Origin of the sequence: Brumicola pallidula DSM 14239 = ACAM 615, from assembly GCF_000428905.1 — a bacterium.
Classification (GTDB): domain Bacteria; phylum Pseudomonadota; class Gammaproteobacteria; order Enterobacterales; family Alteromonadaceae; genus Glaciecola; species Glaciecola pallidula.
Window position 1 is genome coordinate 1 of sequence record NZ_AUAV01000012.1, and the last position, 57671, is coordinate 57671.

Annotated in this window: 58 protein-coding genes and 5 pseudogenes (1 of these 63 running past the window's edge); 41 read left to right on the forward strand and 22 right to left on the reverse strand. The window is 41.1% G+C overall.

Annotated elements, in window-relative coordinates; all coding sequences use genetic code 11:
• Together G399_RS22165 and G399_RS0103730 are read left to right on the forward strand one after the other, a co-directional pair.
• Positions 1-260: hypothetical protein (locus tag G399_RS22165; protein ID WP_026843425.1), on the forward strand; the 260-nt coding region annotated here is incomplete at its 5' end.
• Between the two features lie 368 nt (positions 261-628).
• Positions 629-1513 carry a hypothetical protein gene (locus tag G399_RS0103730; protein ID WP_006008923.1) on the forward strand — a complete coding sequence of 295 codons (885 nt, stop codon included), beginning with the start codon at positions 629-631 and terminating at the stop codon, positions 1511-1513.
• Between the two features lie 241 nt (positions 1514-1754).
• Here the strand turns inward: G399_RS0103730 and G399_RS0103735 are convergent, their stop codons facing one another.
• Positions 1755-3266, reverse strand: a complete 1512-nt coding sequence (locus G399_RS0103735; protein ID WP_006008926.1) for an IS91 family transposase — start codon at positions 3264-3266, stop codon at positions 1755-1757.
• Between the two features lie 564 nt (positions 3267-3830).
• Between G399_RS0103735 and G399_RS0103740 the strand changes: the two genes are divergently transcribed.
• Positions 3831-4121, forward strand: coding sequence for a DUF3293 domain-containing protein (locus tag G399_RS0103740; protein ID WP_006008928.1), 291 nt, complete (start codon positions 3831-3833; stop codon positions 4119-4121).
• 147 nt (positions 4122-4268) lie between these two features.
• Here the strand turns inward: G399_RS0103740 and G399_RS0103745 are convergent, their stop codons facing one another.
• The gene (locus G399_RS0103745; protein WP_006008930.1) at positions 4269-5153 is read right to left on the reverse strand and encodes a LysR family transcriptional regulator; all 885 of its coding nucleotides are present in this window, start codon (positions 5151-5153) and stop codon (positions 4269-4271) included.
• A gap of 101 nt (positions 5154-5254) precedes the next feature.
• Between G399_RS0103745 and G399_RS0103750 the strand changes: the two genes are divergently transcribed.
• Genes G399_RS0103750 through G399_RS0103765 form a run of 5 tightly spaced genes read left to right on the forward strand, consistent with a single transcriptional unit; the run spans position 5255 to position 10189 of the window.
• Positions 5255-6610, forward strand: a complete 1356-nt coding sequence (locus G399_RS0103750) for a nucleobase:cation symporter-2 family protein (protein ID WP_006008932.1) — start codon at positions 5255-5257, stop codon at positions 6608-6610.
• Positions 6611-6622: 12 nt separating this feature from the next.
• Positions 6623-7846, forward strand: coding sequence for an amidohydrolase family protein (locus tag G399_RS20105; RefSeq protein WP_226988912.1), 1224 nt, complete (start codon positions 6623-6625; stop codon positions 7844-7846).
• A gap of 2 nt (positions 7847-7848) precedes the next feature.
• A complete protein-coding gene (locus tag G399_RS22450; protein WP_244877389.1) occupies positions 7849-8010 on the forward strand; it encodes a hypothetical protein in 162 nt (53 codons plus the stop codon).
• Between the two features lie 35 nt (positions 8011-8045).
• Positions 8046-9236, forward strand: a complete 1191-nt coding sequence (gene tsgA, locus G399_RS0103760; RefSeq protein WP_006008934.1) for an MFS transporter TsgA — start codon at positions 8046-8048, stop codon at positions 9234-9236.
• Positions 9233-10189, forward strand: a complete 957-nt coding sequence (locus G399_RS0103765; protein ID WP_006008936.1) for a nucleoside hydrolase — start codon at positions 9233-9235, stop codon at positions 10187-10189. The genes tsgA and G399_RS0103765 overlap by 4 nt, the downstream gene beginning before the upstream one ends.
• 794 nt (positions 10190-10983) lie before the next feature.
• Here G399_RS0103765 and G399_RS20110 read toward each other — a convergent pair.
• The 5 genes from G399_RS20110 to G399_RS0103790 all read right to left on the reverse strand — a co-directional run bounded on the left by G399_RS20110 (position 10984) and on the right by G399_RS0103790 (position 17517).
• Positions 10984-11769, reverse strand: coding sequence for a transposase (locus G399_RS20110; protein ID WP_425304067.1), 786 nt, complete (start codon positions 11767-11769; stop codon positions 10984-10986).
• Positions 11770-11876: 107 nt separating this feature from the next.
• Positions 11877-12188: a DUF3240 family protein gene (locus G399_RS0103775; protein ID WP_006008941.1), complete on the reverse strand. Its 312-nt coding sequence runs from the start codon at positions 12186-12188 to the stop codon at positions 11877-11879.
• A complete protein-coding gene (locus G399_RS0103780) occupies positions 12169-15246 on the reverse strand; it encodes an efflux RND transporter permease subunit (protein WP_006008943.1) in 3078 nt (1025 codons plus the stop codon). Before G399_RS0103780 ends, G399_RS0103775 begins: the two co-directional genes overlap by 20 nt.
• Positions 15247-15250: 4 nt before the next feature.
• The gene (locus tag G399_RS0103785; RefSeq protein ID WP_006008945.1) at positions 15251-16291 is read right to left on the reverse strand and encodes an efflux RND transporter periplasmic adaptor subunit; all 1041 of its coding nucleotides are present in this window, start codon (positions 16289-16291) and stop codon (positions 15251-15253) included.
• The gene (locus G399_RS0103790; RefSeq protein WP_006008948.1) at positions 16288-17517 is read right to left on the reverse strand and encodes a TolC family protein; all 1230 of its coding nucleotides are present in this window, start codon (positions 17515-17517) and stop codon (positions 16288-16290) included. The genes G399_RS0103785 and G399_RS0103790 overlap by 4 nt, the downstream gene beginning before the upstream one ends.
• A gap of 139 nt (positions 17518-17656) precedes the next feature.
• Between G399_RS0103790 and G399_RS0103795 the strand changes: the two genes are divergently transcribed.
• Complete coding sequence (locus tag G399_RS0103795; RefSeq protein ID WP_006008950.1) at positions 17657-18148, forward strand: helix-turn-helix transcriptional regulator; 492 nt, start codon at positions 17657-17659, stop codon at positions 18146-18148.
• A 106-nt stretch (positions 18149-18254) separates the two neighbouring features.
• Here G399_RS0103795 and G399_RS0103800 read toward each other — a convergent pair whose 3' ends face one another.
• Both G399_RS0103800 and G399_RS20115 read right to left on the reverse strand, forming a co-directional pair.
• Entirely contained in the window at positions 18255-18929 is a 675-nt protein-coding gene (locus G399_RS0103800; RefSeq protein ID WP_006008953.1) for a hypothetical protein, read from the reverse strand.
• A gap of 246 nt (positions 18930-19175) precedes the next feature.
• A pseudogene (locus G399_RS20115) lies at positions 19176-20727 on the reverse strand (transposase).
• 310 nt (positions 20728-21037) lie between these two features.
• On the opposite strand from G399_RS20115, the pseudogene G399_RS22455 reads away from it, so the two are divergent.
• Positions 21038-21207 (forward strand): annotated as a pseudogene (locus G399_RS22455) (transposase); the annotation flags it as partial.
• A gap of 673 nt (positions 21208-21880) precedes the next feature.
• Positions 21881-22138 carry a hypothetical protein gene (locus G399_RS21485; protein ID WP_193362898.1) on the forward strand — a complete coding sequence of 86 codons (258 nt, stop codon included), beginning with the start codon at positions 21881-21883 and terminating at the stop codon, positions 22136-22138.
• Between the two features lie 318 nt (positions 22139-22456).
• Here the strand turns inward: G399_RS21485 and G399_RS20120 are convergent, their stop codons facing one another.
• A complete protein-coding gene (locus G399_RS20120) occupies positions 22457-22939 on the reverse strand; it encodes a permease prefix domain 1-containing protein (RefSeq protein ID WP_006008962.1) in 483 nt (160 codons plus the stop codon).
• A gap of 2 nt (positions 22940-22941) precedes the next feature.
• Positions 22942-23265 carry a PadR family transcriptional regulator gene (locus G399_RS0103820; protein WP_006008964.1) on the reverse strand — a complete coding sequence of 108 codons (324 nt, stop codon included), beginning with the start codon at positions 23263-23265 and terminating at the stop codon, positions 22942-22944.
• 245 nt (positions 23266-23510) lie between these two features.
• Here G399_RS0103820 and G399_RS0103825 point away from each other — a divergent pair, with 245 nt between their 5' ends.
• Both G399_RS0103825 and G399_RS0103830 read left to right on the forward strand, forming a co-directional pair.
• A complete protein-coding gene (locus G399_RS0103825; protein WP_006008966.1) occupies positions 23511-23876 on the forward strand; it encodes a hypothetical protein in 366 nt (121 codons plus the stop codon).
• Positions 23877-24170: 294 nt separating this feature from the next.
• Positions 24171-24398: a hypothetical protein gene (locus G399_RS0103830; protein ID WP_006008969.1), complete on the forward strand. Its 228-nt coding sequence runs from the start codon at positions 24171-24173 to the stop codon at positions 24396-24398.
• A gap of 229 nt (positions 24399-24627) precedes the next feature.
• Here G399_RS0103830 and G399_RS0103835 read toward each other — a convergent pair whose 3' ends face one another.
• On the reverse strand, positions 24628-24852 hold the full coding sequence (locus G399_RS0103835) for a helix-turn-helix domain-containing protein (RefSeq protein WP_026843428.1): 225 nt from the start codon (positions 24850-24852) through the stop codon (positions 24628-24630).
• A gap of 1339 nt (positions 24853-26191) precedes the next feature.
• Here G399_RS0103835 and G399_RS20125 point away from each other — a divergent pair.
• From G399_RS20125 to G399_RS20130, 9 genes and pseudogenes are all read left to right on the forward strand, one after another.
• Positions 26192-26912, forward strand: a pseudogene (locus G399_RS20125) (NYN domain-containing protein).
• Between the two features lie 204 nt (positions 26913-27116).
• Complete coding sequence (locus tag G399_RS0103850) at positions 27117-27416, forward strand: hypothetical protein (protein ID WP_026843429.1); 300 nt, start codon at positions 27117-27119, stop codon at positions 27414-27416.
• Between the two features lie 174 nt (positions 27417-27590).
• Positions 27591-27761: a hypothetical protein gene (locus G399_RS22240; RefSeq protein WP_006008979.1), complete on the forward strand. Its 171-nt coding sequence runs from the start codon at positions 27591-27593 to the stop codon at positions 27759-27761.
• A 379-nt stretch (positions 27762-28140) separates the two neighbouring features.
• The gene (locus G399_RS0103860; protein ID WP_026843430.1) at positions 28141-29295 is read left to right on the forward strand and encodes a hypothetical protein; all 1155 of its coding nucleotides are present in this window, start codon (positions 28141-28143) and stop codon (positions 29293-29295) included.
• Between the two features lie 205 nt (positions 29296-29500).
• Positions 29501-30520: a DUF429 domain-containing protein gene (locus tag G399_RS0103865; RefSeq protein ID WP_006008983.1), complete on the forward strand. Its 1020-nt coding sequence runs from the start codon at positions 29501-29503 to the stop codon at positions 30518-30520.
• Positions 30521-30600: 80 nt separating this feature from the next.
• Complete coding sequence (locus G399_RS0103870) at positions 30601-32373, forward strand: class I SAM-dependent methyltransferase (RefSeq protein ID WP_006008986.1); 1773 nt, start codon at positions 30601-30603, stop codon at positions 32371-32373.
• A gap of 234 nt (positions 32374-32607) precedes the next feature.
• Entirely contained in the window at positions 32608-33321 is a 714-nt protein-coding gene (locus G399_RS0103875) for an NYN domain-containing protein (RefSeq protein ID WP_006008987.1), read from the forward strand.
• 1109 nt (positions 33322-34430) lie between these two features.
• Positions 34431-35966, forward strand: a complete 1536-nt coding sequence (gene istA / locus G399_RS0103890; protein ID WP_006008991.1) for an IS21 family transposase — start codon at positions 34431-34433, stop codon at positions 35964-35966.
• 43 nt (positions 35967-36009) lie between these two features.
• Positions 36010-36444 carry an ATP-binding protein gene (locus G399_RS20130; RefSeq protein ID WP_280512677.1) on the forward strand — a complete coding sequence of 145 codons (435 nt, stop codon included), beginning with the start codon at positions 36010-36012 and terminating at the stop codon, positions 36442-36444.
• Between the two features lie 427 nt (positions 36445-36871).
• Here the strand turns inward: G399_RS20130 and G399_RS0103900 are convergent.
• The 3 genes from G399_RS0103900 to G399_RS0103915 all read right to left on the reverse strand — a co-directional run bounded on the left by G399_RS0103900 (position 36872) and on the right by G399_RS0103915 (position 38806).
• A protein-coding gene (locus tag G399_RS0103900; protein ID WP_085949237.1) for an IS3 family transposase occupies positions 36872-37986 on the reverse strand; the annotation gives its coding sequence in 2 pieces (ribosomal slippage) (positions 36872-37734 and positions 37734-37986; 1116 coding nt in all).
• 46 nt (positions 37987-38032) lie between these two features.
• The gene (locus tag G399_RS0103910) at positions 38033-38413 is read right to left on the reverse strand and encodes a hypothetical protein (protein WP_006008997.1); all 381 of its coding nucleotides are present in this window, start codon (positions 38411-38413) and stop codon (positions 38033-38035) included.
• An 18-nt stretch (positions 38414-38431) separates the two neighbouring features.
• Positions 38432-38806 carry a hypothetical protein gene (locus tag G399_RS0103915; protein WP_006008998.1) on the reverse strand — a complete coding sequence of 125 codons (375 nt, stop codon included), beginning with the start codon at positions 38804-38806 and terminating at the stop codon, positions 38432-38434.
• A gap of 209 nt (positions 38807-39015) precedes the next feature.
• On the opposite strand from G399_RS0103915, the gene G399_RS22460 reads away from it, so the two are divergent.
• The 5 genes and pseudogenes from G399_RS22460 (at position 39016) to G399_RS0103940 (ending at position 42452) form a co-directional block, all read left to right on the forward strand.
• Positions 39016-39360, forward strand: a complete 345-nt coding sequence (locus G399_RS22460; RefSeq protein WP_026843432.1) for a hypothetical protein — start codon at positions 39016-39018, stop codon at positions 39358-39360.
• Entirely contained in the window at positions 39357-39704 is a 348-nt protein-coding gene (tnpB, locus tag G399_RS0103925; RefSeq protein ID WP_006009001.1) for an IS66 family insertion sequence element accessory protein TnpB, read from the forward strand. Before G399_RS22460 ends, tnpB (G399_RS0103925) begins: the two co-directional genes overlap by 4 nt.
• A gap of 78 nt (positions 39705-39782) precedes the next feature.
• Positions 39783-41372: an IS66 family transposase gene (tnpC, locus tag G399_RS0103930; protein WP_006009002.1), complete on the forward strand. Its 1590-nt coding sequence runs from the start codon at positions 39783-39785 to the stop codon at positions 41370-41372.
• A 31-nt stretch (positions 41373-41403) separates the two neighbouring features.
• A pseudogene (locus G399_RS0103935) lies at positions 41404-42063 on the forward strand (RHS repeat-associated core domain-containing protein); the annotation flags it as partial.
• Positions 42060-42452, forward strand: coding sequence for a hypothetical protein (locus G399_RS0103940; protein ID WP_026843435.1), 393 nt, complete (start codon positions 42060-42062; stop codon positions 42450-42452). The pseudogene G399_RS0103935 and the gene G399_RS0103940, both read left to right, overlap by 4 nt.
• A gap of 110 nt (positions 42453-42562) precedes the next feature.
• Here the strand turns inward: G399_RS0103940 and G399_RS0103945 are convergent, their stop codons facing one another.
• Positions 42563-42856, reverse strand: a complete 294-nt coding sequence (locus G399_RS0103945; protein ID WP_026843436.1) for an RHS repeat-associated core domain-containing protein — start codon at positions 42854-42856, stop codon at positions 42563-42565.
• Positions 42857-43404: 548 nt separating this feature from the next.
• Between G399_RS0103945 and G399_RS0103950 the strand changes: the two genes are divergently transcribed.
• From G399_RS0103950 to G399_RS21200, 5 genes are all read left to right on the forward strand, one after another.
• Positions 43405-43872, forward strand: a complete 468-nt coding sequence (locus tag G399_RS0103950; RefSeq protein ID WP_006009005.1) for a hypothetical protein — start codon at positions 43405-43407, stop codon at positions 43870-43872.
• On the forward strand, positions 43853-44812 hold the full coding sequence (locus G399_RS0103955) for a tyrosine-type recombinase/integrase (protein WP_026843437.1): 960 nt from the start codon (positions 43853-43855) through the stop codon (positions 44810-44812). The genes G399_RS0103950 and G399_RS0103955 overlap by 20 nt, the downstream gene beginning before the upstream one ends.
• Positions 44813-45020: 208 nt before the next feature.
• A complete protein-coding gene (locus G399_RS22245; protein WP_006009007.1) occupies positions 45021-45179 on the forward strand; it encodes a hypothetical protein in 159 nt (52 codons plus the stop codon).
• Positions 45169-45762, forward strand: coding sequence for a Fic/DOC family protein (locus tag G399_RS0103965; protein WP_006009008.1), 594 nt, complete (start codon positions 45169-45171; stop codon positions 45760-45762). The genes G399_RS22245 and G399_RS0103965 overlap by 11 nt, the downstream gene beginning before the upstream one ends.
• A complete protein-coding gene (locus G399_RS21200; RefSeq protein ID WP_081585717.1) occupies positions 45752-46495 on the forward strand; it encodes an RHS repeat-associated core domain-containing protein in 744 nt (247 codons plus the stop codon). Before G399_RS0103965 ends, G399_RS21200 begins: the two co-directional genes overlap by 11 nt.
• A 413-nt stretch (positions 46496-46908) precedes the next feature.
• Here G399_RS21200 and G399_RS22725 read toward each other — a convergent pair whose 3' ends face one another.
• The 5 genes and pseudogenes from G399_RS22725 to G399_RS0103995 form a co-directional block, all read right to left on the reverse strand.
• Complete coding sequence (locus G399_RS22725; RefSeq protein ID WP_006009010.1) at positions 46909-47031, reverse strand: hypothetical protein; 123 nt, start codon at positions 47029-47031, stop codon at positions 46909-46911.
• Between the two features lie 318 nt (positions 47032-47349).
• Positions 47350-48930: pseudogene (tnpC, locus tag G399_RS20140) on the reverse strand (IS66 family transposase).
• Between the two features lie 87 nt (positions 48931-49017).
• Positions 49018-49251 carry an IS66 family insertion sequence element accessory protein TnpB gene (gene tnpB / locus G399_RS20145; RefSeq protein WP_081585719.1) on the reverse strand — a complete coding sequence of 78 codons (234 nt, stop codon included), beginning with the start codon at positions 49249-49251 and terminating at the stop codon, positions 49018-49020.
• A 24-nt stretch (positions 49252-49275) separates the two neighbouring features.
• The gene (locus G399_RS20150; RefSeq protein WP_034896128.1) at positions 49276-49584 is read right to left on the reverse strand and encodes a hypothetical protein; all 309 of its coding nucleotides are present in this window, start codon (positions 49582-49584) and stop codon (positions 49276-49278) included.
• A 297-nt stretch (positions 49585-49881) separates the two neighbouring features.
• Positions 49882-51003, reverse strand: coding sequence for a hypothetical protein (locus tag G399_RS0103995; protein ID WP_006009016.1), 1122 nt, complete (start codon positions 51001-51003; stop codon positions 49882-49884).
• A 490-nt stretch (positions 51004-51493) separates the two neighbouring features.
• Here G399_RS0103995 and G399_RS22840 point away from each other — a divergent pair, with 490 nt between their 5' ends.
• From G399_RS22840 to G399_RS0104040, 9 genes are all read left to right on the forward strand, one after another.
• Positions 51494-51667, forward strand: coding sequence for a DUF6538 domain-containing protein (locus G399_RS22840; RefSeq protein WP_342339853.1), 174 nt, complete (start codon positions 51494-51496; stop codon positions 51665-51667).
• Positions 51657-51974 carry a tyrosine-type recombinase/integrase gene (locus tag G399_RS0104000; RefSeq protein WP_006009018.1) on the forward strand — a complete coding sequence of 106 codons (318 nt, stop codon included), beginning with the start codon at positions 51657-51659 and terminating at the stop codon, positions 51972-51974. The genes G399_RS22840 and G399_RS0104000 overlap by 11 nt, the downstream gene beginning before the upstream one ends.
• Before the next feature lie 275 nt (positions 51975-52249).
• Positions 52250-53785: a Fic family protein gene (locus G399_RS0104010; RefSeq protein WP_006009020.1), complete on the forward strand. Its 1536-nt coding sequence runs from the start codon at positions 52250-52252 to the stop codon at positions 53783-53785.
• A 208-nt stretch (positions 53786-53993) separates the two neighbouring features.
• Complete coding sequence (locus tag G399_RS0104015) at positions 53994-54617, forward strand: RHS repeat-associated core domain-containing protein (protein ID WP_006009022.1); 624 nt, start codon at positions 53994-53996, stop codon at positions 54615-54617.
• A 128-nt stretch (positions 54618-54745) separates the two neighbouring features.
• The gene (locus G399_RS0104020; protein ID WP_006009024.1) at positions 54746-55126 is read left to right on the forward strand and encodes a hypothetical protein; all 381 of its coding nucleotides are present in this window, start codon (positions 54746-54748) and stop codon (positions 55124-55126) included.
• A 123-nt stretch (positions 55127-55249) separates the two neighbouring features.
• On the forward strand, positions 55250-55603 hold the full coding sequence (locus G399_RS0104025; protein WP_026843441.1) for a hypothetical protein: 354 nt from the start codon (positions 55250-55252) through the stop codon (positions 55601-55603).
• Between the two features lie 59 nt (positions 55604-55662).
• The gene (locus tag G399_RS21905; protein WP_006009028.1) at positions 55663-55800 is read left to right on the forward strand and encodes a hypothetical protein; all 138 of its coding nucleotides are present in this window, start codon (positions 55663-55665) and stop codon (positions 55798-55800) included.
• 34 nt (positions 55801-55834) lie between these two features.
• Entirely contained in the window at positions 55835-56302 is a 468-nt protein-coding gene (locus G399_RS0104035) for a hypothetical protein (RefSeq protein WP_006009030.1), read from the forward strand.
• A 470-nt stretch (positions 56303-56772) separates the two neighbouring features.
• A complete protein-coding gene (locus G399_RS0104040) occupies positions 56773-57207 on the forward strand; it encodes a hypothetical protein (protein WP_006009031.1) in 435 nt (144 codons plus the stop codon).
• A 271-nt stretch (positions 57208-57478) separates the two neighbouring features.
• Here the strand turns inward: G399_RS0104040 and G399_RS0104045 are convergent, their stop codons facing one another.
• Positions 57479-57671: the 3' end of a TonB-dependent receptor gene (locus tag G399_RS0104045; protein ID WP_006009033.1), read on the reverse strand. Its footprint extends 1904 nt past the window's final position; 193 of the gene's 2097 nt are visible here — the last part of the coding sequence; the start codon falls outside the window, past its right edge; its stop codon occupies positions 57479-57481.

Sequence of the window (57671 nt, forward strand, 5' to 3'; positions counted from 1 at the left end):
ACAGAACATTATTTTATGAATTTGCCCTGCCAGATGAGGAGCGCGGAACAAAAGTTTCTCTTGAAGGGCATGATTTACCTGCTCCACATATTAATACATTAGAATTGATTATTTTTGATGCTAATGTATTGAGAATCAAAGCTCGATTTAGCGACTACAAAATCGATCTGCGCAAGGTTGAGTTAGAAGAAATTGAAAAGATAAAGCAATCTTTAGTTCTTCATAACTATGATGACCGATTTGAAGTTAAATATACATAGGCCTATGCGATTCATATGGATTCACTTTAAGTAGGCTGACTTTTGCTACTCAATTATCATTTTCATTCACAGTAAAACGATAAATTTGAATAAAAAAGCAGACATAAGGAACGATAAATTATAGGGATGTTTTAACTAGCTAGGGGTAATAAGATAACACTTTGTCTAAAGCACACGCTTGGCACAAAGGCGTCTAAAGCTAAGTCGAGCTGGTCGGCGGCAATGAGGATGAGGCTGCTTTTGATTCCGCTCGCTCAGATGAAAGTCGCGCAGTTCAAGAATGTAGAGATTACAAAGAGGACTTTAAAGATAACTGCGAATCTAATGGATTAGGCGGTGGGTCAGTTGGTAGTCCATAGGAGGCTTTAATGAAATATTTTGTTTATTTTTTATCTTTCATTGCTCTACTTATAGCGTACAGCCTCTTTGGTACAGATATCTCGGAAAAAAATAGTATAGTTATTGGTGACGTTGGGGTTGAAACAACAAACGTTGAAGAGCCTGCTTTACAAAATAATTCTAGTTATAATATCAATGATTCTAAAATAGAAACGGAAGGAGAGGATAATAATACATTTGATTATGTTTTTGTTTCCTCTAAATTTGAAAGTCATATCTTAGATTTGTATATTAATTTGAGTGACAACCTTTATGGAGGTTTGTATTTTAATAATATTGAGGAGTATAAAATACTAGTCAAAAATGGCTTGCCTTTAGAGAAAGAGCTAGAGTATTTGTCCGAGTCAGACTACTCCCAAACTGCTATTAAACTTGCCGAAAGTCGAATTAACTCTACTCCTTTCGAACCAAATGAAGATTTATCAACTAGTGCACTTAGTTCCGCAAATCTTGTTAGAACGATTGTGGAACTTGAGAAGAGCATTCAATATTATATACCGAACTACACTATTGGCGATAAATTTCCAGAGGAAAAAGATTGGCCGAGTGGGTATAGACCAGAGGTCGTCGCTTCCCTTATGAAGGATCTAGTTTACGCCCAAGCATCCGTAGATAAATCTTCCCCAGTAGCTCAGTTGGCTTTAGCTAAGTTTACTGAACTTAATTTCTATGGTTTAGAAAGTGACGAACTTATGCTATCTGTTTTTGAGCACATAACGAATGCTCAAGTAGTAGTGAATTTACAGAGTATTTCACAATATATTGCAGAAAATTATCCAAATCAAGAACAGAAATATATCGCTATGTTGGAAGAAAAGAGGCGCGATTCGAAAGCAATTAATGGTTCTAAATGAATAAAGGTTTTAGATTGTAATAGGGATTTTATGTTTATAGTAATTATGTTTTTGTGAGTATAAGCCGAATTAACGCTATACACTACCTATTGTTACAGCTGTCTTTAGGTCGTGATTGATTTTTGCGAAAGGGAGTGTGTGGTGATATTTGTGAAAATGGCGTCCGTTAATAACTTATGTTTGCAGTCCTTTAGTACTGAAATCCCGAGAGCTACGCGCAATAAGCCCTGCCATGAATGGCCTATGCCCCAAAATCGAAGTCGCTTTGAACGGTAAAGTCTTCGTCGTACTGCTCATCTGGAGGCGCTCGTAGCGGCGGCAATTGCGATACTTGAGTTGATAGCGGGTAAGTTTTATCTAAATGTGCCAGTATTTTTTGAATAACAACAGTGTCTATAATGCAGGCAATTATGGTGACATTGTGCTTGTGACATTTTTCACATTCGGTAATATCAATGTTGAACACTCGTTTCAAACGCTGAGCCCAACTCATGCCTCTCGCGTGATAAGGCTTGTCAGACTGGTTATCTTCTTCTTTATTGGCAAGTTTAGGGCTGTTTTTTCCACGCTGTGATGCGGTGACTTGGGCTCGCAGGTTGCTGTTTGGTGCAAATACGCCAAAAAATCGGGTGAGGTTGAGTCTAGGCGGAGGAATGAGGGCCGCTAATTTGCCAATAAAATCGACGGTGTCAAAGAAAACATGGGTTGTGCCATCACGATAGGGGGTTTTCAATTCATAGCGTACTTTTCCATGTTGCGTCATGCTTAAGCGCTGCTCACTGATAGCTGGCCGACTGATGTAGCGGCAAAGTTTTTCTAGTTTTTCAGGTTCATCGGCATTGGCAAACACTCCTGCATGAAGTGAAAAGCCTGACGTATTGGCTAACTGTCCATATTCACCCTCGGTACTCGCAGGGAGCGTTTGTAAGGTAAACACTTTTTGCCCTTGTTGAGGCCCCATCGCGATGCGATAACTAACCGAGGCGCCCTGAAGTTGCAGTAAACTGTCTTCATCATCTATAGGCAAATTCAGAAAACTGTTTTCCATATCACGCTCTACCAACCCCACTTTTTCTAAATATTTAGCGATGCGTTGGCTGACGGTATGGACTAGCTCGACCATCTCATCATGAGATGGCGCTTTTATGCGCGTAAAAGTCGTTCCTCCCCATGGGTTTTCAGAAATGGCGCCTTCTAAAAAAAGCATGTGGAAGTGGATATTTAAATTAAGGGCGCTACCGAATCGCTGAATAAGCGTAACAGCCCCAGTTTTCGCTTGCTTATTAGTAAAGCCACCTTTGTTCACAATGTAAGTCAAAATGGCGCGGTGAATGATTTGCATCACCTTGCTTAACTCACTTGGGTATCTTGCCAGAAGCAATCGAAGAGGAATGGGTAAACTTAGCACCCATTGACGGATAGGATAGCCGCGTAGCACATCATCTACCAGAAGCGCTGCACTTTCAGCCATGCGTCTAGCGCCACAGCTCGGACAGAAACCTCGGCGTTTGCAACTAAAGGCAACGAGCTTCTCATGTTTGCAGTCACCACATACTACGCGTAAAAAGCCATACTCAAGTCGTCCACAACGCAAGAATTCTTCAAACTCACGTTCAACATATTTGGGTAAGTATTTGCCTTGTTCGGCTAAGTTGGCAGTGAATTGTGGATAATATCGCTCGACCAGTTGATACAACAAGGTATTTTCCGGTCGGTGACGTTTGTATTGTGCGGTTTGTTGCAATGCCAGCACAGCTCTCATCCTTGATTGAACTACTTGAATGAAAGTCTGGCAGAAGGTAAAAAGCTTTTCGACTGGTCACTAGACGGTTTTTGCTTGCAAAAGGAGTAAAATACTGGCTTGACTTTACAATAACCGAACGGCCGGTCATCGCTCTTTGCCGTCAGTCAAGGTTGATTAATTGGAGATTTTTTTTCGCAAAATACAGTACAGTCTAATAGCTCTAATTCCCATTGCCCGTGCTTTAAGCTGTCCTTTGTACGTGAACTTGAATGCCCCCTAATTATCAATAATTGATTAGAGTGCGACACGCATATACCGGTATTTTGGTGAGCCTAGCTAGTAGAGATTAACGTCGAGGCAGACTTAACGTAAATACATCATAAATTTATTCAGTAGAGAGAATATCGAACGTGAGTTCAACGAAAATCGTGTCTTCATCGGCTTTGTACTTTTACCAGTGGCGAACATTTAAATCCAATTTGAGTATCGAACATTTATCTAAGCTCGCCCTTTTTAAACTACGCTAGGATCATACATATATAAGGTTAACCCAGTTGCCTACTTTATTTAACAATGACAATTGATGATGCATATTTTATTACGCCTGAGAATCCTTTTAGCCTAGCGTTAAGCGATGAAGAAAATGAATTGCGGCATGGTCGCTTTATAAAAATTTTAGAGGCCATGAATTATATTTATTATGTGGGTTATGGTGCTGATGAAGATGAGAAGTGGGGTAGAGAAAAAAGCTACCTTATTGTAAGTAACGACGACAAAGAAATGCAGCAACTAGCAGCACAATTTGGACAGAATGCGTTCATACATTATTCAGTCCGAAAAGGGCCCGATTTAGTGAAGCTTTAAAAACAGATGTCATTAACCTTATTGCACCTGAGATAGCGCAGCGTTTGCAACAGATATAAATTTTCATTGTTTTAAATTTAATGCATGAAGTTGAGTCACCTCAAAACTGTAATATTAGCTAAGAAAACGGTGTTTTTTAAAATATTGTTAAATGGGTGTCAAACCGAATGCATCTCTGAGCCAGTTGCCCGCCTTCCCCAGTCGTTCACTGGAAGACCAAATTAAATCCACACCCACCTCCCATTCAGTATGAGGATATGAAGTTAATTGTAACTCGCATAACTGCTCTTGCAACTGCAAGTCCAAAACTAATTGTTTGGGTACGGTAGCCCATCCCATACCTGCACATAGGGTATTCATCAATGTCAGATAACTGGCCATTCGCCATTGGTTAGTGCCACTTAGGTATTCACTAGTGGGCAATTTATCCAGTAAGGGCGAATAAACTAGCTGTCTATGCTGATTTAATTGCTCGAAGTTAACTTGAGGTAAACTGGCTAAAGGATGGTCTCGGTGTACTACATTGGCGAATGCTATATTACCAAGCCTTTTAAAATGTATGTTTTTTGGATAGTGAGCACCTGCGCATGTAATTCCTAATGAGGCATCTCCTTGTTCGATCAACTGCTGAATATACTGAGAAGACGGGTGCAATATATTTAGATCTACTGGTGGAAAATATTCTGCGAAGCCAGCGAGATTATGGTTCAATATTTGAAAAGGAATAGTGTCGTCAATAGCAATAGTCACTTGACTTTCTAGCTCTGCAGCTAAACTGTTGGCACGATTCTCCATTGACGAACACTGATGTAATATGGCTTCCGCATCTCTAAGTAAAGAATGTCCATGCCCAGTTAAAACCGGATAACGGCCACTACGATCAAACAAGCACACCCCAAAATCAATCTCCAAATTTGCCACTGCAATACTCAATGCAGATTGTGACTTACCCAACTTACGCGCTGCCGCTGAAAATGATTTTTCACTCGCCACAGCGCAAAAAGCAGTTAATTGTTCTAGGGATAAACGCATGAATGGCTAAGTTCTATTAAAAATTTTAATAGTTACCATTTTGCACATTAAAGCCAGCAGAGTAAATTAGTATTATTGCTTTGCTTGTTAAGTGAAAAGTTATGTTTCCTAGTGATACACCTTCAAAGACAAAAAGCAGCGGCATTCACCCTGTAGATCAACGTTTACCACTTGCACCTACTGTGTTGCTTGGTTTGCAACATGTACTAGTGATGTACTCAGCCTGCATAATCGTGCCCTTAATCTTAGGCGCGGCTCTGCAACTGCCTAAAGAAACCTTATCTTTAATCATTACTGCCGATTTATTTGCTGCTGGTTTGGCCACTTTAGTGCAATGTTTCGGTAATCGCTTTTTTGGTATTCGTTTACCCATAATGATGGGAGTAACCTTCACCTCTATCGCACCTATGATTGCCATCGGCATGGACCCTGAACTTGGATTACCGGGGATCTATGGTGCCATTATTGTATCTGGCATATTGGGCATACTGTTTGCGCCACTTATGGGCCGATTAATGCGATTTTTCCCACCCGTCGTTACAGGTTCAGTGTTATTAGTCATTGGTATCAGTTTAATGAAAGTGGCGATTGAATGGTCGGCCGGTGGTAATCCAACGCTGTTTGATGGCTCGCCTAATCCTGATTTTGGTAAACCCATTTATTTGCTTGTTAGCCTCCTTCAGCTCAGCTTGATCTTGCTAATCAATCGCTTTGTTAAAGGCTTCTTGAGTAATATCTCGGTATTGGTTGCTATGTTAGCCGGCTTTGTCGCAGCTTGGGTATTGGGCGATGTACCGCTTGAAGGTTTGGGTGAAGCACCGTGGTTTCAAATCATCAAACCTCTTAGTTTGGGTATGCCCACTTTTGATTTTTTAGCGATTTGTTCAATGAGCCTAGTGATGTTGGTCACTATGGTCGAGTCAACGGGCATGTTTTTAGCTTTAGGTAAACTCGTCGACAAAGAAGTCGATCAACAACAGCTAATACGTGGCTTACGTTCCGATGGGCTAGGCACTTTAATTGGCGGCCTTTTTAATGCATTTCCTTATACCTCATTTTCACAAAATATAGGTTTGGTGACTATTAGCGGCGTAAAAAGCCGTTATGTCACCGCAGCTGGCGCATTTATTTTAATTGCGCTTGGTTGTGTACCCAAAATGGCTTTTATTATTGCTTCTATCCCTCAATATGCTCTAGGCGCAGCCGCCATGGTGATGTTTGGTACTGTGGCTTTAATGGGAGTACGCATTTTGAGTCAGGTAGACTTTACTAACTCTCGCTCAAATTTATTAGTGGTATCAGCAAGCCTTGGTATTGGCTTGATCCCTATGGTGGCGCCGACTTATTTTCAATATTTACCTCAATGGAGCCATATATTTACCGACAGTGGCATCATCTTGAGCGTATGCACAGCGATAGTACTCAATGCGCTTTTTAATCAGCAACACAAAGGTTAAATAATTATAACTATGACTATGACATCAAGCCTATACCAAGCAGACTATATCGTTACCATGGACAGGTATAACTCTATCATTAAAGATGGTGCAGTATTAGTTGATCAAGGCAAGATAGTGCAGCTAGGTAAAGCCAGTGAGCTGATAGCCCAACATGCAAACGTGCCACTAAAAAGCATGCCTAACCGTATCTTAATGCCCGGATTAATCAATACCCACTGCCACTCAGGCATGCTGCGCGGCACCGCTGAAGGCTTACCTGTGTGGGATTGGTTACAGCAATTTATTGATCCGATGCACCGAGTATTAACGCCAGAAGATGCCAGTTTGTCGTCTTGGTTATGTTATGCCGAAGCCTTATTATCAGGTACTACCTGCATAGTCGATATGTGGCGTTATATGGAAGGCAGTGCTGAAGCAGCTAAACAACTTGGCATCAGAGCTTGTTTGGTGCCTTACGTTGCCGAACACCCAGAACATGATTATTTTGAAACCTTAGACAGCAATGAAGCGCTAATTAATCACTGGCACCAACAGGCAGAAGGACGCATTCAGGTATGGGTCGGCCTTGAACACTTATTTTATGCCGTGCCTAAAGCATTAACTCGCATCGGTGATATGTGTCGTGATTATCAGGTTGGCTTTCATACGCACAGTAATGAAAGCCGCTTCGACGTCGAAAAAACGCTAGAACGTTATCAAATTAGGCCGATTCAGGCGCTAGAAAAATTCGGCTTGCTTAATGCACCAAAAACCTTATTAGCACACTGTGTTTGGGCCGACCATAGCGAAATAGCCTTGATGGCTGAACGTAGTATTGGGGTGGCGCATAATCCCATCAGTAATATGAAACTGGCCTCTGGTGCCGCACCGGTGGTTGCCATGTTAAAAGCCGGCGTCGCTGTGGGTTTAGGTACCGATGGTGAAAAAGAAAATAACAACTTGGATATGTTTGAAGAAATGAAGGTATCGTCATTGTTGGCCAAGTTTTCTAACTTAGATGCTGCCGCTCTCGATGCTTGGGAAATATGCCGTATGGCAACAATAGGCGGAGCAAAAGCTTTAGGACTAGACAAAATAACAGGCTCGATTGAGATAGGTAAATCAGCTGATATGATTGCGATCCGCAGCAATACACCGCGTATGACACCTCTCATTGATGAGGGACCACTGATGAATATTCATCATAATTTGGTGCATGCAGTGCAAGGGCAAGATGTCGACATGACGACATGACGATGGTGGCTGGAAAAGTATTAGTAGAAAACGGCCGTTTACTCAATCATGATGTACAGCAGTTAATCGACAATGTTAATCACGCAGCGCCAGCATTGTTTGCCAGACGCAAGCAGTGGTTAAACCGCTCTGGTGGCAGTAAAAATGCGCTCCACCAGCGCTAGGTAAAACAATAATCACAATAGGAAAGCACATAGGTATGAATAAGGTTGCATTAACACTGGTCGCATTTATGACCTACATGGTGATGGCGGGCCTGATGACACAGATTGGCGTGTTGATCTCGCCAATGAGTAATTATCTTGGAATAAGTATCACGGCCGCAGCCTCTATGTTTTCTTTATTAACGGGCGGTACTTTTGCTGGGACGTTTGTGGCGATGATGGTGTACAGCCGCTTTCCCATACAGCGTATTTTGCAATGCAACTATCTGGCATTTTTAGTGTTATTGATTTTGCTCGTGAGCTTTGACATTCGCTTGCAGTGGGTGGTGTCGGTTTATTTATTTATGCTGGGTTTGTGCTGTGGTGTAGGGCTGGCAGGTGGTGCCGTATTGATTGCAAAATTATATAATGAACAAAAACGCGCTTCAGCCTTTTTAGCTACCGATTGCTCCTTCAGTTTAGCGGGGTATGTATTTCCTTCGTTGGCGATTGTGTTGTTAGCCGCCAATCAACTATGGATGGTCAGTTATGCGGCAGTAGGTGTTTTAGCCATCGTAATATTGGTAGCCTGTTTTTTATTATCCTTTCCAGAAAATGCTGAAGTAGCAGAGACTGAGCTGGTTGCCACCGTAAAACCAACTAACATCTGGACGCCACGAGTTTTTATTATCGCCTTAGCACTGTGTTGTTATCTCACCACCCAAACTACATTTTTAACTTGGGAACCTAATTATTTGCAACAGGTACTCGGTTTAGATACAACTCAGGCTGCCAGTGCAGTTGGTAACTATTGGGGCCCTTCCATTTTTGGTTTGCTCATTGTCACTTTGCTGGTGATGAAAGTACCTACCCGCCCCTTGCTGCTCACGGTACTTTTGATGGCTATTATATTATCCATCTTGTTGTATACCACACAAGATCCTGATTGGTTTTTAACAATCACCTTGGCCTTAGGTTTTATGACCTCTTGTATATTCAAACTAGCTATCTCAGTAGGCTCGCAACAAATCCATAGTGCCCCACCGATCTTGGTGACTTTTTTACTTTGTGCTGCAACGATAGGCAGTACTGTAGCCCCAGCACTTTCGGCCTTAGTCGTGTCAATGTTTGGTGTCAGCAGTGCTATGTTGATAACTGTCATTGGCTTTGTGCTAGTGGCGATACTAGTAGTGATATGTTTGCTTATGGAAAAACGCGAGAACTCAATTCAGGTAATAAACGAATGAAAAAGAAAGTAATTTTTGATACCGACCCAGGTATAGATGATGCTATGGCAATACTCTTTGCTCAGGCCAGCGGCAAAATAGATCTTTTAGGCATTACCACAGTGTTTGGTAATGCGACTATCGAAAACGCGACCCGCAACGCACTTTATTTAAAACAGCGATTTTCTATTCCAGCCATTGTGTGTAAAGGCGCTAAAGATCCCTTAATTATTCCTGCAGGCGAGCCTACAACCTTTGTGCATGGGCAAAATGGCCTAGGCGATATTGAGTTACCTGACTCTTTATCAGTTAACGCCGACCCACGAATAGCTTGTGATTTTATAATTGAAACTGTGCGTAACCACCCAAGCGAAGTCACAATAGTGGCAGTAGGGCGTTTAACTAATTTGGCTTTAGCCATCCAAAAAGCCCCAGATATTATTGCCTTAGTAAAAGAAGTGGTGGTGATGGGCGGCGCATTTGGTCACAACGGCCACACTGGTAATGTTAGCCCCTATGCCGAAGCCAATATTATTGGCGACCCTCATGCAGCAGATTTAGTGTTTACCCAACAATGGCCAGTCACAGTAGTAGGTTTAGATGTCACCCAACAAAGCATCATGAACGATGCCTACATACAAAAACTAAAAGAGCAATCTGACGTTTATGGTGATTTCATTTATCAAATAAGCCACTTTTATAGTAACTTTCATAAACAAAGTGTCGGCCTAGATGGGTTTTATGTTCACGATTCATCGGCAGTGGCATATGTATTAGCCCCAGAGTTATTCAAAATACAACAAGGGCCAATAAGAGTAGTATGTGAAGGGCCTGCAATGGGCATGACCTTATGTAAAACCTTAGAAAAAGCGTTTCCGGTGGACGGTTGGCAAGATAAACCCTCACAACAAGTGTGTATTGATGTTGATAGCCAAGGGTTGTTAGATTTGTATTTTAATATTCTTCGTAATTAAGCCACTGTGCTGGGGTATGTATCATCACAAATTAATAAAACGCGACTTGTGGCACATCAAACAAAGCGCTGTTGCAAGCAATCAATATATTTTTTGGATGTTATCCTAGTGACAAATGCTCAGACATTGCGAGTGAAACAACATAAATAAAATAATTTTACTATTTAATGGGTAAAGACAATAGATAAATGGGTTTTATAGACTACTAGAAATGACTATCCTTAGTTAGTAATTGATTAGTTACCTGCGCATACTTATTATTATATTTCATTTTCAAGTGTTTAGGCCAGTTCATGAATTTTCACCACTTCTTAAGCGTATAGCGACACTTTACCAAAGTTCCATTCATTTTTTATTATATGTTTTTATATTCCAAAAGGCTGTTTGAATACAAGTAATCACCCATGAGGGATAATGACTGTATTTTCCGGAGCATTGTCGTTTATAAAAATCCAATAATAAGTATAAGTGGAATTAAGGCTATATGCTACCTTTCGTTACAGCTGGCTTTTAGAGTCGTTGATGATTTTTGCGAAGATGATTTAGCAGTTTTTGCTCATAGGAAAGGTTTCAGCGTTTGAACTTCTTAAGTCTTTGGTACAGCAATATGGAAAGTTGGGTGAAGGGTGTCCTACCATTAAATAGTATATTACTTTGTATTGTGTATTGACTCAGTATCTATGCTCCAAAATTAAAATTGTGTTGAATAGTGAAGTCATGCTCCTCATCAGGTGGCGCCCGCAAGGGTGGTAATGTTGCTTGTTTAGTCGTTGGGTATTTTTTATCTAAATACTTCAGTATTTTTTGGATAACGTGGATCTAGCAGGTAATCTGTCTGCGATACAAGCGATGATGCTTACGTTGTGTTGTTGGCATTTTTCGCATTCGTTAATATCTATATTGAAAACTCGTTCTGACTCGCCGGTTACCGGGCGTTGCGCCCACGTCATGCTCCTAGCATGATATGGTTTATCCGAATGTTCATCCCTTATGTTGACGAGTTTAGGGCTGTTCTTGCCTCGTTGTGATGCGGTGACTTGAGCACGAAGATTGCTGTTAGGGGCGAATACGCCGAAAAACCGGGTGAGGTTGAGTCTTGGTGGCGGAATAAGAGCGGCCAGTTTACCAATGAAATCAACTGGACTAAAGAATACATGAGTAGTGCCATCGCGATAGGGTGTTTTCAATTCATAGCGTACTTGTCCATGTTGCGTCATGTTTAAGCGCTGCTCACTGATAGCTGGGCGGCTGATGTAACGACACAAACGCTCCAATTTGTCTGGCTCATCAGCATTAGCGAATACTCCCGCATGTAATGAAAAGCCTGAGGTATTGGCCAACTGACCATATTCACTCTCGGTGCTTGCAGGCAAGGTTTGCAAGGTAAACACCTTCTGCCCTTGTTGTGGTCCCATTGCAATGCGATAGCTAACAGATGCGCCCTGCAGCTGCAGTAAACTATCTTCGTCGTCTACAGGCAAGTTCAGGTAGCTGTTTTCCATGTCGCGCTGCACTAACCCGACTTTCTCCAAATAGCGCCGGTAATAATAATGATGGCAAGCAGGGAGATGCCTAGCCATTTAAAGAATGTTTTCATGATCTGCCGATTCCCTTGCATTTTCTCTCGCGTATCGCTTTATTGTACTGCTAAGTTTACGACAATAGCTAATTTAATCTTTAAGGGCGCCTAGAGAACACCCGCTGCAATTAGCGGCAAAATCCAATAGCGGATCCTTTTATCGCTATTGGTTTTGCTAAGCAACTGACACAATTGCTCAGTATTGTCTGCTAGATGAAGAATTTCAAAGCGATAGAAATTACGATAGCCCTCCACTTGTTCGGTCACATTGTAATGGCTATGTGCTTTACTAAAGCCTTGAATTTTGGCCAGGCTAAACCCGCTTAAAGAAGTCTCGGTCATGAGTACATCAACGACCTTGTCTTTTAAATCTTCAGGCACGATTGCAACTAGCATTAGCTTATTTTGTGTTGGGGGCACGGCGTTTCTCCAACCATATATAAAATACGGGAATTAAAAATAAAGTAGTGAAGGTAGAGGTAAATAATCCACCAATGACCACAATGGCCAGGGGTTTTTGGATTTCTGCACCAGGACCGGTCGCAAAAACCAGCGGGAAAAGGCCAAACATTGCGGTGCTAGCTGTCATTAAGACTGGACGTAAACGCCGCTTTGCTCCTACCACAATGCGTTCAAGCAAATCACTTATCTCGAATCTTGTTTGCTCAAAATAACTGACCATGACGACGCCATTCAGCACGGCCACGCCGAGTAGGGCAATAAACCCTACGGATGCGGGCACCGATAAAAACTCACCGCTTAGATAAAGCGCAATGACACCGCCCATAACGGCAAATGGAATGTTAGCTAGTATCAAGCCTGCTTTGCTTAGCGCGCCAAAAGTAGTAAACAAAATAATTAAAATCAATCCTAATGCAATGGGGATAACGAGCATGAGGTTATTCGCCGCTCTTTGTTGGTTTTCAAATTCGCCGCCAAAATTTAGCGTGTAGCCAACGGGGAGGTCTAGCGATTCTGAGAGCAAGCCTTTTAATTCATCCACAAATCCAACGATATCTCGGCCTTCTATATTGGTGGTAACGACCGCAAACCTATTGCTGTTTTCTCGCTCTATCAAAATCGGACCTTGCTTAAACGATACATCGGCTATATTTGCAAGAGGCACTAAGCTGGCGTCTGGCATCAATATTGTCAGTTGTTGTAAGTCATTAACTGTTGCAGGCTTGAGATTGCTGGAGGCTGCAAGACCAAACACAATAGGCGTTTTTTTCTTACCTTCAATTAAGGTCGACAATTGTGTGGATTCAATCTGTGATTTCACAAAAAATGAAAGCTCTGCAATTGTCATACTGAACGCCGCGGCAATTTCTGGTTTTAATCTAATATTCAAAAAGTCGCCACCTTCAATCACCGAAGCATTAACGTCAACACTACCTTGTAATGTTCGCGTTTGTTCAATGATTTGCTCGGCCAATTTCGCTAGAACAGCAATATCGTTGCCGAATACTTTAATTGATACATCACCGGTACTGCCCGTTAGCATTTCAGATACGCGCATTTGAATGGGCTGCGTAAAACCAATGTTAATGCCTGGAAAACCCTCAAGTACTGTGCGGATTTCCTCAATAAGGGCTTGTTTAGTGTCAAATCGCCAGGTATCCACTGGTGCGAGTTCCATGAAAATGTCGGTTTCGTTTAAGCTCATTGGATCTAAACCTATTTCATCAGAGCCCACGCGCGAGACAATTTGCTTAATTTCAGGAATATTAGCAAGTAAGGCCTTTTCAATTTGAATATCCAGATCGCTAGAGGCTTGAAGTGAAATGTTAGGAGACTTTTCTAACTGCACAATAATATCGCCCTCATCAAGCACCGGCATGAAGGTTTTACCTAGCAGGCTATAAAGCAATACGCTTCCTAGCAAAATAATAAATGTTACAACAATAACCGGGATGGGTTTTTTAATGGTAGCTGTCAGCGCAGTTTGGTATTTTTCTTGTAAGCAAATAACAAAACGTGGCTCGCTAATTGTATCTGCTTTCAACAATATTGACGCTAGCGCGGGAATTACCGTAAGCGATAAAACCAGTGATGAAAGCATTGCAAACACGATGGTTATGGCGACGGGTTTGAATAATTTCCCTTCCAATCCACTTAAGGTTAACAAGGGTGAAAAAACGATAATGACGATGATGGTGCCCGATACAACGGGAACGGCAACTTCTTTACAGGCCCTAAAAATTAAATGTAATTTAGGCAAGGCTGTGTTGTTCTTCAAGTTGTTGACCGTGTTCTCCACGACGACCACAGACGCATCTACCAACATGCCTATGGCTATCACTAAGCCGCCTAAACTCATCAAGTTAGCTGACATGTTAAAGTAGTTCATCAACAAAAAAGTACACACGGCAGACAGCGGCAATACCAACGAAACAACGATTGCGGCGCGCACGTTTCCAAGAAATAGCGACAGCAGCAGGATGACTAAAACAACAGCAATAATCAGTGCTTCTTCAATTGTACCGATGGCCGTATCAATAAGTGTTTTACGGTTGTAAAACACATTTATGTCGGTGCCCTTGGGCAAGGTTGCCTGTATTATCGCCAGCTTTTTACTGACGTTTTCAATAACATCACCGGTATTGGCGCCTTTTAAGGCAATGACGATTGCCTCGGTAGTTTCTACACCATTGCGCGTGACCGAGCCATAGCGCGTAAGATGTCCAATATTCACGTTCGCAACATCTTGCAAACGCACCACCGTATTGTTGATATTGGCAATCACAATATTTTGTAATTCATACAAATTTTGTATGCGGCCTTCAGAGCGAACAATCAGCGTATCATTGCCAATATTCAAGCGTCCGATGCTGCCATTTTGGTTTATATCTTGAATAGTGTCGCTTAATTGGCTGAACGACATACCAATGCTAGCCATTTTTATTGGATCTGGACTAATTTGAAAGGTTTTAGCGTAACCACCTAGAATGTTAACATCGGCTACACCGTTTATGCTTCTCAACAGCGGACGAATTTCCCACTCTAGTAACTGCCTGCGCTCCATAAGACTCATGGCCGGATTTTCTATCGAGAACATGAACATTTCACTTAGTGCTGTGCTCATGGGAGCGACACCGCCTTCAATACCGCTAGGCAAAGAGGGTAAAACATTCGCTAAGCGCTCAGCTACTTGCTGACGAGCCCAGTAAATATCGGTTCCTTCTTTAAAGTCGATAGTGATATCGGTGATTGCATATTTGGTGGTGGAGCGCAGAATTTGTTGATCGGGAATACCTAAAAGTTCAGTCTCAATAGGCAAAGTCACCTGCGCCTCGATTTCTTCGGCAGTCATGCCTGGCGCCTTCAAGATCACTTTAACCTGAGTGGGTGAAATTTCTGGGAAAGCATCAATCGGCAATGCAAACCATGCCGAAACACCCGCTATAAGTAAAAACAAAGATACGATCAAAACAAATACGCGTTGAGTGAGGGAAAAACGAATTACATTAGCCAACATCTCGTTATATCCCCAAACCTAACAGAACACCCTGCACTGCGCTCACTGAACTTATCAAAACACGCTTGTTTGCCAGTGAAGCCGGCGATTTAACGATAAAGTTATCACCGTCTGATGTCACTAACGTGACTTTAAGCGCGACATAATTCTGCGTGTCTTGAACGAAGATATAGTTGTCGCCCTCCCAATTGAAAACACTGGACTGTTTTATTTTGTAGGCACTTGTTTGATATTCAGGCGTGACGCTCAATATTTGGCCAACAACAAATGCACAATCGTTAGTTAAGGCTTTAGTCCAGGCAATTTGATAAAAAGCAGCATTGGCGCTTTCGCTAAAATCAATTGCTAGCTGGCAACTATCGCTACCTATACTGCTGTCTCTGCTAACAAAAAGTGGCTTTTGCGTTATATCGATGGGTAAATTGACTTTAAGTCTAATGGCTTGCAAGGGGGCAAAAGAGGCGATTGTCTGCTGCGCATCTAAGGCACTTGGCAAACTGTACTGGATGATCCCAGCAATAGGTGCCGCTAAGGTAAGCGAATCAGTATTCTCGTCAAAGCTAAGCACTAAATCAAAAAAGTGCGTGAGTTCATCAAATTCCATCTTTGTATCGTGATATTGATTGCTAATGTCCAACCAAGCTTGCTCACTTATTGATTTACGTTGATACAGTTTTCTGCTGTTCTCAAACAGCATTTGTGCTTGTGAAAACAGCTTTTTCTTCATCTGATAAGCCATATAAAAATGATGAACTTCCGGCCCTTGAATAAGGGCGAAAGCCTGGTTTTTCTTAACTTTGCTGCCTACACCTTTTATATACTGGATTTGCTGCACATTAATCGGTGACTTGAAAACATAGGATTGGCCCGGCAGTATGGCGACCGTTGCCATGATATTTTTGCCTGTGTAGGTTGACACTGGCTCTACTGCTTTTGTTTGCAGGGATAAATCGCCTAGCTGGTTTGCGTCTACACTCATATTTTGAGCCAACGCCGAGCAGCAGATAAACGCGGATGATAAAATAAAAATAGAAAAAGTTTTCATAAGGTAAGTCCTGCTGCTTGTCTCATTAAGGCAATATGGCGATTAAGATGGATCAGGTTCAACTGAATTGAGTACTCTGAGTCCACCGTGTCGAGTAGCGTTCGAATATAGAATTCTTGGTTCGGAGCATTTGCTTCGCGTAATTGGTCCATCGCTTTTGCAAGCGCCTTCAAATTCTCTGTGCCTGAATTAAGTAAGATTTGTTTTTGTTGCAGAAAATCGTATTCTTGATCTAATTCCGCTTGGGCCTCAGCTAATTGATGCATGAGTTTGCTTCTGGTGATTTGGTATTCTGTGTTGATCTTCACATATTCGCTTTGCTGCAATGCGGATAATTGCTTGCCTATGTTAATAGGGACTTCTATTCCAAGACCGACCTGGTTTTCAGAAAACTCACGACTCTCAACGCGTCTTCCTATCACCTGAACGTTCCAAGGCGCCGTTTGTTTGCTTACACTTCGTATTGTTTGTTCGGCACTTTGAAATGCATGGTCCAAAGCGATAACGTCCGGATGTGCATTCATACTCACTTGTTCAAGCCTCGGGACAGCCTCGCTTATATCGTAAGGCAGCACTTGTAAACCGGTTAAACGTTGATACTTGGCAAGTAAATTTTCGATATTTTGCTGATGTTGCATAAGAGAGATTTTATGGTCGTTGAATTCCTTTTGTACGATGAGCAAGACATATTGAGGAATGGCTTGCGCTTGAGCCATATCCTCATATTGTAGTGTGAGTTGTGACAATATCGCTTGTTTTCGTGTGACGGCTGCCACTGTTAGTTTCTCTACCTGTATTTCCCAAAGTATATTGCGGATCATGCCAGATAAATATAAAGCATACTGTTTTTTAGCACTCAGCCGAAGGCTCTCTACGTTGCTTTGCAGGCTTTTTTCTATCTGTTTAAGGAAAAAGGATTTGATTGGCAAATTTATGCTTATTTCACTTTCGGTTGTGCCCAGGCTTTGTCGGCTATCTAAATATGCTAAGGAGGCTGAAGGACTGCCGTCTAACCAAGCAAAGCTATCGCTGTCAGATGCGGTGCCTTTATCTTGCCTTGTTTCTTGCTTTAGCATGCCTGCGGATTGTTTCTCGATAGCAGCCGTTAAGCTGTCATGCAGCGTTAGCTTAGCTTGGGCAAGTGCAGTATCATGTGCAATACAATAGAAGCTTGCTAGTATGCAACAGGCAACAAATTTTCGTATATAAATTGCGTCTATTTTCACTAGTTTCTCGTTGTTATCGGGGACACGAGTATTATGTTATAAACTCCGCTAAGTAGCACTAAACATATGTAGTAGTGGGCATCGAACATATGTATAACGACTGGCTGGAGGCCTTTATAAGCAATATGAAGAGGGAAGTATGAGAAATAAAGTGATCACCATTATTTTGATCTTGATCATGTTGCTTAATGGTTTGGACGTATTGGTTGATATTGAATTAGGTGTACCTCTATGGCATATCTTGCAAGAAGCTTCATTAGTGCTTCTTTCAGCCTTAGGCGCCACGCTACTTATTCTGCACATGAGAAAGAAAAACCAAAGCTTACATCATCTTGCTAAAAACTTAGCAGACGCAAATATGCAAATAACGGTGCTCAACAGTAAAATTAAGGACGAGCGAAAGCGATATAGCTTAGTCATTAAGGAGCAATTTGAAAGTTGGAGTTTAACCTTAGGTGAGCAGCAGGTTGCTTTACTTTTATTAAAAGGCCTAAGCCTAAAAGAAATTGCTAGCGTGCGAAACACCAAAGAAATGACCGCAAGACAGCAAGCCTCGAGTATTTACGCAAAAAGTGGCTTAGTGGGAAGGCATGAATTTTCAGCCTGGTTTTTAGAGGACTTTTTAAACTAAGTCTTACTGATGTAGGATTATCTTAACTATATTAATGCGCGCCATACCACCTCTTATAAGTAATGGCGCGTATAAATAATGCAGCGAATTTGCTGCCCTACCTTTTTTACTGCAACGTTACAATAAAGCTTAACGAGGACACAACGCCACTTGGCGACGTAATACTCACGGTTACCGTGGTGTTAATGGCGGTATCTGCTGCGCTTAGGTTGTTGGTCAGTGTGAACACACCGGTTCTGCCACTATTTTGGTTGGATTGCAGCATGAGGTCAGCTACAGTGCCATCTAATGCACCAACGGTGGAAGTTACAGCAATCGTAGATGAACTTGCTATCGGTTGGTTTTGAGTATCAGAATAACGATATTGGAACAAGGCGCTGTCACCCCGTGCAATCGATAACACGGGTGTTGAGGAGCCAGCAGATTGGTTATTTACCAACTCAATCCCATTATTGCTTACCGCAATTAATGCGCTACTGCTTGAGGTCACAATAACCTGTGCTCGACGTACGTGCGTGCTGGTATTGCCGCAAGAAGATCCGGTGCATTGTGGCCCATCAAATAAACCATTTTGCGCGTTAAAGCTACCCGATGAATCAAAATCTAAGAATATTTCATTCCCGTCTTTGACTCTGTTTTCATTGTCGTCACGCCATGCTTCACTTAAGTCGATAAAGCCAGGTCTAGCGGGCAAGATAAGGTCAAAACCGCTTCCGTCATTGTCGACAATCGCCAAGCCATCAGCGTCGTCATATTGATTATTACCGTTACTATCGACCAAGGTTTCGTGTCCAATGGCAGTTGCTAATGAGTATAAGTGGAATTAAGGCTATATGCTACCCTTCGTTACAGCTGGCTTTTAGAGTCGTTGATGGTTTTTGCGAAGATGATTTAGCAGTTTTTGCTCATAGGAAAGGTTTCAGCGTTTGAACTTCTTAAGTCTTTGGTACAGCAATATGGAAAGTTGGGTGAAGGGTGTCCTACCATTAAATAGTATATTACTTTGTATTGTGTATTGACTCAGTATCTATGCTCCAAAATTAAAATTGTGTTGAATAGTGAAGTCATGCTCCTCATCAGGTGGCGCCCGCAAGGGTGGTAATGTTGCTTGTTTAGTCGTTGGGTATTTTTTATCTAAATACTTCAGTATTTTTTGGATAACGTGGATCTAGCAGGTAATCTGTCTGCGATACAAGCGATGATGCTTACATTGTGTTGTTGGCATTTTTCGCATTCGTTAATATCTATATTGAAAACTCGTTCTGACTCGCCGGTTACCGGGCGTTGCGCCCACGTCATGCTCCTAGCATGATATGGTTTATCCAAATGTTCATCCCTTATGTTGACGAGTTTAGGGCTGTTCTTGCCTCGTTGTGATGCGGTGACTTGAGCACGAAGATTGCTGTTAGGGGCGAATACGCCGAAAAACCGGGTGAGGTTGAGTCTTGGTGGCGGAATAAGAGCGGCCAGTTTACCAATGAAATCAACTGGACTAAAGAATACATGAGTAGTGCCATCGCGATACGGGGTTTTCAATTCATAACGTACTTTTCCATGTTGCGTCATGCTTAAACGCTGCTCACTGATGGCTGGGCGGCTAATGTAACGACATAGTCTTTCTAGTTTTTCTGGCTCATCGGCATTTGCGAAGACCCCTGCGTGTAACGAAAAGCCCGAGGTATTGGCTAACTGGCCATACTCGCCTTCTGTGCTTGCAGGCAACGTTTGCAAGGTAAACACCTTCTGCCCTTGTTGTGGCCCCATAGCAATGCGGTAGCTAACAGATGCGCCTTGCAACTGGAGTAAACTATCTTCGTCATCTACCGGCAAATTGAGGTAGCTGTTTTCCATATCGCGCTGCACCAAGCCAACTTTCTCCAAATAGCGGGCAATGCGATGGCTGATGGTGTGGACGAGCTCTACCATATCGTTGTGACATGGTGCTTTGATGCGAGTAAACGTTGTTCCTCCCCATGAGTTTTCGTAAATAGCACCTTCTAAGAACAGCATGTGGAAGTGGATGTTTAAGTTCAGCGCGCTGCCAAAGCGTTGAATTAACGTCACCGCACCTGTCTTGGCCTGTTTATTTGAGAACCCTGCTCGATTTACAATATGCGTGGAAATGGCGCGGTGAATGATACCGGTAACCGGATTACTAAGACTTTTCCTAATTCACTGGGATACCTTGCCAACAGTAATCTCAAAGGGATAGGCAGACTCAAAACCCACTGACGAATTGGATAGCCTAGTAGTACATCATCAACCAATAACGCCGCACTTTCGGCCATTCTTCGAGCGCCGCAGCTGGGGCAAAAACCTCTGCGCTTGCAACTAAAGGCGACCAGTTTCTCATGTTTGCAGTCGCCACATACTACGCGTAAAAAGCCATACTCAAGTCGTCCACAACGCAAGAATTCATCAAACTCACGCTCAACATATAGGGGTAAATATTTGCCTTGTTCGGCTAAGTTGGCAGTGAATTGTGGATAATACCGTTCGACCAGTTGATACAGTAATGTAGTCTCCGGTCGGTGGCGTTTGTATTGTGCCGTTTGCTGAATTGCCAGCACCACTGCCATCCTTGATTGCGGTATAGGAATCAAAGAGTGGCTTAAGTAGATAAACTTTTCGACTGTTCATAAGACGGTATTTGCTTGCAAAGGAGAAAATACTGCATTGACTTTACAATAACCGAACGGCCGGTTCTCGCTCAAAACGGACTGTCGAAGCATCGATTGCTTATACCGGCTGGCCGCCCATAAGGGCCTAAAGAGTACGATAGTTTAAGATTGATAAAAGTTAGATATTAGTTTTTTAAGCCATAAAACTTTACCAAATAGAATGTTTCGGTATCAACTTTATTGTTACAATATAAGCAGCAACCATGACGTAAATATGCAACGGTTAAGTATCACCAAACAAGGACAAGTGCGCTATGAGTTGAAAACACCGTATCGAGACGGCACCGATTACCGGCTAGTACGCATGTATTCTTCTCACCAATCGATTTCATTGGCAAATTAGGCGCACTCATTCCACCACCAAGACTCAACCCAACGTGAGCTTAAGGCAGCATGGCATAACTAAATTTTTTTAATGTGCTTCAATAATGGTAACTCAATTATTTAGAATTACCATGCTATCAGAACAACTCGCCTTCTCCTTTAGCTATGCGCAACAGCGGGTAACTTCTGTTGTGAAGTGTTAGCGAAGGTACTCGCAGGTTAGGTATTGAGCCACGTAATAAATCATTAAAGGCGGTGATGCTGTTAAGCGAAGCAGAAACCAACAATAATAATGGTACTAATGGTACTAATGGTACTAATGGTACTAATGGTTAATCATTGTTATGCCTGTCGGGGTCGGAGACCCTGCGCATCCGAGGAAGTTCATCACACGGAACCTAGGAGATCCTAGACAAGCCCTGCATTATGCAGGGAAGGTAAGTCAAAGTTGAAAAGCCAAGGCTTACTTAGTCTAGGAAGTCGTACGAGATTATAGTACTGAGGAAGTAAATGAACAAAACAGGTAACAATGTGGCGGAATTTATGGAGGGAAGGGTCTCGACTAAGGGGAACAGTCAACAGTGCGCCGGTATCCAGACGCAGAGCTCGGAAAATACGATGTCACGTCTGCTGACTGTGCGAGAGCAACGCTTCTACGCCAAATACCCGAAGTAGGAGCCGGATGCGTTAGTAGCGTATGTCCGGATCTGTGCGGGGGGGGTGCCGAGTGATCGGCATTCCTACCGCGACCTTATCGGGTAACCGACGCGTGAGATGTGAGAAATGTCAAAAGCACATTGTGACTATAATCGCTTGCATTATAGACACACTCGTCATTCACAAAATACTGGCACATTTAGACAACACATATTCAGTATCAGCGCAAGCTCAGTTATTGCCACCGTTACGAGACCCGCCTAACGATTTCAGCATTCAGCGCGACTTCGATTTCGGTGCACAGGCTATCAACTCAACACGATACTAGGAAATACATTATTTCACGGTAGGAGCTTGTGCATGCGACTCCCAAGGTTTCTGTACCAATGGACTACCAACACAAGAATTTGACTTACGTCATTTACACAAACATCACCACAAATCCGCTTTAACAAGCATGAATCCATTCCAAAAGACAGTTGTAACAAGGGAGAGTGTATAGTGTTTATTTGTCTTATGCTCTTATGTCTTTTTTCCTTAATCAATTTGCTGCCTATCTCTATACAGTAACAGCATAATGGTCGCGGGTATGTAAAACAGCTTCGCTATACCTTGCATCTGTGCTCTTTGTACTTTTCGCACTGAATTAATTATTAAGACTTTTTCGTTGCTTAGTAAATTGCTGACGAATCGATAATATACTCACCACCGCCAGAGGAAATAATATAAGCATGGTAACGGTGTAGGCTTGGTCGCTTCCTTTTAACACTAAACTGCTTGCTAGCAAGGCCGCTGCCCATAATATGGCTTGTGTAAGTTGCGTTTTTTTATGTAACTTCATTACTTGTGCGCCTTGTTGTGCGCCATCGGCAATCGAACCATATTCAAAGGTACATATTTTATTTATCCAGGTTAGGTCTTGGTCAAATTGACCTTTTAAAACATCTTGATCGCCTATTTCTTTGATCGCATTGTCAAATGCATCCTTTTCACTTAAACCACGTTTGGTATGGTTTTCGATCAAACAATACAGATGATCTTTTAACTCATCTATTTTTCGATTTTTGATAGAATAAGCACTTAACACTTCCGCACACCATTGGTGAACGGCTAAATCTAGATTAAACATTTTTATTTCTCCAATTTACTTATCATGTTTGACAGTTTTTGCCATTGCTCTTGTTGTTGCTTTAACTCTGAAGTGCCCTGAGCGGATAATCGATAATACTTTCGTTTACGACCGGTATTGGCTTGACCCCAAAAAGATTCGATCCAGCCTTTTTTTTCCATCCGATGCAAAATTGGATATAGCATGCCGTCTGCCCATTTCAATTCGCCGTCCGATAACTCATGCACTTGCTGAATAATTGCGTAGCCATAACTGTCTTCAATACTCAAAATGGATAAGATAAGAGGGGTAGAAGATGCAGCAACCAAGTCTTTGGATAGAATCATTAATTAGTACCTTGTAGTTCTATGTATAAGATTACATAGAACTGCAAGGTATGTCAAACATTTTGTTATTCAACATATTTTGATACATCACTTACTTTGAGAATTAACATGCGGCGAATAAATTTGTATATTATTTGACTAAAAAACAAATCCGTAAATAATGCATGCGATGTCCAGCACAAAATTATACAACAATAGGAATGTCCATCGCAATCAGTGGCAATTCCGATAAGGTATCTTTTCTTTTGCTGCAGCTCGCAAGCTTCTATCTTCAAGCACAAAAAGTAGGTTGTGCTGTGTACTATTACCTCAGTAATCTTGCATATGAAGGACAGTTATTTTGGGCTGAGGCTATTGAAAGCTTCGTTGTTATTAACGAGCCGTCTGCGCATTGTAGTGAATATTATGTCGTACTTTCATTCAACAACCAGTCGTTTAAACTGGGGTTATTACGTAACTTAAGAGTTGACGACATAAAGCCCAGAGCAGCAATTCTTAGTTGTGAATACAATCCAGCGACGGGCAATAAAGTGCTATTTGACGAACCATTACAAACTGAATGTGTTAGCGTTAATTACACAGTGTCCCCAGACAAAAGTAACAAAGAGTAGGCTTCTCCGTCTATGATAAACCATGCATTGATATGCCTCTTTTACCTGTAACATTGCAATTGAAACAGGGTAACTAGCGCAGGTAATGACGGTTTCGCTTTCGATTGCGGATGGAATAAACGTCAAAAACCAAACAATATAGCCAACATTTTCAATTTAAAAAGAGAGATAAATCGCTTCTATTCCGGCGCTAAACAATCGTTTTAGGCTCAAGCAGTAACGCCTTTTTACGGATGCCGCTATACGGACCTGTAACGTCATCATGATGATATAGCGCAGGCTTTCAGCATCAATATGGCCCTAGCGTTTGCTGGTGCATATTCCGCTGATGGTGAACACCCGTTCCCGCCATTTTTCAAAGAGGTGTTAACGTTGCCCCTGAATAAGAGACGCGTTTGGTTAGTTATTCCCCGTGCTATTTTAAGGGATATGGTCAATCAAATGACGTTGATAATTCATAATTTAGGTAGTTATCTTTGGTGTATTAATCGTTCAAGAGAGGCGAATGCTATTTGCTTTTAGTGAGCAAATACATATATCTTTTAGTCGGCTAAAAGGCACTTGTTGATTTGCATCCAAAACTGACCGCACCCTCCGTAGATCAGTTTTAAGTACAAATTAATATTCTAATGTCAGTGTGTTTCTGACATAGTCTTGATTCTTTAAGACCAGCTAAATAAAACTATTTAATGTTTTACCCGAGATTTCCAGTCCACTCTAAATACGTATTGAGTCGACGGCACGCAGGAGTTTACCTGTCTTTTTTAGCTCTCACCAACAGTGTATTAATATCACAGTTGAAGTAATCACACAGCTTGTCAATAATATCTAGGCCCACGTGATAGTCACGTTTGTTTATCATGCGCGTCAGAGTAGCTCGCCCAATACCAGCTTTTTCTGCGACTTCGTCTAGCGTAATTTTACGCTTATCCCATTGTTCTTTATCAGCCAAGCACTGCTTTAATTTTATAATCACTAATGGTTAATTATCCTAAGAAAAGATAATATACTAATCACTTATGATTAATATATGCTAAGTTTACTAATCGTTTGAGTTGAGCGAATTGGCTTTTCAGTGGAAAGTAATAATCATTTGAGTTTAAGTACGAGTTCCTAGAATACCTATATCAGGTTCTTATTTTGTGGCTTTTTAAATGATTATTTGAAGTATTGGCTATACATACAATATTTAAAATCAAAGCACATTATTCAGCAAATTCAGTGCTCCTAAATGGTAAGTTTTTAATCAAAAACTAGGCAAGATATTGCGCTTAGGATATGGCAGCATTCGATACTGGGTATTGACTACGCAGGCAGTTTTAATAGGGAGCCTTCAGTTCTAATTTATATAAAAAGTGTGTGTTAATAGCTAATTTAGACTGGCGCTTTAGAAAGTTTTTCACATGTTAACCTTAGAAATAGCTGGCTTTGGGGTTTTGATATTCAGCTTTTCGTCCCTTAAATAGTGCTTTAAATCCAACGGTGGCAGGATACTTATTTGCAGTAAATCATCATTTTTATTGATAGGGATTACGAAAGAATAAATTGTGTTATTTATGAGTGAATAGATGTTTATATATAAATGAATCAGTCAAAGAATTACTCGTTTTACCAGTTGTTTTTGGAGGAAATATAGTCATTTAGGCGCTGTTTATTACTTGAACATTAGTCCTTTTTCAGAGAGTGTCACTGACAAGCGGTTCTGACCTCCTTTCTGCCTAGAGCTAAATCGTTACTGTCAGAAAACCTAATTCCCTAAAAACAGACTATTGTCCCCGTTACTGTCAATTTTTAAAGCTGACAGTAACGCTTGGCGTTTTCTGACAGTAACGCATTTCAAAAACTGACAGTAACGGGGGGCAGGAGCCAATAAATAGATATTAGCGCTTTAGCGTGAGGAGCATTTGTCCGTTAGAATGCCACTCCAAATGCTAAGAATAAACTGAGACTTCTCAGTCTATTTTGTCTCTTTATAAAACTGTTTCATTCGGTCTTCGTTTGACTTCGATTATTATCAATAAAATACCGTTTCATTGAACAACAAATCTGACCAATAAGATCACTTCAATCTGCTTGATGCTGAGGCGTCCAATTATTTTAGAATGTGACACGGGAGCGGCAAAATATTAATGACTAATTAATCTCAAATGTTATTTCAGTGTGTCGTTTGTTTTATTTAGATTAAGGAGTAAAAAATTGGAAGCAAATGTAGGTATCCAAAAAATAACTACCATCTAATGCAAGGGTTTTCTTCTCGCTTCCCTGATAAAAATAATTAAGTAGTAAGACAATGATAATTAGGAAGGAATTCGTATTTGAAAAATAGAGAAAAAATTGCTTTATTTATCGACACAGACAATACACTGGTTGCTAAAATAGACACCATACTTTTTGAGTTAGCGCTTTGAGGTGTCGTGAACATTCTTAAAGCTTATGGGAATTGGAAGAGCTCATATCTTAAACCTTGGGAAGAAGTGCTTCATGAATTTTCTATAAAGCCTTTTAGCAATTTGATTTAACAAAAGGCTAAAATACAATAGCCATCGCTCTTGTTATTGATGCTATGGATATTCTCTACCCCAGAGATCTAGATTCAACTTGTTTAGTGTCGTCCGATTGCGACTTTACGCCACTTGTTACCCGTGCATTAGCGGATGGCAAATCCGAGATTGGATTTGGCGAACGCAAAGCAATCAGCTTTTGTTAACAGTTGTTCTAAATTTTTGTATCTTAATGATATAGAGGCGGACGACAAACCGGTTCAGAAAAAGACTCCTAATATATCAAGATCGATACCAAACTGATGATTATGTCGCGACAAGCAGCAGAGACATCTGAGGCTGATGATGGCTGGGCGAACTTAGGTATTATAGGACAGCAAATCTCAAATCAAATCATGCTTCTTTTGACCCATAGAATTATGGATTTAAAAAACTAAATGACTTGTTTGCTGGCGTCGATTTATTTGAGATGAAACAGACTAATGGTTTCGTCTTTTGGGTAAGGGGTAAGAAGCGACCGAAAGCTAGCGGATGATCTGAAACCTTAATACAAAAAGTGATATTCGTTTTATGAAATATTTTTATGTATTTTGCCTGTTTAATTATAGCGATGCCTTAGGTAGGTTCGTGAGATACAAAACCTAGCATTCCAGCATAAGATACGCTAGATATAGAGATGGCGATGCAGTTTGCGATCGTTCAATCTAACACTTAGCCTTAGTAAAAAATCGGAGCATTAATGACTCAGACTCAATTTTTAGACTACTGTCGCAGTGAGCTTTTAAAAAGTTTAAATAATACGAAATCGAGAAAGCCGGACGATAAACAAAAGTATCGCACGGAAGGACTATTGCACGCTGCTCGATTGCTGGACCTGATGTCAGCAGAAGAAGTAAGCGAGCTGATCGAAACTGAACATCAAAGTGTTTTTGGCGAAAGTGTATATCAAAGACAGGCACGTAAATCAAAACTGGCGAAATTAAAAGATATGTCGCAGGATGATTACTTTGATATTCCTGCGATAGAACGCAACAAATAATATTGGAAAACCAATGGCATCGGGGTGCATTGAATGTAGTCTTGATGCTGAATGACTAGTAACTTCTCTGTCATATTGCCAACTCCTACATTTTATTTCTGTGCAGTCTTACAAATGATTTTGTAATTTTAGGATACAATCCCAGTAGCTATACATCAAACAGTTAGAGAACAGATGCCTGAAAAGAAAGTTAAATTTGAATTCGAAAAGCAGAATAAAAATAGTGTCCGGTATAAAGAGGTGCCTGAAGATGGAATGCCGCCCGTCATAGGCAGTATTTATGTACAAAAATGGTTCGCTGGTGATAGTCAGAAGCTAGAAGTGGTAATCACGAAAAAAGACTGAACTGAAGCGGTGTTTAGTTAAGCTGTTGGGGCTAAAAGGAAAGCTTAGAGGAGGGACCGAGGTTGTTCTTATTGGACATTCGAGTATTGAAAACCAACTTGGATCCCTGCAGTGGCATAGTTAATTTGGGCATCTAACTAAACGTGTTATGAATATAGGAGTCTCGCATTCAACTGATTACTTTTTGATAAAACAAAGTAAAGGAGCATGGCTGAATCTGAACCAAAACCTCAGTTGGATGTTTAGGTTTTTGTATATCTACCTAACAACATTCATACCTAACAATAATTAAAATCGGATACGGTGATATACACTCCAGTTTAATAGCCATGAATGGTTAATTGAAATAGTAAACTTACAGCACACGGAAGGTATCGAGTTGAATTCTACAGTTAAAAAAGCAAAGACATTATTCCCGCACGTCAGTTATCCTATTCACCATACTTTTATGGAAGTCTTATTTAGGTGTTACTCAACAGATAGAACCGATATAACTCTCGCCGATATGGCAGGGCTTTCGAAGTTGATGGGTAAAGGTTTCACTGACTTAGTCTACTTAGTCAAAAATATTGAAAAAGATGAGAATTCACGTAAGTTTTTAGACCACTGCTTAAAATTGAAGGTTAACGCGAAAAAAATGAAGTCCGCTACAGGAGAAGAGTTGTCAGTGGATCAAAACCTATCTGCGAGAGTAGGAGCAATCAATAGCTATAGAACAGCGTTCGAAAAAGAAGAACTAGAGTTAAAAAAAGAAGCCGAAAGACTCAAAGCTATCGATAATGAAAAACTAGCCATAAAAGCGAAGAAACGGGCTAGGTTAATAGAGCAAGAACGAAAGAAAGCGCAAGAGGCAAAAAAGGCTCAGTATCTGAAACGCTTCTGTGATTTTCCTGAATTTTGTATAAAAGGAATAAAAAGAGGCTCTGATGCTGCTAAAGTTCTACTAAGGCTTCGAAACAATGACGCCAATGAGGAAGACTTTTTTTGGTTGGAAGAAAAAGGTTTTACTAATGACCTAACTACTCAAGCTCTTCACGCGTTCTATTTAAAAAGGGGCAAAATTCATTTAGCCAAATGGAAAAAAGATAATGCTCCCTGGGGTTTAGTCAACGCTATTGCTGACTATAGAAGAAGTAAGTCATCTCAGGAAATCCTCGGCGAAATACAATCAAATTACCCATTTACGTTTTCCAAAGGTAACAAACAGTTAAATTCTGCCTTACTTACAACGTCTGGCGGCGTATATCGTGATTTATTTCGATATACTGAATCTTTGAAACTAGGCACAGAAGCCCATATATTAAACCCTAGTAATTATAGACCTTGCACACTGGTTGGCGCTTCAAACATCCTACTTGGCGACATGAACGAAGGACATTCTTGGTATCAAAAAGCGATAGAAAGAGGTTTTAAGCCTGAAAGTTATGATAAAGAGCTTCGCTCAATTTATATGTCATGTAGTAAGCAAATTAAGGAAAAGCTAAAACGTAGCTTGCTAGCTATAGGGCAGAATCACTCTTGGCTCACAAATTAGTTTTCAAATAAGGCAACTTATTATTTATGTTGAATTTGAAATACCTTAAGGTCAGCAACATCGCATCATTAGTTGCGTGCCTAAGTTAACGATAACAATGCAGTGCTAATACAATGTTGATTAAAATATTGCCCTCGATGTTTGCAAAACTACCGCTTTTTGTATTTAATTAAATCCAGCGGGGAAAAACATATATGGATAGTGAATGGACGCTTATATTGGGATTGATGTTGCCTGCAAGAAAGACAAGTATTGTCCTATTTCCATATGTGTAAAAAAAGACGGCATATTAATACCGCTCCAGCTTGCTAATGAGAGAGCTCAATCACCTAAGGGCCTGGGCAATATAGCAACACTAAGCGAGGTTAATAATCTTGCCTATGCAGCTGCAATAAAAAAATACATTCTTGCCATTTGCAAATCTCACCAATTAAATCCTGTTTGCATAGCCATCGATTCGCCACTCCAACCAAGGGCCGAACACTTAAAACGCCGGCGAGCCGAGCTTGAATTAGATAAGCGCAAAATTAGCTGTTATACCACTCCTTCTAAAGCGGATTTTGACAATATTATTGTTAAAGCGAATAACCATATTGCCAGCGGCGGTAAAGCAAATAAGCTCCCTCACTCAATGCAGATATTTATGTTAGCTGGTTTCGCTATCGCCAACGCGTTAAAAGATGAGGCACCGTGTATTGAGATTTATCCTCACGCTACTGTAAAATTATTAGATGTTGCAGGTAAGCACAAAACCAAAGATGACCAAGCGTATATCCAACTGCAAGCATTGAGCAAATTCACAGGGTGGCCAAGCACTCAATGCGAATGGGACCAAGTACCTTATATTTGCAAAGGCCCGACACATGACAAAGTAGATGCTTATAGCGCAGCTTGGATCGCTAGCTTAGCGCAAAGCGACAGACTAGCATTAGGAGAACCTGAGGCGAGTGATGCTATTTGGTTACCTATATTAGAACGTCTTGTTGTACATACAGTGTTGCAAAAATTTAAGCCTACAGCAGAGATTATGCCGACAAAAAGAAATAAGAAGACACCATCGGAAACGAATATCGGTGAGCACACTAAATTGTGTCCGGCTTGTCATGCACATATGTTCAAGAGGTGGCCATTTGGTTGGGATGCCCATGCAGCTCACAAGTGTACTGGAGTAGATGGTGTAAATATTGAAGCTAGAAAGCGCATTTATAAGGAAAGGTTCTTGTAACGCGAGTTTGGTTTACACCACACAGTAATTTATGACTGCGTTAGTGCACTACATTATTAAATAAGTTACGAGGTTTAAACTTGTCCAACAATTATTACAACGACAGAGTTGAAGAGTTAGCACAACAATATTTGTCGCTATCGTTTGATGATGTCCATCATAATTGGGCTCACCACTTACCCTCAATATTTAAAAAGCCGAGCTCAACTATTTTGGATGTTGGCGCAGGTGCTGGTAGAGATGCAAACCACATTGCAAAAATGGCTAACCAATACTGTAAAGATGATAGTAATTGCAGAATCTATGCGGCAGAGCCCGCCATCGAGATGATGAGAGTAGGGCAAGAAACCACGCGCAATCAAAACGTCCAATGGTTACAAGATTCTTTACCTGCTTTGAACAAAATAACTAAACTGGAAATGAGCTTCGATTTAATTTTACTTAGTGCCGTTTGGATGCACGTGCCCCCAAGCCAGCGGGCTCGTTCTATGCGCAAACTCACTAATTTGCTCAAGCCTGGCGGTAGGATCATTATTTCGCTCAAATTTGGCATGACTGTTCAAGAGCAACAACAACGTCAGATGTATGATGTGAGTGTTGAAGAGCTAGAGCATTTAGCTCAAAACCTTGGATTGTTCTCGAAGTTAGAAACTCAGAACGAGAAAGACAAATTAGGTCGTAATGAAGTTGATTGGCAAACGCTGGTTTTGCAAATGCCCGATGACGGCACGGGCGCGTTTCCATTTATACGTCATGTCGCAATTAATGATGGCAAGGCTGCAACTCACAAGCTAGCGTTGCTCAGAGTGTTGCTGAGGATAGCTGACGGTCACCCGGGCGCGGTATTGAGAAGAGAAACATCACTGCATGGCGATAGAGTCATTTTGCCGCTCGGATTAGTGGCATTGTATTGGATACATCAATACAAAGACCTTATTGATCATTATAAGTTATTCCAAACGCCTAACAAAAGCCCAAATATGGGTTTTATGAAAGAGGGCGGTTGGAATAAGTTAAACCATAGAACGAGCTCTGATTTTCGAATTGGTAATTTGTTTATAGGTGAAGATGCAAAGTCTTTACACAAAACCTTATCGGCAAGTGCACAAAATATAAGAGACATGCCCAGTAAATACATCACGCTTCCCAATAGTGATGCTCGTGTGTTTGAAGTTGCAGCAAAGACGGTAAGGTTGAAAGACAGTTTATTTCTTGATTTAGAAACGCTAACGCAGTGGGGTGAGTTCTCGTTACCAGAATCAATATGGCTAGCGTTAAGTCGATATGCTTGTTGGATTGAGCCCGTATTGGTGAATGAATGGGTAAAAGCGATGGCTAGTTACAAAGGCAACCAAAATGATGTTGGGGCTGATAAACGAGCCTATATGCATAAGGCACTTCAATGGTTAGAACCGAAGCGTACCACTGCCGAAGTGCGCAATAGATTTGAATCGTTAAAATTAAATCAAACAATGCAGTGCGTGTGGTCAGCCAAAACACTTAATCGCAAATATGACATAGATCACAGTATGCCATTTGCACGCTGGCCTAATAATGATTTATGGAATTTAGTGCCTAGCAACTCGAAGGTAAATAATGAAAAACGAGACAGACTGCCAACAGAACGAAAACTATTGGATGCTAGAGAGCGCATGTTGCATTGGTGGAATATGGCTTGGGCCGATGATTCTGATTTGGAGGGTGAGTTAACTTGTAGCCGACGTTTCTTTGCAGAGGCTAATATCGCGCTGCCTGGGCTTTCGATTGATAACACATCAATTGATGATTTATTTGAAGCGTTGCTTTTACAAAGGTCTCGTTTGAAAGAAATGCAGCAATTGAAGGAGTGGTAGCATAGTAATGGCATGTAAGGTGTTTGTCGCTGCGTAAACCAGATTTAATAGCTCGTCTTATCAACGTTGTTTAGGAAGCTAGTTCTCTTGTTTAACAATATTCGTATTTGGTTCAATATAGACTAGTAATGTATTTATATTCATAACTTGATTCGATATTGGCATTTGTCATCCGTTCTATCGCGCTTTATAATCCCTATGTACTAACGTTTTGTAATCTAATAGGAATAAGGTTTGAAAGAAAAGGAAAAAATAGCACTATTCATTGATGCTGATAATGCCCCTGCTGCCAAAATAGATACTATACTCTCAGAACTTGCCCGCTATGGTGTAGTAAATATCCGTAAAGCCTACGGCAACTGGAAAAGCCCCTGTCTTAAATCTTGGGAAGATGTGCTTCATGAATTCGCTATTCAGCCTATTCAGCAATTTGATTTAACCAAAGGTAAAAATGCGACTGACATTGCGCTTGTCATTGATGCGATGGATATTTTGTATACTAGAGATGTCGATACTATTTGCTTGGTATCATCAGATTGTGACTTTACTCCATTGGTAACCAGAGCGTTGGCGGATGGTAAATTCATTATTGGTTTTGGTGAACGCAAAACACCAAGTGCGTTTGTTAATAGTTGTTCTAAGTTTTTGTATCTTGATGATATTGACGCAGATGAAAAGCCTGTAGAGATAAAGAAGCCGAGCATTAAAAGCGATACAAAGCTGATCAATATGCTTCGTCAAGCAATTGAGGCTTCTGAGGATGATGATGGTTGGGCACACCTAGGGACAATAGGTAAACATATTTCAAACCATGCCTCCTTTGACCCTAGGAACTACGGGTTTAAAAAGTTGAGCGATTTGTTTTCCGCTATTGACTTGTTTGAGATGAAGCAAAAAAATAGTTCTGGCACTTATGTTAGAGATAAACGCCGAGCTAAATTTGGTTGATGCACAATCAGTCTGCGCTTTTTACTCCATTAGTTAAGCGACAAGTGCCACGCTTGTTCTATACATAACACGTTGTTGGTTTTGCCACTCAATTTCGCCAGATTGAAATAAGGAGGTTAAAGAGGCTAAGCGCATTGTTTTTATGTCGTAAAACTAACTTGTGTCCTTCAAAGCAACGTTTTGGTCTGCCCTAGCGTACCGCGTTATCCCCTCATTTAGCCAGTGACTCATCGCGCCAAACCAATGTCGATTTATTGAATGCATTGCTTCAGGTGAATCAATTCTACTTTGTCGTTGTTGGGCCTGTTTTACATTGCCTGCTATAAACCGAAGCATTGACGATTAAGATTGAAAATATGGGTAACCAGTTTTTGAGTAAGGTCTTATTTAGCTAAAGGACAATTTAAAATAAATCAACAAACGACATCAAATGTCGCCAGTTGATTTAGTATGACCTTAAAGATTATCGCTACTTTTATTGGGTTAGTAACAATTCGGACTTGTAACAGCGGCGTTTTAATTTTAAAAATGATAAAAGGCTTTAGTCGGCATAGAAAAAGAACAACGTTAACAATATGAAAAGTTGATATCTAATTCTAGAAATGAGGGTACATTACAACTAAGTAAATCATTAAAAAGGTTAAGGAAAACTACCATGAAAACTTGGACGATAAGGACTCAATATAAAAATCAGTTATCCAAAGTGATAGCTGGGCCGAAGGTGACCAGGCCATTACAATTAGAAAACGCTGCTAGAAAATTCATCCGTCAAGGTGAGACCCACCCATAAAATTAGACAAGTATTCAATATAGCTTTCTATTTCAATTCATAATTAAGGTGTGGTGATGTTAGATTTTATTTTAGTGCCGGATGCGCTGACGGCCAACCAAGTGAGAGCGACCTGCATGTTTCGGTCGAAATCGATCACCCATTTCGTTTCAATTCGATCGCTGATTTCGGTTTAAAGCGATCACCGTTTTCGGTTCTATCCGATCAGTTTTAGCCTTTTTCCGGAATCAGTGATCGGAATGCCGAAACAACCTTCTTTTTCTAGTTAAATCAACTGGTAAGCTGTGACTTAACGTCAATGTTAAGGAAACACGCTGCCATGCCTAGAAAGAGAACTGAAATGAGAAAAGTAAAAGATGTCCTGCGCTTGAAGTTTGATGCCGGACTCAGCCACAGGGACATAAGCAAGTGTCTTAGTATTGGCCCTGCCACAGTGAGTGAAGTCCTCTCTCGCTTTACCGCCAGCGATTTATCATGGCCTCTGCCAGATGCTTATAGTGATGTGCAGCTTGAAGGAAAGCTCTATCCAAGCGTCATCTCAAAAAGCAAGAAGCGCCCCTTGGATGGCAATACAATAAGATTGGAGTTAAGACGCAAAGGCATGACTAAGCTTCTCTTGTGGCAAGAGTATTGTGAAGAAGAGGCGGCCACTGCGTATGGCTATACGCAGTTCTGCGAGCATTATCAGATATGGCTTAAGAAGCAAAAACGCAGCATGCGCCAAGTGCATATTGCGGGTGATAAGCTCTTTATTGATTACGCAGGACCCACCGTGCCTATTATTAGCCCCGATACCGGTGAAATAAGGTACAACGCGCAAATATTCGTGGCTACCCTAGGGGCTACTAACTACACATATATAGAAGCAGGCCGCTCCCAAAAGCAAGAAGATTGGATAATGGCGCACGTTAGAGCGTTTAATTATATTGGTGGCGTGCCGAGGTTACTGGTCCCAGACAATCTCAAGGCGGCGGTGACTAAAGCGCACCGTTATGCACCTATCCTCAATGAAAATTATGAGCGGATGGCGAGGCATTATGGCACGGCCATCATGCCCGCTAGGCCATATAAACCCAAAGACAAGAGTAAAGCTGAAAACGCGGTATTGATTGTCGAACGCTGGATATTAATGCGCCTGCGCAATCATGTGTTTTACACATTAGCGGAGTTAAACATTAAGATTAAAGTGTTGATGGCGGATTTAAATAACCGTCAACAACGCATGTATCCTGGCTCACGCAAGGAGCAATTTGACTTGCTGGATAAACCCGCACTCGCCAGTCTACCGACTTATCCATATGAATATATTGATAGTAAACGCGCCAAAGTAGCGCCTGACTATCACATATTATATGAGAAACATGCCTACTCGGTGCCGCACAGTTTAGTGGGTGGCACTGTCACCTTAGAAGCCAGCGCCAACATCGTGTGTATATACCATCATAATCAGCTAGTCGCCCAGCACACGCGCACCTTTAAAGACGGCGGCTTTACCACGCTCAAAGAGCATATGCCCGGCAGCCATTTTAAACACCGCTTCAACTCAGAGCGACTATTGAGTTGGGCTAAGAACATTGGTGTAGGCACTCGCTCAGTAATTGAATGGCACATACACAGCCGTAAACACCCAGAGCAAGCTATCAAGACCTGTTTAGCCATACTCAACCTCACTAAGCAATACGGCAACGCACGCGTGGAGTCTGCTTGCCAAACCGCGCTGTTACTAGAGCGGCCACACCGTATTGTCGTGGTTAACCTGCTAAATAATCATAAAGAGCATGGCACTCAACCCGTTGAGGAAGAAGAAAACCCCGTTAACCACCACAATATCCGTGGACAAAATTACTATCAATAAGGAAACACAATGAACTTACCTACATTACGCCCACAACATCATTATTACCGGCGCTACCGGCTGTGGCAAAACTTACTTAGCCTGCGCACTTGGGCAGCAAGCATGTGAGCAAAACCACATCGTGAAATATTATCGTTTAGGCCAATTGCTTGATGAGCTAAGTGTAGGTCATGCCGATGGCAGTTATCGCCAACAATTGGCGCAGCTTGCTAAGAAAAAGTTACTCATACTCGATGACTGGGGCATGGAAAAGCTTACCGCCAGGCAAGCTAACGACTTACTTGATGTGATGGAAGACCGATATCAAAATGCCAGTACCATTATCGCCAGCCAAATCCCTGTGAATGACTGGTATAGCTTAATCCCAAATCCAACAGTGGTTGACGCCCTGTTGGACCGATTATTACACAATAGCCACCGCATAGAATTAGCAGGAGAATCGATGAGAAAACTAGACCAATCCGATCACTTAGGGTAAAAAGGTACGTGGAGAAAAAGAGGGTTACAAAGCGATCGGATAAAACCGAAATGACTGACTGTTTTCACCGAAATACGCATTTGGTATCTGAAGTTCTGAAATCTATTTGGTGTAGAATGATTAAGAGACCATGAATCGAAAAAAGTTGATCTGCTCAGCATTAGGTATTGGTGTCAGTTATTATTACTTATGACGCAAAAGACGCCTCGCTAGTTAAACCAAACGGCGTCTTTTTCAGGCAATCGTAACACTACACTGGGAATTAATTCATTCGTTATGCGAGTCATCGGTCGCTAAGATCGGATGCAGAGCTGATGACATATGCTTTAGTGATGACTTATGAAATGAGTGAAAAACATGATTTTTTGTGGAAAATGTGGTGATAACATTCACATGGAGCGCATATGTTGAGGTAATCCCCCCATTTTTAATGGAGTTCAGGCGTAGAATTCATGCTCTTGGTTAGTCTTTTTTTTTGAATTGGGGTTATCCCACCAATCCCCATGTTAGGTCGCTCGTTATTATAAGTCCATAGCCAACTAGTCGCTCTGTCTTGTAAATCTTCTATGTCAGCATAAATATAGTGACTTAGCCAATCGTATCTGACAGTGCGATTGAAGCGTTCAATATAAGCATTTTGCTGAGGGTTACCCGGTTGTATAAACAACAACGTTATCTCATTATGTTCAGCCCAATCAGCTAATTTTTGGCTAATATACTCAGGCCCGTTGTCACACCTGATGGCTTTTGGCTTACCTTTCCACTCAATAATTTGCTCAAGCGACCTAATAACCCGCTCTGCGGGTAACGATATATCAGCGTCGATTATTAGGCCTTCGCGGTTGAAGTCGTCAATCACATTGAATAACCGACAACTGCGTCCATCTGCCAATTGGTCATGCATAAAATCCATAGACCAGCATTCATTTTCTTTTTGGGGCACCGCCAGTGGCTGCGGGACTTCTCTGTTTAGGCGTTTGTTAGGTTTAATGCGTAAATTCAGTGACAACTCTTGGTATATGCGATAAACACGTTTGTGGTTCCATCCGTAGCCTTTCACGTTGCGTAAATACAAAAAGCATAAGCCAAATCCCCAGTTGCGCTGGTTTTGTGTCAAAGCTAGCAACAAATCGGCAATTTTTTCATTTTCAGATGACAGTTTTGGGGTGTAGCGATAACACGTTTCACTTATCAAAAACGGTCGACACGCCAACGCAATGCTCATCTTTTTACTTTTTACGACTCCCTGCGCCATTAATTTACGCTCAGAAGCCTTCACCACTTTTTTACCATCGCCTCTTGGATAACCTCTGCCTTAAGACGCTCTTCGGCATACATCTTCTTAAGCCTGCGGTTTTCGTCTTCTAACTCTTTCATCCTTGTCATGAGTGACGCATCCATACCGCCATACTTGGTTCGCCATTTATAAAATGACGAGTTGCTCATACCGTGTTCTCTGCACAATTCAGGGATCGGTACGCCATTGTCTGCTTGCTTCAATATCGCCATTATCTGGCTATCGGTAAAGTGTGCTTTTTTCATAATTTTCTCCAGTATTTAGGATAAGAGAAAATTCTACTTTTTACCTCTATTGATTTGTGGGGGGATTACCACACCATGAATCGCCAAAAAGCACACCAAACATATATAGAATGATGCTAATTATTGGAAAGCCAATTAAAAACCAAACACCCGCACCAGCCGCATCCATAGGAACTACTTTCTGTATTCCAAGGTATATCGTGATGAATATTATTAATATCGCTAGACCCAAGCCAATGTAACCAAAAGTAAACCTACGAACACTCCAGTTAGGCTTTATAACTAAAGCGCCTATAGAAAAAATTAAGGAAGGGAATATCAAATATAATGCAGGCTTAGTTAGTTCACCAAAACTGCCATTAGCGATGATAATAAGTAATATAGACAATAAAAATAGAATAACTAAGTTTAGCTTTGCAATAGTCACAATAAACAATCCTTACTTTCAAATGCTGCTACATTTAGCTACATTAACTGATTTATTTAACCTGGGTGCGATTTTGAATTTTTGAAATAACTCAATATTATCTTGAAATGAGACACATTTTAGTTTTAATAGTTCATTTGGATTTAGTCCAAACGTATCAGAGTAAGTTTCTATTGAGTCTAATTCAGAGCGGAACTCACTGGCAATATCAAATCTTTCAAGCGCTACAACCCAGTAAATTAAGTCTCTTCCAAACATGTCTTTTGAATTAAATTTCACGCTATTCTGTAATAGCCAATGAATTGTGTTTGAATCCTTAAGATTTAGAGCAATAATCAAACTTGTTCCGTTTAGTTTGGCTCCTATTCTCAGCATTTGGGTTAGCACGTCCACTGATCCCGCTCTCATTATCATGCGATTAGTCAGTTCTACTAAGTCATCCTTCGAGGTTAGTTGTTTAATTCTACTCTCAGCATTAATCCATTCCTTTTGTTCAATTAATTCGAGTATTGAGTTAATATTTGTGTCAGTCGTTAGAACTACACATGTGCTAAGCGTTTAAAATATCAGACAATAAGGTTTTCAACCACTGAGAACCAAACATGACTAAACTTACAACCAAACAATGGCAAGACATAATGCAGGCCCATGCCGAGTATGCTGGCACAAACAAACAGTTCTGCTGTGAGCACAACATTCCCGTGCAGACATTTTATTCTCGTTGCCATTATATGGGGCTTGCTAAGCCTGCGCACAGTAAAAAAAGAAGCGCTAAGAAACAAACCGCGTCACCGGTAGCAATTGCGCAAGCAAATCAATTTATTAAAGCGCAAATATCGCCCATGCCAAGCAAGATTATTCTACAAACGCAGCATGCGCAGTTATCATTATCAACACAATGCGATCCTGTTTGGCTAGCCACCTTGCTAAAAGGACTTGCCGCATGAGAATGTTCGTTGACCCCAGGGCGGTATATTTATACCCTAAGACGGTGGATTTCAGGCTGCAATTTAACGGACTTGCATTAACCGTCGAGCAAGAGCTTGATGTGCCATTAATGTCTGGCGCGTTATTTGTTTTTACCAACCGCACTCGCAAGCGCCTCAAAATCCTCTACTGGGATAGCACTGGTTTAGCCATGTGGACAAAGCGCTTAGAGAAAGAAGCGTTTAAGTGGCCTAGCAGCACGCAAACGTCTATCAGTTTGACTGAGCAGCAACTTAATAGTCTGCTAGGCGGCTTTAATATTCATGGTCACCAGCCCTTGTTCTATGCGTCTGCGGGCTTATAACATCAGATCATAAGCACAGATTATTGATCACGATTTAGTCTAAGTAAAAACAACACCTTAGCCATGGTTTGCGGTAAAATGCATGCTATGAAAACACGTACCGAACAGTCTTACAATCAACGCGAAAAGCGCATTAAGCTCTTGGATGAGAAAGATCTTGAGCAAGGCTTGTCGGTGGATGAAGCAAAAGAGTTAATAGGTTTACAGCGTGCGCATTTAGGGTTTTTGCAAGAGCAGTTTAGACTAGCGAAACATAAGTTGTTTGCCAGTAAAAATGAAGCCTACCCTGGTCAAGGCGAGCTGTTTAACGAAGCGGAAGACATTGCCCAGCAAAGTGAAGCTGAATTGGCGGATGAAGCGCAGTTCACTGAATATACCGCTAAGCGCAAAAAGCGTAATCGAAATGTCGTTGATGACACGGTTGAGCGTGAAGTGGTGATACACGATATTGATGAGGCCGATAAAACCTGCGATTGCTGCCAAGGCCAAATGCATGTCATGGGTAAAGATGTCACTGAAAAGCTAGAATATGTACCGGCGACAATTAAAGTCATTGAAAACCATCGCTTAAAATACGCGTGCCGCACTTGTGAGAAGAATGGCAGCAAGACACCTATTAAGCAAGCGCCGCCCGCACCTAGCATTTTACCTAAGAGTTATGCCACGCCCAGCTTAATTGCCCAAATCATTGTCAGTAAATTCCAATATGGCTTACCGCTTTATCGATTGGAGACCATGCTGGGTCACATTGGCATTCATATATCGCGGCAAACCATGTCAGATTGGCTCATCAAAATTAGCGCCTTATTCAAACCCATTACCTATGAGCCTTGGCATGACATATTGCTTAAGCAAGACTATGTTCGTTGTGATGAAACCACCATGATAGTGGTAGGCGATGACAATGTGAAATCGTACATGTGGGTGTATAACTGCGGTGCAGACTCGCCTGCAGGAAACATTAACGGGGATGATACACCCAATATTGTGCTGTATGATTATCAGCCCAGCCGTGCGGGCAAATGTGCCGCGGACTTCTTACGTGGCTATGAGGGCTATTTAGGGGTTGACGGGTATGCTGGCTATCACCTTACACTGGCACAATTAGTAGCCTGCTTGGCGCACATGCGCCGCAAATTCGTAGAGGCTAAAAAGATGCAGGGTAAAAACGCCAAAGTGGGTAAAGCGGATTGGGCACTTAACCAGATTCAAAAACTGTATCGCATTGAAAAGCAAATCAAAGATAAAACGGTTGAAGAGCGCTACCGTATTAGGCAAGAGCAAAGTCTGCCCTTGCTAGTGCAATTTAAGACATGGCTAGACAAGTCTAGCTTAACGGTATTACCTCAGAGTCTACTTGGCAAAGCGATTAATTATGCGCTCAACCAATGGGCCAAGTTTATTCGCTATATCGAAGATGGACGAATTGATATAGACAATAACCGCTCAGAAAGCGCCATAAAGCCGTTTGTTATCGGAAGAAAGGCATGGCTCATAAGTCAAACATCGAAAGGTGCGAACGCAAGTGCTATTCTTTATTCAATCATAGAAACCGCTAAGGCATGCGGCATCAAGCCCTACGATTACTTGATGTACGTTATGCAGAAAATGATGGAAGGTAACGTCAATCCAGAAGAAATACTACCTTGGAAAGTGAACTTAGGTTAGTGTAGTTCTAACGACTGACACATTATTTTATTACAAAGCACGGGTTTATCATCCTAAATTAGGCCGCTTCATGCAAACCGACCCCATTGGTTATGAGGGTGGGATGAATTGGTATGCTTATGTGGGGAATGATCCGGTTAATATGACAGACCCAACTGGTATGTATGGCAGAGGTAACGGTTGGAGTGATGAAGACTGGGAGAAATTCGATGCCGCACAGCAACAAGCAGCGAGTGATATGTCTTCAACAGCCTCTTCAATGCGCGATCAAGCTGCTGGGCTGAAGGATGGAGCAACAAGTGCAGATGGATACTCCGCATCTGAAATTAACTCAATGGCTGATAATTTGGATGCTGGCGCAACAGCACTCAATGATGATGGTTCGGGTGGGTATACTGCAAACGCGGTATCAAGTTTTGATGATCCGAACCAATATGGTGAAGGTGCTTTAGGAGGGAGAACTACTACAATGGCTACTGAGCATCATGATTTTACTAACTCTAATACATCTAGATTACAATGGAATGTTGGGCATGAGTCCTTGCATAATGCTGGGATGTCTCATCCGAAGTGGAGAGGGTTTGTGCCATATAGGTACGGTTCATTTGGTCAAGCGAAGTCTTTTGAAGCCTTACCTCAGAGCAGAAGGGCTTCAAATCCAGATCATGTGCTAAAAAGGGTATACCCGTGAGGAATATCATCACAGCTATTCTGTTCTTTTTTGCTATCAATGAATGCTATGCAGGCGGGTGCTCATACACTGAAGATATGATGAGAAAAAATAGCGAGAAATACGGAAAGCTATTAAAAATAGACATCGAGAAAATTGAAATTGGCTACGGAGTTAATATGAGCGTGCCTTTTTCCATAGAAGATAGTGAACTTCAACAGGCTTATGTTGTGAAAAAGGACTGGAGGAATGATAAAGAGCTATTTGTATTCCCGATATCCATGTATCAAGAAAATAAAGAGCTAAATGGTTGGTTCAATATAAGTGAAGATTTGTTTTCGAATATAGCTCTATATATAGACTATGGGGAAGGATGTAGTTTCACGATCAGGAAAGCAATCAAACATTAGAGTTTGAACTAAACTGTGACTTGCATGCTTTATGTGAATTATATTCCTTGAATCCAAGGCATCGCTCGTGCGGGGCTTTGGATCCAATTTAAATTATGCTGGCCGTGAATTTAAAAAAAAGAGAGATACTCGCCAACAGTCATATGCTTAGATTCATCAAATTCACTAGACTCTATACATTTACCCGACAACCCTTGGTCACTCATATCTGAACAACCAGATAATCCTGTGGGATCACTCATATTAACCGGATCATTCCCAACATAAGCATACCAATTCATCCCATCTTCATAACCAATGGGGTCGGTTTGCATGAAACGGCCTAATTCAGGATGATAGACCCGTGCTTTGTAATAATATAATCGGAATGATGAACCAACATTCTGACTAACCAACTGCTTCATATTAAGCGACTTTTGTTGGGGTGGCTATGAGTTACCTGAAAATATTGTATATTTTACATTATCGCGTTTAGCAAAGGGGATCTCCTTATGAAAGGTTCATTACGCTTGTTCTATTGTTCTCGTTGCTATTCAAACACCGTTATATGTTCAAGTTGTGATAGAGGCAACATATATTGTCACTCTGCTTGCAGCTATTTTGCACGCAAAATCACGCTTCAACGAGCCTCTAGAAAATATCAAGCTACCCGCATTGGTCGTCTAAATAATGCCACTAGACAGCAGCGCTTTAGGACAAGACAAAAGCAAAAAGTAACGCATCAGGGTTCCAATACTTTACCTTGCTATGCTGTAGTGCCCATAAAGCATGATAAAGAGGTTAAAGATGCTAATAACATCGCTGATTTAACGACATGCCATTTCTGTTTAAGAAATACTGCTAATTGCTTAAGAATATTTTATTTGTATACGGGTAACCTTAAGCATCCAGCTAAACCCAAATAACTTGAAACAGCTGAGTTAATATTGACTAAATTAGTTAGGTGAAACCCATGCATGAAGAAATATTTGGACAGCTAACGGTTGAAGATATGTATATCAAGCAAGCGTTCGATTTCTATCGAGACTGCCTACTTGGCAGTGACAACAAGCGCCTAATTGCATCTTCACTAACAACGATACCCACCGAGCTACAATCTCACGCTTACACAGGGATTTGTGACCGCACTTTAGGTTTACACATCCCTAACGGAAGAACACTCGAAGGTGGCGCTATTCGTGATCAACTTCAACATTGCGGATTATTAACAGCGAAAGGCGGGGAATTATTTCGTGGCTGTGTTGTTTTTCCAAAGCGTGATGAATTTGGTCATTTCGTTTCAGCCGTTGGCTATCGTTATGGTCGGGTTCGTTCATGGCAACCCGCTGTTATCCGCTGGCACAAACCTGAGTTGGGTCAATTTGTTATAGACGGTATGAAACTTGTTAAGGAAATAGCCTATGCAAAAGCCAAGCACTAATCGTTTATGGTGTTGTGTTCGCTACTACTTGGCAATATGCCTCTCTCGTGGACAAGCTGATTATACCATTCGAGCCAAGAAATACAGCCTTAGAAAATTCTGTTCGTGGTGTTTTGTTCGAAACGTATTTACTGCCCATGAGATTGATATCGCATTGATGGATGATTATATGGAATATTTCAATGCGTATCGCAAACCCAAGGACAACCAACCTATTTGTAAGGCCAATAAGTACGCATTACTGCTGAATGTGAAAACTTTTATGGGGAAAATGCATAATCGAGGGGTAATTGAAAACAACCCCGTCGCGCATATTGAATTACCTTCAGTAGGTAGACCATTACCAAAAGCTATTTTCACCGCAGAAGAAGTTAAAAAAATTCTAGATCAACCGCTTATGCTTGGTGAAAAAGGACTTGTCGATAGAGTCATCCTTGAAACCTTTTTCGCTACAGGTATTCGCAGAGTTGAGCTAAGAGATCTCGATGTTGAAGATATCGATGTTAAGCAGCAACTTGTGCGTATTAGAAAAGGTAAAGGTGACAGAGAATACATATTGCCTATTAGTGAACGAGCATGTGAATGGATTGTGTTTTACCTTGCTAAGTTAAGACCTCAACTTGCCACCATTACATCAGGCAGTGCACTTTTTCTAAACGATAAAGGAGCACGTTTTAGAGTCAACGGACTATCTGATACCGCTTCACGTTTTGTTCGACTTGCAGGTTTTAAACGTGGCGGAGCGTGTCACTTGTTTCGTCACTCAACAGCAACGATCATGTTAGACAATGGCGCTGACCTTCGTCATGTGCAAGAAATGCTCGGTCATGCGAACATCTCCAGCACACAAATTTATACGTTTTTTTCACGCTCCAAGTTGACTGAGGTTTATAACAAAACTCACCCATCTGCGTTGATTGATAAGCGCTTCCATCAATAAATTTGAAAAATAACTTATAGTGTACGTTGTAAGATACCAATCATTAATGCGTTAAGGTCAGTAAAATATTAAAGTGGTAGCAGCCGAAGCGTTTGACGCTATGGCTACAGCGATGAATGTGGCAGGTAAAACCGAATCATTAATACAATCAAGATAATAGCAATTTAGCGCTTACTAAGGTAAAATTAAAAACAATAAAGGAGGCGTTATGGCAACAACAGTTTCTAAACAAAACAGTGAAAAAAAAGTAAAATTCACTCCCAATATGGATAATTTCAAGGTTAGTTTGAGCTACGAAGGTCTTTTGCTGAAAAAGAGTAGTGAAGGTAAATCAATTGCAGATTTAAAACGTAAGTATGCGAGATAAATACGGGGTAGCCCACGATAAATATTGCTATCCTGACTCCGACGTTTTAATTAACTTGTTAGATATCCGTGACTCTAATCTGCTGGATGAAGCAGAAGCCGAGTTCACCGCTGAACGCTATAGAACCTATGAACCTTCCCAATCAGAACTTTTAGACTTTTCCTTCGAGCATTTAAGGCAGCTTCATCGTCACTTATTCCAAGATTTGTTTGCGTGGGCCGGAGAAACACGAGATGTGGATATTTCTAAGGGGGATACTCGCTTTTGTACTTGGACACGCATTGAGCCTGAAGCCAAAAAACTATTCAGAAGTATCCCTGCACTAGCCGACTGCCATGACAAAAATGATGTCATTTATAAGGTCGCAGACTTGTTTTGTGAGCTGAATTTGCTTCACCCATTTAGAGAAGGAAACGGGCGAGTTCTTCGTTTCTTTTTTGAAGAGCTGTTATATAGCTTGGGATATGATGTTAGTTGGCCTCAAATTTCACAACAAGATTGGATTGATGCAAATATTGCAGGTGTGAACCTAGATCTCAGCCTTATTATTGTAATTTTTGAACAGGCGATAACTGAGCTATAAATTAAGTTCTAAGCATACAGGATCATATTTACGATTATATTACTACAAAGCACGGATCTATCATCCAAAGCTAGGGCGGTTCCTGCAAACTGACCCTGTGGGTTATGAAGACCAGATGAATCTTTATGCTTATGTGGGGAATGATCCGGTTAACCACACTGACCCAACTGGAGAATTTACGTTTATTAGTGGTGGCTTTGGTGCTTTGGTTGGCGGAATTTCCGCGGGTGTCACTCAAATGGTTTCTGATGTTGTTTCAGGTAAGGGCGTTTCATTAGATAGGACAATTGGGGCTGTTGCTGGAGGGGTTGTTTCAGGGGCTATCATAGGAATGACGGGAAATGTTACAGCTGGACTCGCTGCTGGTTCCGCGACAACCAGTGCCACTACTCAGCTTCTCGAAACCGGAAGTATAGATGGCTCCAAAGTAGTTGCTGATACTGTGATGGGTACAACAATTGGTAAAGTGCTTCCTAATGTTAAAGTTCCCGGTTTAACTTCAGGGAATGGAAGCATGTCACGTGTTGCACAAACTCAGGGCAGCAGACTAAACAATGGGACAGCGCGTTCGTTTTCTGCTAAAACTGTCGGCAAGGCATCTATCGCAAACGTCGTAGGTGGTGTAGGAGTTGCTACGACTAGTAATATATCTAATGCCCTTGGGTTTCCTGAGGGAGTGAATCAAGTGTTGGAGAATACAGGTAACTGTTTTCCTGCAAACCCTCACTGTTAAAATGATTAAATAAGCGAACTTATGATTAACCTGTTGAAAAAGATACCTCTGCACCTTTATGGGGTGCGGGGCTTTTTAAAACTTACATTAAAATCAGGATTGCAAATTGTTAAAGCAATTTTGATACTTTTTGTTGCTATGATGGTGCTAAACATCTTATCGAAAGGTTTTGGTGGTTTCATAATCTACCTAAGCTCCGTCGAATACTGGTCGCTACTCAGAGAAATCTTAGTATTTGTCATTTCGATATCACTTATTTTTCTGACTTTCGTGGTAGGGCGCAACTTCTACTTTTCAATAACATATTGCTCTAAGAAGAAATTAAGCCTCTCAGATTTTTACGATAAGGAAAATAGCGAAATTCTCAAAATTTGGGACGGAGTTGGTAAAAAGTAAGCGTCCGGCAATCCCACCTAGGTTTTAACATTATGCCATGGTAGCAATTGCTCGATGTTAACCTCAGCTTGACTAAGTTGCTCAAGCGTTGTCATCACATAGTCGAATGGCGTTAGTGTAGACCACCACGCAGATATCATAACTTTTACCAAGTTATCTATCATAAGATCTGGGCATAATTTTCTATTTTCCCACGCTTCTATCGAACGCTAAATTTTCTTTGCCACGTTAACGTCATACGATTTCCCACTTCGCCATCATACCTTTTACCATTTTGTATCATAATCTCGACCAACTTCTCATCATTAGTCTTGTCGTTTTTTACCTAAAAAAAGAGCCAGATCCTGATAGAACTGGCTCGGTATTGTGTTGTTTAGTGCCTAGTTATGATGCTTTTGACTGGCTATTTAGGGACTTGTTGGGTAATTAATTCCTTGGTGTCAGTCGTTAGAATTACACTAACTTAAGTTTACTTTCCAAGGTAGTATTTCTTCTGGGTCGACGTTACCTTCCATCATTTTCTGCATGACGTGCACCAAGTAATCGTATGGCTTGATGCCGCAGGCTTTGGCTGTTTCAATTAACGAATAAAGAACGGCACTGGCATTTGCACCGTTAGCCGTTTGACTCATCAGCCATCCCTTTCTGCCTATCACGAACGGTTTTATAGCTCTTTCACTGCGGTTGTTATCGATATTAATTCGCCCATCTTCGATGTAGTGAATGAACTTGCTCCATTGGTTAATGGCATAGTTGATGGCTTTGCCGAGTAAGCTTTCTGGCAATATCGTTAAGCTCGATTTGTCTAACCACGCTTTAAATTGGTTAAGCAAGGGCAGGCTTTGCGCTTGTCTGATTTGGTAGCGTTCTTCAATCGTTTTATCTTTGATTTGCATCTCAATGCGATACAGCTTTTGAATATGATTAAGTGCCCAGTCGGCTTTACCCACTTTGGCGTTTTTACCCTGCATCTTTTTAGCCTCCACGAATTTGCGGCGGATATGTGCCAAGCAGGCTACCAATTGGGCTTGTGTAAGATGATAGCCGGCATACCCGTCAACCCCTAAATAACCATCATAGCCCCGCAAGAAGTCCGCGGCACATTTGCCTGCGCGGCTGGGATGATAATCATACAGCACAATATTGGGTGTATCATCCCCGTTGATGTTTCCTGCAGGCGAGTCTGCACCGCAGTTATATACCCACATGTACGATTTCACATTGTCATCGCCCACCACTATCATGGTGGTTTCGTCACCGCGGATGTAGTCTTGCTTAAGCAAGGTGTCGTGCCAAGGCTCATAGGTAATGGGTTTAAATAAGGCGCTGATTTTAATCAGCCAATCTGACATGGTTTGCCGCGATATATGAATGCCAATGTGACCCAGCATGGTCTCCAATCGATAAAGCGGTAAGCCATATTGGAACTTACTGACAATGATTTGGGCAATTAAGCTTGGGGTCGCATAACTTTTAGGTAAAATTCTCGCCACTGGTGGCGCTTGTTTAATCGGGGTCTTGGTGCCATTTTTTTCACAGGCGCGGCAGGCGTATTTTAAGCGATGATTCTCAATCACTTTAATTGTCGCCGGCACGTATTCTAGCTTTTCAGTGACATCTTAACCCATGACATGCATTTGGCCTTGGCAGCAATCGCAGGTTTTATCGGCCTCATCAATGTCGTGTATCACCACCTCACGCTCAACAGTATCATCAACGACTTTTCGATTACGTTTTTTGCTCTTGGCGGTATATTCGGTGTATTCGTCCTCATCCACTAATTCAGCTTCAACTTGTTGGGCAATGTCTTCCGCTTCGTTAAATAGCTCACCTTGGCCAGGGTATTCTTCATTTTTGCTGGCAAACAGCTTATGTTTCGCTAATCGAAACTGCTCTTGTAAAAAACCTAAATGCTCACGCTGTAGGCCAATTAACTCTTTTGCTTCATCCACCGACAAGCCGTGCTCAAGGTCTTTTTCATCCAAGAGTTTAATACGCTTTTCGCGTTGATTATAAGACTGTTCGGTACGTGTTTTCATGGCACGCATTTTACCGCAAACCATGGCTAAGGTGTTGTTTTTACTTAGACTAAATCGTGATCAATAATCTGTGCTTATGATCTGGCGTTATAAGCCCGCAGACGCATAGAACAAGGGCTGGTGACCGTGTATATCAAAGCCACCTAATAAACTATTAAGTTGTTGTTGAGTCAAACTGATAGACGTTTGCGTGCTGCTAGGCCACTTAAACGCTTCTTTTTCCAAACGCTTGGACCACATGGCTAGACCGGTGCTATCCCAGTAGAGAATTTTGAGGCGTTTGCGGGTGCGGTTGGTAAAGACAAACAACGCGCCAGACATTAACGGTACATCAAGCTCTTATTCTCATGCGGCAAGGCCCTTTAGCAAGGTGGCTAGCCAAATAGGATCGCATTGTGTTGATAATGATAATTGCGCATGCTGAGTTTGTAAAATAATCGTGCTAGGTATAGGCGATACTTGCGCTTTCACAAATTGATTGGATTGTGCAACTGCTACCGATCTCGCGGATTGTTTCTGTGACGTGCTTTTCTTCCTGCCCATTGGTGTTGTCAGCCCCATAGCGTGGCGACGAGAATAGAAGGTTTGCACGGGAATTTTGCGCTCAAAGCAGAACTGTTTAGTGGTCCCGGCAAACTCTTCGTGAACTTGCATTATTTGTTGTCATTGTTTGGTTGTACGTTTAGTCATGCTTGGTTCTCAGTGGTTGAAAACCTTATTGTCTAATATTCTAAACGCTTAGCACATGTGTAGTTCTAACGATTGACATAAAAACTGCACGGTTAACAAAAACCTCTAGATTATCCCTAAACGCAGAAATTTTTGCCAATACCGACAAACTGGCAAAGAATTCACTCATCTGCCAATTAAAATTAACCCCCTAAAACTAAGAAGCACTGCTGTTTAGCAGTGCTTCAATCGATTATTGCTTAGTGTTTAAGGTAATCAGTTTTAATTCAATCTACCGCAAGGAGCAATGAAGCTATATGTAGACACTGTACAAATTTGGCCTCCATCCGGTTGCTCAATGCACGTTCTGATTGACGTTCTGTATCCACACCAATCAAGTCTACCGCCATCTGGGATATCAGGTCCAACAAATGGGTCATCAAAAGTTCCGTCCCCACCTCCTGGCAGTGTAGACGGACTAACTGGCTCTCCATCCTGTAAAAACTCTCTCAAACAATCTGTCACGGCAACATCTGACATATCGATATTACCACCACCAAATATTTCAGAATACTTAAAGCCGTCAATTTTCGTTAGTGCGGGATTCAACGATAGGCTAAATAAAGTTCTACCCCTCGTTGAGTCGCTGTATACATTCGCAGTAAACGCTAATCTATTCTCAAAACTAGTACCTCTGGTTATCACCAAATCATTTTTAACGTACTGCAATCCAATTGAAACACCACCGCCAGTGACGTGCACATCTACAGACGCACTGTTAACTAAGGCTTCATTTTCATATTGAACGGCAGTGACACCACCAATAGAAGCCGTGACACGTGATGCAAGCTCAGTCCTGATGTCCCGTTTTTCATTTAACCCCTTAAAGTACGACACCGGATGACTTGAGCAATCATTGCTACCGGAAGATGAGTAAGGAGCGCTATTGCTTAGACTATAGGCTGGTATTGGAGAAAGCTCTGCCGACGTTATGCTTGCGCTGTTCACCGCAGACGCAAAGTCCTTATAAAAGTCAATGTATTTCGTCATTAATGCACTTTCGATAGTGGATAATGGCATCAAACTGGTGACACTAACTCTAGGACGATTTCGTGAATCAATGGAAGTTGTAACATCAAATTTAAACACATTTTCTGTATTATGCACAGGAACAAGTATCGTTTGAGTTATAGATTCGCAAAACGTACTATTTTGAGAATTTTGATAAATGCTACAAGTATTTTTAGGAGCATTCTGTATTGCAATATTTTTCGCAGCATTCAAATCGCAATCTTTGCAAGCAAATGCAGCGGTTGGCTCTCTAGCACTTTCATCAAGCGATGGGAAAGCAATTACTGACGATGTGCTCATAATTAATAACACAATTGGTAAAACAAATTTCATAGAGTTCCTCTCTGTATAATAGTTCAACCCAAACCATACTAGATAAGGCTAGGTTGAGCCTCTTTTGGGTTTATTCCGTTAGTAGGCCGATAATTTGTTAAAATAGACCTCGCTGAACCGTAAGCTAAAAATGTAACAAATTCAACTTGAAATTATAATATGGGTTCTGAAGGCTATGTAAGAATACAAACGACTAACAATCTTACTTAAGTAAAGTGGCCTAGTCATTTTTGCCAAAGATTTGTAGTAATTTCAAGATTATTAGTCCTGTGTCCGGTTGTGAACTGCCGAAAGGAGTGTCAATTCTTTTGTCAGCTGTAAAGCCGTATCTGCTGTCTTAAGTTAGATGGATGCTTAGACCCGCTTTTCGTTCCTCTCTCTCCGCCAAACACTGTCTAGCCCTTGCATCACGCGGGGCTACGTATTTAAAGGGTTTAGTGGATTGACCTCATGTGCTTACTGGTACAAAGGGTTGGTACAAATGAGCACTATGACTTCACCTTACAAACATCCAAATTCTGGTATTTACTACTTCAGGCAAACTGTTCCTAAATCTCTAAGGCTTATCATTGGGAAGAGTGAATTTAAAGCGTCTCTGAGAACTTCTATGTTAGTCCAACTTTATGACCGCACGCTCTGTGGGTCAGTTTTGGATGCAAATTAACAATTCTGGTAGTGCATTGTTTTTAGCAAATAATGGCAAACGTTTTAAACCTAATAAGTTGTCAGATATGGTATCTCGCTATGTGAAATTAGCTGGTATTAAACGTGCAGGTTCTTGTTATTTGTTTCGCCATGCGACGGCAACGGCTATGTTCGATGACGGTGCTGATACACGTCCCGTTCAAGAAATGTTGAGGCATGCTGATATTTCAACAACGCAAATCTATACTCATGTCTCGCGATCTAAGTTGGCTGAGGTTTATGGTAAATCTCACCCGTCGGCTTTGAGTGATGATAGTATCTTTTAAACAAAAAAAGGGTAATGCGTTTTCATTACCCTTTTTTTTGTAATGATAATTGGTAATGGATTACTATGATACTCATCAATAGATAATCAAAATTCACACCAGGGTATTCAATATGGCCATATTTCACGCCTAATAATTGTTTTTCACGCAGTTGATTTAAGTTCTCAGTCATAATATAGTTTGTAATCATTATTCATGGTGAGATTGTTTATATAACTATTTTTCATGGGTGATAATCGTTTTTTACGGTAAGTAATCATTTTTAGGTTGGTAATATGGTATTAGCTAAACGAGCAAAGTTTTTTGATGAAGAAGTCTATCCAGAGCCTGAAGCCGAGCTGGTTGGTTATGCTTGGCTTATAAATGAGTTTCATCTGAGGGTTCCAGCTCCTAACTCTATATGCGCAATTGTTCCAGCTAAGAATGCTAAACGCAGCAAAGGGAGGTGGTTAATATGGGGAAGCCGTTATCAGCCTAAAGCTCATTGGTTTGCGCAATTAACATTCGCGTTAAAATACGAAGGTGTTGATTTAGCAATTATGAGGAGTTTATTTGGCGTTTTGGTAATAGAAGACATTACCGCTTCAATTGAAAATGAAATAACAGGCTCTTATAGCCGTAGAATTTGGTTTTTCTATGAGTGGATTACAGCTCAAGATCTACCCATTAAAGATATTACTAATGGCAATTATGCTGACGCGCTAAATGAAGAGCTACAATTTGGCTGTGCCAAAACAAAAGTTTCTCGTCAACGAATAAATAATAATTTACCGGGTGTTAATGGCTTTTGCCCTTTAATTAGAAAAACAGAGAAGCTTGTTCAGCATATTGAGGAGAATCTAGACCAAAAGGCGGCAAAAAATATAGGTAATGTTCACAGTGATTTACTTGCAAGAGCCGCTGCTTTTCTGTTGCTTTCAGATTCTAAGGCTTCGTATACCATTGAAGGAGAGGCCCCTCCTCATAATCGTATAGAGCGATGGGGGAAAATCATCGGTCAAGCAGGCATGCAACCACTAACAGTAGAAGAGATCGAGCGTTTACAAGAAGTAGTAATTCCAGATCGTCGATTTATCCTGCCGGGAATTCGTTGCGTTGGTGGTTTTGTTGGTGAGCATGATCGAGTAACCAACGTACCCATACCTGAACACATATCAGCAAAGCCAGAGGATTTAGATGAATTGCTCGCTGCCTATCTAAGTGCATATGAACTAATGAAAAGTTCAGGATTTCATCCTGTTTTAGCTGCTGCAATCATTGCTTTTTCGTTTGTGATTATTCACCCTTTAGAAGATGGTAATGGACGAATTCATCGCTATTTGATTCATCATGTATTAGCTGAAAGTGGCTTCACGCCTAAAGGAGTTATTTTCCCTGTTTCAGCGGTAATTCTAGAAAAAATAGAAGAATACAAAGCCGTGTTGGAGCAATTTACACAGCCGCGCTTACAGTATGTCGAATGGAAACCGACCGAAGATAATAATGTTCATGTAACAAACGAAACGGCTGATTTGTATCGATATGGGGATATGACGTGCCAAGTAGAGTTTTTGTTTGAGTGTGTAAAAGAGACAGTAGACACTGTTCTTCCTGAGGAAGTCCTTTATCTTGAAAGATACGATGAGATTTGGAACTATGTAAATAATCGATTCGACATGTCTCAGAAAAGTCTAAGTTTACTACTTAATTTTTTGCGTCGAAGTAATGGTCAATTATCGAAGAGAGCCAAAACTAAGGAGTTATCTGCACTAACTGATGTTGAAGTAAAAGAAATAGAAAGTAAATACCAAGAAGTGTTTTCGCTTGATTGAGTTGAACCATTTTGTCAGTGAACAGTTAGTAGTTGTATAAGAGATAGCACTTATTAACTGTTCATTAAACATGCTAAGCTTCATGCGGTTCAGCGACGAATCGATGATGTTCTGTTAAATATAGCCAAAGAAGTAAGGCCGTCTCTACAAAGCACTTTATTCCCATTTCAAAAGAAAGTAATCTGGATTTAGTTTCGGATTATTTTATATGCAGGCACGATACTATGATCCAGTGATTGGGCGGTTTTACTCAAATGATCCGGTGGATGCGGTCAGTCATCTAAGTAATGCGGAAGGAATAATGGGGTTCAACCGTTATTCATATGCAGTTAACAATCCTTATAAGTATACTGACCCAGACGGTAAGGCTATTTGCGGTGGTGCTTGTGTTATTGGCGCAGGAGTCCTTACTTATAAGGCATACAAAGCGTATAAAGCATTTAGGGCTGCTGCGGTAGTCGGTACCGCAGTTGTAGCAACTGATGCGGTACTTAATGAATCGGCTAATGGGGATGCCGTTGATGGTGTTAAAGAGGGTAAGTCGCCAGCCCAAGGAGAGGCAGGCGCTAAAGGCCAATTAGAAGGTTCTGGAGAACAGGATGGTGCACTCGACGACTTGGGTAGCATTCCTCTAGAGGAGGGTAGCGAATGGTCATCTCCTGATGGGAGCAGGCAAGGCGGAACCGTTGGTGATGGAAGTGGGAGAAAAGTTAATGTTCATCCAAGTGGCGGTGGTGATTCTTACCCTCAGGGTACGCCTACGTTAGAAGTTCAAAAGCCCAACGGAAAAACTGAAGTTAAGATTAGATACCCAGAGGATAAAAGCTCTTGACGCTTGATCAAATCAACAAACTGATAAAATCGATAAATGATACGTTGATTCACCCTTCTAACTTTCCACTAATCAGGAAGGGGAATAATGTAGCGGCGTTCATTAAATCTAAAGAAAACGAGAACTGGATGTTAAAGGACGTTTTTGAGGAGACTATTTTCAACTTGGCTGAAAGCTCTAAATGCCATGAGCTAATTGTCGCTGAAGATTTTGAGAGGTACTATAAGTCTTCAGGAAAAACCGTCAGACTAAATGATGTAGTGCTCAATAACTGGCAAGACTTTTCTTGTTTTTGTGCAAAGAGTGAAATGATTTCGTTTTATGTTTTTGATCATAGTTTAAGCTGGTGTGCATGGTTTAATGATAGTTATTGGTGTTTAGTCTTTGATAATTCGTTTCAAGATGTGATAGCCGCATCTTGTCAGGATGTTAGTTTAGCTTACGATGTTTTTCCTGAGGCAGATTCACAATTTAAGTTATTTATCGATAATCTTTATGGTGTGTCGTGAATAAAATAACTAGGCGCTCACAATATCTAATTTAAAAAAGAGCAAACCGTACACTGTTGATTTGGGAATCTACAGATGAATTGAGGGAGCACGTGCGCGAACGTGATCAAGAATTAGAGAATAATGAATAGTTACCATTATAGATTCATCATTGAAGGTTTGAACTTTAAATTGAATAACAAAGACCAAGCTCTGACTGGGTTTTATACTACGTTATTCATTGAAGCATCGACATATGAAGATGCTAGGGCTAAAGTTGCTTTATTGATTTTGAATAGGTTATCTGAAAACAATATTATTAAAAATGATTCGTTTATGTTTAAACCGTTTTTAGGTATTTCGAAATCATATAGAGCAGATAGCAATATCGAAAATAATGAAGGTTTTACATTTTTCGACATGAGTCTAAAGGATAGTTTAGTCTCGACTGGCAAGTCTTTTCTAGCATCATTAGGATTACTAAAACAATCAGAATAAAGGGGTCAGTGTAATTTACGAGATCGTGGGTTCAGATTTGTTAAAAAACCGGATTCAATATGAGCATAAAAACATGGCAAGAGGACCGAGCTGAAATGCTTCGCGAAGACCGTCGAGAATGGCTCCTAGTGGTTGCGATTTCACTTGCTGTTCTTGCGTCGGGCGCATTGCTAGCTTATCTGGTGCAGGGAAAATAAACAGGACACCCACTTTAAAAATAGAATAAGTACATTGATAGAAACTAATTTTAAATGTAATTTCAAAGAGTCGCTTTCAAGTCTATTTGAGAGCGGCATTGAATCATATAGTGTCGTCAAACCGACAAATGGGCGCCCAGATTGTATTTACTTGAAGATTAAAGATGGTCGTACTTTACGATTAAGCTCTTATATTAATGAGCTTGATAATTGGGATGAAATTGGTTCACTAAAATTAGATGTTTTGCAGCCGACTGCTAGTCAAATTAATTTTAAGAAACTAACATCGAAATGGTGCTCTATAAAACGAGCTTCTCGGCTCGTTATTCACGGCGAAACAATAAAGGCAGATTGTGGACTAAAGTTCATCAATGAACTTGATCACTTTTTGATAATACTTCCAAGTTCATTTCCTAATAGGGTAGAAATCAAATCAACGTTTTATGATGGGGATTTCGAGCCAGAGTGTGACCTTGTGCAATATAGTGAAGTAAAATTGTAAAAATAGCCGGCAATAACACCGTTCGGCTAGGCAGCCCTTTCCGGTATAAGTAATCAGTTGTCGCCGGTTAGGTCAGCACTTAGTGCCAGCGCCACTAAAGTGGAGACACCAGTTGTTTTGACTAGGCTCGCCGTTTTGTGATGACCATGACAACCAGCTTATGCTGCCCAGTTAACTGAAGCTATTAGAGTTAATGGAGTCGGAGCTACATAATAGTGCAACCCCTTCTTCGAATTGAGCAATATTACCATCGCCGTGGATTGGTTTTGCTGAGCAGCGTATTCTAGCAGTACCATTAAGCTCGTCCAATCCAATTTTTTTGTAGTACGTTGCTCATAAATTAAGTCTAGTAGCAACAAACATTAGATATCAAAAATGAAGTTTTTATCAAATGAATAGTTTGGTATTGTGCACCAGGCGAAAGCGGCAAACGCCTAATGCTAGATTAACGATTTACTTTTGGGGTGCAGATGATTTCAGTTGATAGATTCTTAAAGGTTGGCTGGGATATGCCAGACAGCATATTTACATTGTTTTCGGAAAGCACTGAAGGTGAGCGTGTGTCTTTTGTCAGTAAGGTGACGTCCGCCGCGAAAGAAATAAATATTACAACTGCACAGATTGATTTTCAGCAATTCGCATCCCTCGATGAAGCTTTTCAATCGGATGATTGGCAACAGGTTATTCAATCAATCACAGTTCCTGCGCTTAGAAGTTTAGTCATATTTAAAAACGTCGATGCAATGGCGCAGTTTGACTGCCCGCATGCTTATACTCTTCGGACAATACTGACGACTGCAATCAATGAAAATGTAGCGGCTATTTTCACCGCCGCGGAAGCTGCTATTCACACTATGTTCAACGATAGTCGTGCGCCGTTTTACAGTAGTCATTTCCCCTTATAAATCGGTATGAACAGTTTGCGTTAGCAGTTGCGACCTTACGCCCAATAACAATTCAAACTCTCTTTAACCTTACCCGTAATTTTATCATAAAATACACAAAGTACAAAAGTGGTCCAGTTTGTTGTCATTTTGTGGTCCAATTATTTAGCACGCAGTGTTCCAATTGCGCACCGTTGTTGGTTCAATATGATGGGATTTTACAACTAGTTGATAAGCGTGTCTAAGGGAGTTTAATTGAACAGGGCCACGAAATGTGGCCCTGTTCATCGGTTTAGAACCCGCCAATTATTGATAATCTAGCATTAAAAGGTACAGCAACTGTCGCTTGGTGAGTCGAGTGTGAGTTTGGGTAATACAACTTGTCTGTTAAGTTTTCAACATTCAGTTGAATACGCATAGTGTCACTGACATCGTAATAAGCGGATGCATCAAAGCGCGTATAACTTGGTAAGATTGCCGTATTT

Bases quoted from the DNA above. Each gene is read 5' to 3' on its own strand.
- G399_RS0103730 (WP_006008923.1), top strand. From the start codon at position 629: ATGAAATATTTTGTTTATTTTTTATCTTTCATTGCTCTACTTATAGCG.
- G399_RS0103740 (WP_006008928.1), top strand. From the start codon at position 3,831: ATGACAATTGATGATGCATATTTTATTACGCCTGAGAATCCTTTTAGC.
- G399_RS0103745 (WP_006008930.1), bottom strand. From the start codon at position 5,153: ATGCGTTTATCCCTAGAACAATTAACTGCTTTTTGCGCTGTGGCGAGT.
- G399_RS0103750 (WP_006008932.1), top strand. From the start codon at position 5,255: ATGTTTCCTAGTGATACACCTTCAAAGACAAAAAGCAGCGGCATTCAC.
- G399_RS20105 (WP_226988912.1), top strand. From the start codon at position 6,623: ATGACTATGACATCAAGCCTATACCAAGCAGACTATATCGTTACCATG.
- G399_RS22450 (WP_244877389.1), top strand. From the start codon at position 7,849: ATGGTGGCTGGAAAAGTATTAGTAGAAAACGGCCGTTTACTCAATCAT.
- tsgA (WP_006008934.1), top strand. From the start codon at position 8,046: ATGAATAAGGTTGCATTAACACTGGTCGCATTTATGACCTACATGGTG.
- G399_RS0103765 (WP_006008936.1), top strand. From the start codon at position 9,233: ATGAAAAAGAAAGTAATTTTTGATACCGACCCAGGTATAGATGATGCT.
- G399_RS20110 (WP_425304067.1), bottom strand. From the start codon at position 11,769: ATGGCTAGGCATCTCCCTGCTTGCCATCATTATTATTACCGGCGCTAT.
- G399_RS0103780 (WP_006008943.1), bottom strand. From the start codon at position 15,246: ATGTTGGCTAATGTAATTCGTTTTTCCCTCACTCAACGCGTATTTGTT.
- G399_RS0103785 (WP_006008945.1), bottom strand. From the start codon at position 16,291: ATGAAAACTTTTTCTATTTTTATTTTATCATCCGCGTTTATCTGCTGC.
- G399_RS0103795 (WP_006008950.1), top strand. From the start codon at position 17,657: ATGAGAAATAAAGTGATCACCATTATTTTGATCTTGATCATGTTGCTT.
- G399_RS20120 (WP_006008962.1), bottom strand. From the start codon at position 22,939: ATGTTTAATCTAGATTTAGCCGTTCACCAATGGTGTGCGGAAGTGTTA.
- G399_RS0103820 (WP_006008964.1), bottom strand. From the start codon at position 23,265: ATGATTCTATCCAAAGACTTGGTTGCTGCATCTTCTACCCCTCTTATC.
- G399_RS0103830 (WP_006008969.1), top strand. From the start codon at position 24,171: ATGGCCCTAGCGTTTGCTGGTGCATATTCCGCTGATGGTGAACACCCG.
- G399_RS0103850 (WP_026843429.1), top strand. From the start codon at position 27,117: ATGACTCAGACTCAATTTTTAGACTACTGTCGCAGTGAGCTTTTAAAA.
- G399_RS22240 (WP_006008979.1), top strand. From the start codon at position 27,591: ATGCCTGAAAAGAAAGTTAAATTTGAATTCGAAAAGCAGAATAAAAAT.
- G399_RS0103865 (WP_006008983.1), top strand. From the start codon at position 29,501: ATGGACGCTTATATTGGGATTGATGTTGCCTGCAAGAAAGACAAGTAT.
- istA (WP_006008991.1), top strand. From the start codon at position 34,431: ATGCCTAGAAAGAGAACTGAAATGAGAAAAGTAAAAGATGTCCTGCGC.
- G399_RS22460 (WP_026843432.1), top strand. From the start codon at position 39,016: ATGACTAAACTTACAACCAAACAATGGCAAGACATAATGCAGGCCCAT.
- tnpB (WP_006009001.1), top strand. From the start codon at position 39,357: ATGAGAATGTTCGTTGACCCCAGGGCGGTATATTTATACCCTAAGACG.
- tnpC (WP_006009002.1), top strand. From the start codon at position 39,783: ATGCATGCTATGAAAACACGTACCGAACAGTCTTACAATCAACGCGAA.
- G399_RS0103945 (WP_026843436.1), bottom strand. From the start codon at position 42,856: ATGAAGCAGTTGGTTAGTCAGAATGTTGGTTCATCATTCCGATTATAT.
- G399_RS0103950 (WP_006009005.1), top strand. From the start codon at position 43,405: ATGCATGAAGAAATATTTGGACAGCTAACGGTTGAAGATATGTATATC.
- G399_RS0103955 (WP_026843437.1), top strand. From the start codon at position 43,853: ATGCAAAAGCCAAGCACTAATCGTTTATGGTGTTGTGTTCGCTACTAC.
- G399_RS22245 (WP_006009007.1), top strand. From the start codon at position 45,021: ATGGCAACAACAGTTTCTAAACAAAACAGTGAAAAAAAAGTAAAATTC.
- G399_RS0103965 (WP_006009008.1), top strand. From the start codon at position 45,169: ATGCGAGATAAATACGGGGTAGCCCACGATAAATATTGCTATCCTGAC.
- G399_RS22725 (WP_006009010.1), bottom strand. From the start codon at position 47,031: ATGATATCTGCGTGGTGGTCTACACTAACGCCATTCGACTATGTGATG.
- tnpB (WP_081585719.1), bottom strand. From the start codon at position 49,251: ATGTCTGGCGCGTTGTTTGTCTTTACCAACCGCACCCGCAAACGCCTC.
- G399_RS20150 (WP_034896128.1), bottom strand. From the start codon at position 49,584: ATGCAAGTTCACGAAGAGTTTGCCGGGACCACTAAACAGTTCTGCTTT.
- G399_RS0103995 (WP_006009016.1), bottom strand. From the start codon at position 51,003: ATGAAATTTGTTTTACCAATTGTGTTATTAATTATGAGCACATCGTCA.
- G399_RS22840 (WP_342339853.1), top strand. From the start codon at position 51,494: ATGACTTCACCTTACAAACATCCAAATTCTGGTATTTACTACTTCAGG.
- G399_RS0104000 (WP_006009018.1), top strand. From the start codon at position 51,657: ATGCAAATTAACAATTCTGGTAGTGCATTGTTTTTAGCAAATAATGGC.
- G399_RS0104010 (WP_006009020.1), top strand. From the start codon at position 52,250: ATGGTATTAGCTAAACGAGCAAAGTTTTTTGATGAAGAAGTCTATCCA.
- G399_RS0104015 (WP_006009022.1), top strand. From the start codon at position 53,994: ATGCAGGCACGATACTATGATCCAGTGATTGGGCGGTTTTACTCAAAT.
- G399_RS0104020 (WP_006009024.1), top strand. From the start codon at position 54,746: ATGTTAAAGGACGTTTTTGAGGAGACTATTTTCAACTTGGCTGAAAGC.
- G399_RS0104025 (WP_026843441.1), top strand. From the start codon at position 55,250: ATGAATAGTTACCATTATAGATTCATCATTGAAGGTTTGAACTTTAAA.
- G399_RS21905 (WP_006009028.1), top strand. From the start codon at position 55,663: ATGAGCATAAAAACATGGCAAGAGGACCGAGCTGAAATGCTTCGCGAA.
- G399_RS0104040 (WP_006009031.1), top strand. From the start codon at position 56,773: ATGATTTCAGTTGATAGATTCTTAAAGGTTGGCTGGGATATGCCAGAC.